The sequence below is a fragment of the Stenotrophomonas forensis genome (genome assembly GCF_028752115.1).
Taxonomy (GTDB): Bacteria; Pseudomonadota; Gammaproteobacteria; order Xanthomonadales; family Xanthomonadaceae; genus Stenotrophomonas; species Stenotrophomonas forensis.
This window is the reverse complement of sequence record NZ_CP082270.1, coordinates 115,344-168,988: the sequence shown is the minus strand read 5'-3', so window position 1 is coordinate 168,988 and position 53,645 is coordinate 115,344. Positions and strand designations below refer to the sequence as shown.

Annotated in this window: 60 protein-coding genes, 1 pseudogene and 1 riboswitch (2 of these 62 cut by a window edge); of the genes and pseudogenes, 21 read left to right on the top strand and 40 right to left on the bottom strand. The window is 67.1% G+C overall.

Annotation, left to right across the window (positions count from 1 at the left end):
* Window positions 1–105, bottom strand: the beginning of a protein-coding gene (locus K5L94_RS00795) for an ATP-binding protein (protein WP_053448478.1). It extends 3,495 nt beyond the left edge of the window; 105 of the gene's 3,600 nt are visible here — the first part of the coding sequence; the start codon lies at window positions 103–105; the stop codon falls past the left edge of the window.
* A 75-nt stretch (window positions 106–180) separates the two neighbouring features.
* Between K5L94_RS00795 and K5L94_RS00790 the strand changes: the two genes are divergently transcribed.
* The 5 genes from K5L94_RS00790 (at window position 181) to pnuC (ending at window position 5,710) form a co-directional block, all read left to right on the top strand.
* Window positions 181–819, top strand: coding sequence for a response regulator (locus tag K5L94_RS00790; RefSeq protein ID WP_053511118.1), 639 nt, complete (start codon window positions 181–183; stop codon window positions 817–819).
* A gap of 251 nt (window positions 820–1,070) precedes the next feature.
* Window positions 1,071–1,478, top strand: a complete 408-nt coding sequence (locus K5L94_RS00785; protein WP_040006712.1) for a glycine zipper 2TM domain-containing protein — start codon at window positions 1,071–1,073, stop codon at window positions 1,476–1,478.
* Window positions 1,479–1,606: 128 nt separating this feature from the next.
* Entirely contained in the window at window positions 1,607–2,731 is a 1,125-nt protein-coding gene (locus K5L94_RS00780) for a phosphotransferase enzyme family protein (protein ID WP_053448476.1), read from the top strand.
* Between the two features lie 43 nt (window positions 2,732–2,774).
* Window positions 2,775–2,870, top strand: a riboswitch (TPP riboswitch).
* A 69-nt stretch (window positions 2,871–2,939) separates the two neighbouring features.
* Window positions 2,940–5,129 (top strand): TonB-dependent receptor, encoded by a 2,190-nt coding sequence (locus K5L94_RS00775; RefSeq protein ID WP_274511643.1) that lies wholly within the window; start codon window positions 2,940–2,942, stop codon window positions 5,127–5,129.
* 8 nt (window positions 5,130–5,137) lie between these two features.
* The gene (pnuC, locus tag K5L94_RS00770) at window positions 5,138–5,710 is read left to right on the top strand and encodes a nicotinamide riboside transporter PnuC (RefSeq protein ID WP_053451221.1); all 573 of its coding nucleotides are present in this window, start codon (window positions 5,138–5,140) and stop codon (window positions 5,708–5,710) included.
* A gap of 96 nt (window positions 5,711–5,806) precedes the next feature.
* Here pnuC and K5L94_RS00765 read toward each other — a convergent pair whose 3' ends face one another.
* Together K5L94_RS00765 and K5L94_RS00760 are read right to left on the bottom strand one after the other, a co-directional pair.
* Window positions 5,807–6,223, bottom strand: a complete 417-nt coding sequence (locus K5L94_RS00765) for a hypothetical protein (protein ID WP_053448474.1) — start codon at window positions 6,221–6,223, stop codon at window positions 5,807–5,809.
* Between the two features lie 151 nt (window positions 6,224–6,374).
* Window positions 6,375–7,349 carry a Dyp-type peroxidase gene (locus tag K5L94_RS00760; RefSeq protein ID WP_053448473.1) on the bottom strand — a complete coding sequence of 325 codons (975 nt, stop codon included), beginning with the start codon at window positions 7,347–7,349 and terminating at the stop codon, window positions 6,375–6,377.
* Window positions 7,350–7,759: 410 nt separating this feature from the next.
* Here K5L94_RS00760 and K5L94_RS00755 point away from each other — a divergent pair, with 410 nt between their 5' ends.
* Window positions 7,760–8,680 carry a DUF6624 domain-containing protein gene (locus tag K5L94_RS00755; RefSeq protein WP_238581839.1) on the top strand — a complete coding sequence of 307 codons (921 nt, stop codon included), beginning with the start codon at window positions 7,760–7,762 and terminating at the stop codon, window positions 8,678–8,680.
* A gap of 2 nt (window positions 8,681–8,682) precedes the next feature.
* Here K5L94_RS00755 and K5L94_RS00750 read toward each other — a convergent pair whose 3' ends face one another.
* The gene (locus K5L94_RS00750; RefSeq protein ID WP_053448471.1) at window positions 8,683–9,294 is read right to left on the bottom strand and encodes a TetR/AcrR family transcriptional regulator; all 612 of its coding nucleotides are present in this window, start codon (window positions 9,292–9,294) and stop codon (window positions 8,683–8,685) included.
* 126 nt (window positions 9,295–9,420) lie between these two features.
* Between K5L94_RS00750 and K5L94_RS00745 the strand changes: the two genes are divergently transcribed.
* Window positions 9,421–10,455 (top strand): SDR family oxidoreductase, encoded by a 1,035-nt coding sequence (locus K5L94_RS00745; RefSeq protein WP_053448470.1) that lies wholly within the window; start codon window positions 9,421–9,423, stop codon window positions 10,453–10,455.
* A 127-nt stretch (window positions 10,456–10,582) separates the two neighbouring features.
* Here the strand turns inward: K5L94_RS00745 and K5L94_RS00740 are convergent, their stop codons facing one another.
* Window positions 10,583–11,158: an OmpO family porin gene (locus K5L94_RS00740; protein WP_004153562.1), complete on the bottom strand. Its 576-nt coding sequence runs from the start codon at window positions 11,156–11,158 to the stop codon at window positions 10,583–10,585.
* 544 nt (window positions 11,159–11,702) lie between these two features.
* Between K5L94_RS00740 and K5L94_RS00735 the strand changes: the two genes are divergently transcribed.
* Window positions 11,703–11,975: a hypothetical protein gene (locus K5L94_RS00735; RefSeq protein WP_053448469.1), complete on the top strand. Its 273-nt coding sequence runs from the start codon at window positions 11,703–11,705 to the stop codon at window positions 11,973–11,975.
* 163 nt (window positions 11,976–12,138) lie between these two features.
* A complete protein-coding gene (locus tag K5L94_RS00730) occupies window positions 12,139–12,825 on the top strand; it encodes a L,D-transpeptidase family protein (RefSeq protein WP_053448468.1) in 687 nt (228 codons plus the stop codon).
* Window positions 12,826–12,831: 6 nt separating this feature from the next.
* On the opposite strand, the gene K5L94_RS00725 is transcribed toward K5L94_RS00730, so the two are convergent.
* A complete protein-coding gene (locus tag K5L94_RS00725; RefSeq protein WP_053448467.1) occupies window positions 12,832–13,206 on the bottom strand; it encodes a bleomycin resistance protein in 375 nt (124 codons plus the stop codon).
* Window positions 13,207–13,433: 227 nt separating this feature from the next.
* Here K5L94_RS00725 and K5L94_RS00720 point away from each other — a divergent pair, with 227 nt between their 5' ends.
* Window positions 13,434–14,078 (top strand): DUF2306 domain-containing protein, encoded by a 645-nt coding sequence (locus K5L94_RS00720; RefSeq protein ID WP_053448466.1) that lies wholly within the window; start codon window positions 13,434–13,436, stop codon window positions 14,076–14,078.
* On the opposite strand, the gene K5L94_RS00715 is transcribed toward K5L94_RS00720, so the two are convergent.
* Together K5L94_RS00715 and K5L94_RS00710 are read right to left on the bottom strand one after the other, a co-directional pair.
* The gene (locus tag K5L94_RS00715) at window positions 14,064–15,191 is read right to left on the bottom strand and encodes a helix-turn-helix domain-containing protein (RefSeq protein WP_053448465.1); all 1,128 of its coding nucleotides are present in this window, start codon (window positions 15,189–15,191) and stop codon (window positions 14,064–14,066) included. The genes K5L94_RS00720 and K5L94_RS00715 overlap by 15 nt on opposite strands.
* Window positions 15,192–15,313: 122 nt before the next feature.
* Complete coding sequence (locus K5L94_RS00710) at window positions 15,314–15,988, bottom strand: Ivy family c-type lysozyme inhibitor (protein ID WP_053448464.1); 675 nt, start codon at window positions 15,986–15,988, stop codon at window positions 15,314–15,316.
* A 113-nt stretch (window positions 15,989–16,101) separates the two neighbouring features.
* Between K5L94_RS00710 and K5L94_RS00705 the strand changes: the two genes are divergently transcribed.
* Entirely contained in the window at window positions 16,102–16,578 is a 477-nt protein-coding gene (locus K5L94_RS00705) for a YybH family protein (RefSeq protein WP_053448463.1), read from the top strand.
* A gap of 142 nt (window positions 16,579–16,720) precedes the next feature.
* Here K5L94_RS00705 and K5L94_RS00700 read toward each other — a convergent pair whose 3' ends face one another.
* From K5L94_RS00700 to K5L94_RS00680, 5 genes are all read right to left on the bottom strand, one after another.
* Entirely contained in the window at window positions 16,721–17,746 is a 1,026-nt protein-coding gene (locus K5L94_RS00700; RefSeq protein WP_053448462.1) for an NAD(P)H-dependent glycerol-3-phosphate dehydrogenase, read from the bottom strand.
* 20 nt (window positions 17,747–17,766) lie between these two features.
* Window positions 17,767–18,285 carry a protein-export chaperone SecB gene (secB, locus tag K5L94_RS00695; RefSeq protein ID WP_004153553.1) on the bottom strand — a complete coding sequence of 173 codons (519 nt, stop codon included), beginning with the start codon at window positions 18,283–18,285 and terminating at the stop codon, window positions 17,767–17,769.
* Window positions 18,286–18,385: 100 nt separating this feature from the next.
* Entirely contained in the window at window positions 18,386–18,823 is a 438-nt protein-coding gene (locus K5L94_RS00690) for a rhodanese-like domain-containing protein (RefSeq protein WP_004153552.1), read from the bottom strand.
* A gap of 57 nt (window positions 18,824–18,880) precedes the next feature.
* Window positions 18,881–19,306, bottom strand: a complete 426-nt coding sequence (locus tag K5L94_RS00685) for a hypothetical protein (RefSeq protein ID WP_004153551.1) — start codon at window positions 19,304–19,306, stop codon at window positions 18,881–18,883.
* A gap of 32 nt (window positions 19,307–19,338) precedes the next feature.
* Entirely contained in the window at window positions 19,339–19,806 is a 468-nt protein-coding gene (locus tag K5L94_RS00680) for a YiiD C-terminal domain-containing protein (protein WP_004153550.1), read from the bottom strand.
* Between the two features lie 35 nt (window positions 19,807–19,841).
* Between K5L94_RS00680 and K5L94_RS00675 the strand changes: the two genes are divergently transcribed.
* The 3 genes from K5L94_RS00675 to K5L94_RS00665 all read left to right on the top strand — a co-directional run bounded on the left by K5L94_RS00675 (window position 19,842) and on the right by K5L94_RS00665 (window position 23,036).
* Entirely contained in the window at window positions 19,842–20,651 is an 810-nt protein-coding gene (locus tag K5L94_RS00675; protein ID WP_053448461.1) for a uroporphyrinogen-III synthase, read from the top strand.
* Window positions 20,652–20,756: 105 nt separating this feature from the next.
* Window positions 20,757–21,734 carry a uroporphyrinogen-III C-methyltransferase gene (locus K5L94_RS00670; protein WP_164086762.1) on the top strand — a complete coding sequence of 326 codons (978 nt, stop codon included), beginning with the start codon at window positions 20,757–20,759 and terminating at the stop codon, window positions 21,732–21,734.
* 6 nt (window positions 21,735–21,740) lie between these two features.
* Complete coding sequence (locus tag K5L94_RS00665) at window positions 21,741–23,036, top strand: heme biosynthesis HemY N-terminal domain-containing protein (RefSeq protein ID WP_053448459.1); 1,296 nt, start codon at window positions 21,741–21,743, stop codon at window positions 23,034–23,036.
* A gap of 228 nt (window positions 23,037–23,264) precedes the next feature.
* On the opposite strand, the gene K5L94_RS00660 is transcribed toward K5L94_RS00665, so the two are convergent.
* Window positions 23,265–24,560 (bottom strand): acetyl-CoA C-acetyltransferase, encoded by a 1,296-nt coding sequence (locus K5L94_RS00660; protein ID WP_005420942.1) that lies wholly within the window; start codon window positions 24,558–24,560, stop codon window positions 23,265–23,267.
* A gap of 93 nt (window positions 24,561–24,653) precedes the next feature.
* Between K5L94_RS00660 and K5L94_RS00655 the strand changes: the two genes are divergently transcribed.
* Window positions 24,654–25,541 (top strand): hypothetical protein, encoded by an 888-nt coding sequence (locus K5L94_RS00655; protein ID WP_053448458.1) that lies wholly within the window; start codon window positions 24,654–24,656, stop codon window positions 25,539–25,541.
* A gap of 121 nt (window positions 25,542–25,662) precedes the next feature.
* Here K5L94_RS00655 and K5L94_RS00650 read toward each other — a convergent pair whose 3' ends face one another.
* The 4 genes from K5L94_RS00650 to K5L94_RS00635 form a co-directional block, all read right to left on the bottom strand.
* On the bottom strand, window positions 25,663–26,289 hold the full coding sequence (locus tag K5L94_RS00650; protein ID WP_053448457.1) for a superoxide dismutase family protein: 627 nt from the start codon (window positions 26,287–26,289) through the stop codon (window positions 25,663–25,665).
* A gap of 31 nt (window positions 26,290–26,320) precedes the next feature.
* Window positions 26,321–26,890 carry a superoxide dismutase family protein gene (locus K5L94_RS00645; RefSeq protein WP_053448456.1) on the bottom strand — a complete coding sequence of 190 codons (570 nt, stop codon included), beginning with the start codon at window positions 26,888–26,890 and terminating at the stop codon, window positions 26,321–26,323.
* 93 nt (window positions 26,891–26,983) lie between these two features.
* Entirely contained in the window at window positions 26,984–28,432 is a 1,449-nt protein-coding gene (ntrC, locus tag K5L94_RS00640; protein ID WP_053448455.1) for a nitrogen regulation protein NR(I), read from the bottom strand.
* Complete coding sequence (locus K5L94_RS00635; protein WP_008268783.1) at window positions 28,425–29,486, bottom strand: two-component system sensor histidine kinase NtrB; 1,062 nt, start codon at window positions 29,484–29,486, stop codon at window positions 28,425–28,427. The genes ntrC and K5L94_RS00635 overlap by 8 nt, the downstream gene beginning before the upstream one ends.
* Window positions 29,487–29,625: 139 nt before the next feature.
* On the opposite strand from K5L94_RS00635, the gene K5L94_RS00630 reads away from it, so the two are divergent.
* On the top strand, window positions 29,626–29,907 hold the full coding sequence (locus K5L94_RS00630; protein WP_014035516.1) for a type II toxin-antitoxin system RelE/ParE family toxin: 282 nt from the start codon (window positions 29,626–29,628) through the stop codon (window positions 29,905–29,907).
* A 13-nt stretch (window positions 29,908–29,920) separates the two neighbouring features.
* A complete protein-coding gene (locus K5L94_RS00625) occupies window positions 29,921–30,217 on the top strand; it encodes a HigA family addiction module antitoxin (RefSeq protein ID WP_053448454.1) in 297 nt (98 codons plus the stop codon).
* A 62-nt stretch (window positions 30,218–30,279) separates the two neighbouring features.
* Here the strand turns inward: K5L94_RS00625 and K5L94_RS00620 are convergent, their stop codons facing one another.
* The 13 genes and pseudogenes from K5L94_RS00620 to glnA all read right to left on the bottom strand — a co-directional run bounded on the left by K5L94_RS00620 (window position 30,280) and on the right by glnA (window position 40,593).
* Entirely contained in the window at window positions 30,280–30,594 is a 315-nt protein-coding gene (locus tag K5L94_RS00620; protein WP_008268793.1) for a hypothetical protein, read from the bottom strand.
* 82 nt (window positions 30,595–30,676) lie between these two features.
* Window positions 30,677–31,843 (bottom strand): murein transglycosylase A, encoded by a 1,167-nt coding sequence (gene mltA, locus K5L94_RS00615; protein ID WP_053451220.1) that lies wholly within the window; start codon window positions 31,841–31,843, stop codon window positions 30,677–30,679.
* A gap of 67 nt (window positions 31,844–31,910) precedes the next feature.
* A complete protein-coding gene (locus tag K5L94_RS00610; RefSeq protein ID WP_148564911.1) occupies window positions 31,911–32,657 on the bottom strand; it encodes an N-acetylmuramoyl-L-alanine amidase in 747 nt (248 codons plus the stop codon).
* Between the two features lie 590 nt (window positions 32,658–33,247).
* Window positions 33,248–33,715, bottom strand: a complete 468-nt coding sequence (locus tag K5L94_RS00605) for a hypothetical protein (protein WP_148564910.1) — start codon at window positions 33,713–33,715, stop codon at window positions 33,248–33,250.
* Window positions 33,716–33,791: 76 nt separating this feature from the next.
* Window positions 33,792–34,595 (bottom strand): VENN motif pre-toxin domain-containing protein, encoded by an 804-nt coding sequence (locus K5L94_RS00600; RefSeq protein ID WP_053448452.1) that lies wholly within the window; start codon window positions 34,593–34,595, stop codon window positions 33,792–33,794.
* Window positions 34,596–34,654: 59 nt separating this feature from the next.
* A pseudogene (locus K5L94_RS00595) lies at window positions 34,655–34,840 on the bottom strand (hypothetical protein); the annotation flags it as partial.
* Window positions 34,841–34,881: 41 nt separating this feature from the next.
* Window positions 34,882–35,190, bottom strand: a complete 309-nt coding sequence (locus K5L94_RS00590) for a hypothetical protein (RefSeq protein ID WP_139319640.1) — start codon at window positions 35,188–35,190, stop codon at window positions 34,882–34,884.
* 163 nt (window positions 35,191–35,353) lie between these two features.
* Entirely contained in the window at window positions 35,354–35,860 is a 507-nt protein-coding gene (locus K5L94_RS00585; protein ID WP_075675710.1) for a hypothetical protein, read from the bottom strand.
* 51 nt (window positions 35,861–35,911) lie between these two features.
* Window positions 35,912–36,328 carry an imm11 family protein gene (locus tag K5L94_RS00580; protein WP_337999997.1) on the bottom strand — a complete coding sequence of 139 codons (417 nt, stop codon included), beginning with the start codon at window positions 36,326–36,328 and terminating at the stop codon, window positions 35,912–35,914.
* A 54-nt stretch (window positions 36,329–36,382) separates the two neighbouring features.
* Window positions 36,383–36,943, bottom strand: coding sequence for a hypothetical protein (locus K5L94_RS00575; protein ID WP_053448449.1), 561 nt, complete (start codon window positions 36,941–36,943; stop codon window positions 36,383–36,385).
* Between the two features lie 125 nt (window positions 36,944–37,068).
* Window positions 37,069–38,499: an ammonium transporter gene (locus K5L94_RS00570; protein ID WP_053448448.1), complete on the bottom strand. Its 1,431-nt coding sequence runs from the start codon at window positions 38,497–38,499 to the stop codon at window positions 37,069–37,071.
* A 22-nt stretch (window positions 38,500–38,521) separates the two neighbouring features.
* Window positions 38,522–38,860 carry a P-II family nitrogen regulator gene (locus tag K5L94_RS00565; protein ID WP_004134334.1) on the bottom strand — a complete coding sequence of 113 codons (339 nt, stop codon included), beginning with the start codon at window positions 38,858–38,860 and terminating at the stop codon, window positions 38,522–38,524.
* A gap of 323 nt (window positions 38,861–39,183) precedes the next feature.
* On the bottom strand, window positions 39,184–40,593 hold the full coding sequence (glnA, locus tag K5L94_RS00560) for a type I glutamate--ammonia ligase (RefSeq protein ID WP_004153533.1): 1,410 nt from the start codon (window positions 40,591–40,593) through the stop codon (window positions 39,184–39,186).
* Between the two features lie 223 nt (window positions 40,594–40,816).
* Here glnA and K5L94_RS00555 point away from each other — a divergent pair, with 223 nt between their 5' ends.
* The 3 genes from K5L94_RS00555 to K5L94_RS00545 all read left to right on the top strand — a co-directional run bounded on the left by K5L94_RS00555 (window position 40,817) and on the right by K5L94_RS00545 (window position 43,116).
* Complete coding sequence (locus tag K5L94_RS00555; protein WP_053448447.1) at window positions 40,817–41,611, top strand: undecaprenyl-diphosphate phosphatase; 795 nt, start codon at window positions 40,817–40,819, stop codon at window positions 41,609–41,611.
* A gap of 73 nt (window positions 41,612–41,684) precedes the next feature.
* Window positions 41,685–42,512 (top strand): META and DUF4377 domain-containing protein, encoded by an 828-nt coding sequence (locus tag K5L94_RS00550; protein WP_053448446.1) that lies wholly within the window; start codon window positions 41,685–41,687, stop codon window positions 42,510–42,512.
* Window positions 42,513–42,654: 142 nt separating this feature from the next.
* Window positions 42,655–43,116, top strand: a complete 462-nt coding sequence (locus K5L94_RS00545) for an META domain-containing protein (protein WP_053448445.1) — start codon at window positions 42,655–42,657, stop codon at window positions 43,114–43,116.
* Between the two features lie 124 nt (window positions 43,117–43,240).
* Here the strand turns inward: K5L94_RS00545 and K5L94_RS00540 are convergent, their stop codons facing one another.
* From K5L94_RS00540 to K5L94_RS00500, 9 genes are all read right to left on the bottom strand, one after another.
* Window positions 43,241–43,852 carry a YbhB/YbcL family Raf kinase inhibitor-like protein gene (locus tag K5L94_RS00540; protein WP_164086749.1) on the bottom strand — a complete coding sequence of 204 codons (612 nt, stop codon included), beginning with the start codon at window positions 43,850–43,852 and terminating at the stop codon, window positions 43,241–43,243.
* A 10-nt stretch (window positions 43,853–43,862) separates the two neighbouring features.
* Window positions 43,863–45,932, bottom strand: a complete 2,070-nt coding sequence (locus tag K5L94_RS00535) for a tetratricopeptide repeat protein (RefSeq protein WP_053448443.1) — start codon at window positions 45,930–45,932, stop codon at window positions 43,863–43,865.
* A 56-nt stretch (window positions 45,933–45,988) separates the two neighbouring features.
* Window positions 45,989–47,023, bottom strand: coding sequence for a YheT family hydrolase (locus K5L94_RS00530; RefSeq protein ID WP_080357202.1), 1,035 nt, complete (start codon window positions 47,021–47,023; stop codon window positions 45,989–45,991).
* 7 nt (window positions 47,024–47,030) lie between these two features.
* Window positions 47,031–47,822 carry a lysophospholipid acyltransferase family protein gene (locus K5L94_RS00525; RefSeq protein WP_053448442.1) on the bottom strand — a complete coding sequence of 264 codons (792 nt, stop codon included), beginning with the start codon at window positions 47,820–47,822 and terminating at the stop codon, window positions 47,031–47,033.
* A gap of 120 nt (window positions 47,823–47,942) precedes the next feature.
* Window positions 47,943–48,377, bottom strand: coding sequence for a hotdog fold thioesterase (locus tag K5L94_RS00520; protein ID WP_004153521.1), 435 nt, complete (start codon window positions 48,375–48,377; stop codon window positions 47,943–47,945).
* A gap of 10 nt (window positions 48,378–48,387) precedes the next feature.
* Window positions 48,388–50,442 (bottom strand): phospholipase D family protein, encoded by a 2,055-nt coding sequence (locus K5L94_RS00515; RefSeq protein WP_053448441.1) that lies wholly within the window; start codon window positions 50,440–50,442, stop codon window positions 48,388–48,390.
* Window positions 50,439–51,056: a YceI family protein gene (locus tag K5L94_RS00510; protein ID WP_008266732.1), complete on the bottom strand. Its 618-nt coding sequence runs from the start codon at window positions 51,054–51,056 to the stop codon at window positions 50,439–50,441. The genes K5L94_RS00515 and K5L94_RS00510 overlap by 4 nt, the downstream gene beginning before the upstream one ends.
* A 4-nt stretch (window positions 51,057–51,060) precedes the next feature.
* A complete protein-coding gene (locus K5L94_RS00505) occupies window positions 51,061–51,537 on the bottom strand; it encodes a SixA phosphatase family protein (protein ID WP_008265580.1) in 477 nt (158 codons plus the stop codon).
* A gap of 49 nt (window positions 51,538–51,586) precedes the next feature.
* Window positions 51,587–52,216, bottom strand: a complete 630-nt coding sequence (locus K5L94_RS00500; protein ID WP_053448440.1) for a ParA family protein — start codon at window positions 52,214–52,216, stop codon at window positions 51,587–51,589.
* A 123-nt stretch (window positions 52,217–52,339) separates the two neighbouring features.
* Between K5L94_RS00500 and K5L94_RS00495 the strand changes: the two genes are divergently transcribed.
* Window positions 52,340–53,645, top strand: the 5' portion of a protein-coding gene (locus tag K5L94_RS00495) for an AAA family ATPase (protein ID WP_040006739.1). It continues 179 nt past the right edge of the window; the window shows 1,306 of its 1,485 coding nt (coding positions 1–1,306); its start codon is at window positions 52,340–52,342; the stop codon falls past the right edge of the window.

The following is a 53,645-nucleotide window of genomic DNA, read 5'->3' as shown; positions in this document are numbered from 1 at the left end:
CAGGGAGCTGAGCGGCAGCAGCCCTGGAACGCCCTGTGCCAAGGCCGCTGGCAGCACCAGTACGGCCAGCAGCAGGACCAGCCCGCGAACAGCCCAGCTACGCATCGGCGTCGATCTCCTAGAATGCTGCCAGGGATCGCGATGGTCGCGGCCCGGCCTGCCCGGTGGTCATACTAGAGCATGAGCTTGCGCATCATCATCGCAGACGACCACCCGGTGGTCCGTATCGGCACCCGCGCCGTCATCGAATCGAGCGGGGTGGGCCGCGTGGTCGGCGAAGCCGACAGTGCACAGGCGCTGATGGCCCTGCTGGGCGACCAACCCTGCGACCTGCTGGTCACCGACTACTCCATGCCCGGCAGCCCCCAGGCCGATGGCTTCGCCATGATCGGCATGATCCGCCGCCGTCATCCCGAGCTGCCGGTGCTGATGCTCAGCGTCTCCAACAACCTGGCGATCCTGCGCATGGTGCTCGACAGCGGCGTGCTGGGCCTGGTCGACAAGAGCTCGTCGATGGACGAACTGCCGCAGGCCATCCAGGCGGTCTACCGCGGCCAGGCCTACATCAGCCGCAGCCTGCGCGAGCGGGTCGAGGCCGCGGGCGGCTGGCGCATGCGCGAGGGCGACGGCAAGCCGCTGTCGCCCCGTGAGGTGGAGGTACTGCGGCTGCTCGGCACCGGCATGACCGTGAAGGAAATCTCGCTGCAACTGCACAAAAGTGTCAGCACCATCAGCCGCCAGAAGGGTGACGCCATGCTCAAGCTGGGCCTGAAGGGCGACGCCGAACTGTTCGATTACCTGCGCGACGGCAAGATCTGAGACGCAGCCCGCACAACACAGGGGCCCCCGGGACGGCCGGGGCGCACCGCCCGTTCCCTATCTGCCAGCTGAGCGGCCAGGCCCGCTTTCAGCCTTGCTTCATGCCGCCTGCCGCTAGATGAATGCGCAAGCCGCACGGTGGGCCAGGCAATGTTCCGGCAATGTTGGAACGCCAGCGTGGACATCACGGCAGCCGGGGCGCCCCGCGCCCTCCCTGCCCAGCGTGGCATGCACCTCACAGGAGAACGAACATGCTCAGTACTTCCACACTCAGCTTCCGTGGTCTGGCGATGGCTCTGGCACTGGTGGCCGGTGTCGCCGTGGTCAGCGATGCCAGCGCGATGTCGAGGAAGGACAAGCGCACCCTGGTTGGCGCCGTGGTCGGTGGCGTGGCCGGCAACCTGCTCTCCAACGGCGACCCCGCCGCGACCGTCGGCGGTGCCGTGGCCGGCGGCGCGATCGGCAACCTGACCACCTCCGACCGCCGCGACCGTCGCTATTACGACAACCGCTACTACGACAACCGCTACGACCGCCGCTACGATCGTGGCTACTACCGCAGCGGCTACTACGACCGCGGTGACGACCGCCGATGGCAGCGCGATCGCTATTACGACAACCGCTACTACAACGACCGCGGCCGTCATCGCGGCTGGTAAGCGGCGGCACGGCTCACCGCGAGCGGGCGCAGGGACGGGCGGGTCGATGACCCGCCCGTTTGCGTTGGCCGCGGGCATGGCGTTGAATGCGCAGCCTTGGATGTGACTTTCCCCTTTCGGGCTGCGGCATGACTTCTTCCTCCCACCGCGTGCAGGGCCTCAACAACGACGAGGTCGCCGCCGACTGGCCACCGATCAGCACGCGGGACATCGGCTGGCTGCGCGAGCACTACCCGCAGCTTGACGGGCAAAGCCAGGCGCGCTGGCACAGCCCGCGGCCACTGTCGGCCGCCGCCATTGTCGACGGCGCGCAGGGTGCGGTGTTCATCAAGCGCCATCACCACAGCGTGCGCAGCGCGGCCTGCCTGGAAGAAGAGCACCGCTTCATCGCGCATCTCGCGGCGGCAGGCCTGCCCGTGGTCCAGGTGCTGGCGGCCGCCGATGGCCATACCGCCGTCGAACAGGGCGAGTGGACCTTTGAACTGCACGCCGTTGGCGTAGGCGACGATCTGTACCGCGATGCAGTGTCGTGGTCGCTGCTGACCGATGTCGCGCAGGCCCGCGAAGCCGGCCGCATGCTGGCGCGACTGCACCAGGCTTCGGACAGCTACCACGCGCCGCAGCGCAGCACCCATGTGCTGGTCGCGCGCGACGATCTGATCCGTGCCGACGATCCGATTGCAGCAATCAAGTCTGACCTGGCCACACGCCCCGGCCTGGCCCGCTACCTCGCACGCATCCCGTGGGAAACGCAGCTCCGCCGCGACGTACTGCCGTGGCACAGCGGCCTGGCCGAGCGCCTGCGCGACGAACCCCGGCTATGGGCGCACAACGACTGGCACGTCTCCAACCTGCTGTGGCGCGACGGCCAGGTCAGCACCGTGCTGGATTTCGGCCTGGCCTCGCCCACCAGCGCACTGTTCGACCTCGCCACCGCGATCGAGCGCAACGCGGTGGCGTGGCTGCAGCTGGAGCGCGGTATCGAGGCGGTACGCATCGACATCGCGCTGGCCCTGCTCGACGGCTATCGCCAGGTGCTGCCGCTGTCGGCCACGCGCGTGCACCTGCTGGCCGACCTGCTGCCGATGGTCCATTTCGACTTCGCACTGTCCGAAGTGGAGTACTTCGAAGGTGTCACCGGCTCGACCGCGAATGCCGACGTAGCCTGGCAGCCCTTCATGCTGGGGCATCCGGCATGGTTCCACAGCCCCCCCGGTCAGGCACTGCTGCAGGCCCTGCACGCCGCGGCATGAACGCCACCGGCTCGCAAATCCGTACCATTTGTAGTGAAATGGTCACCTGAAGCGGGGGTGCCTGGATCTGCCAGGCTGAGAGAGTCCCTTGGAACCTGATCCGGTTTGCACCGGCGTAGGGAGCTTTGAGCCGCAGCCACACCCCCGTCATGGGCCGTGCACCTGCGCGCCGTCGCTTCGTCTCCCTTGTTGTCCGAAGACGAACCGAATGAACCGCTGCCTGCGCCCCACCCTGCTCTCCCTCGCCCTCTGCGCCGCGCTGCCGCTGCATGCCAGCGAGGCCGACGCTGCTCCCGATGTGGCTGCCACCGGCGCCGAACGTTCGCCCACCGAACTGGCGGCGGTGCGCGTGCAGGCCGGCAAGCCGAAGGCGGATACCTCACGCGTGAATGCCTTCGGTGGCGGTTCGTGGAAGGACACGCCGGCTTCGGTGAACGTGCTCGAGCGCGACTATCTCGACCGCCGCCAGGTGCGTTCGCTGTCCGAGCTGGCCAGCAACGATGCCTCGCTGGGTGATGCGTATGCACCCGTGGGCTATTACCAGAACATCGCCATCCGCGGATTCGCGCTCGATGCCGCCACCGGCTATCGCTTCAACGGCCTGTCCATCGCTGGCGAACAGCGCCTGGCGCTGGAGAACGTGCAGGCGGTGGAGATCCTCAAGGGTGAAGCCGGCCTGGCCGCCGGTGTGATGGCGCCGGGCGGCATCATCAATTACATCGGCAAGCGTCCGGCCGAAGTGCGCACCGCCACGCTCGGCACCGATTCGGAAGGCTCGCGCTACGTCGCCGTCGATGTCGGCCACTGGATCACCCCGCGTTTCGGCCTGCGCCTGAATGCCGCATGGGATTCCAGCAATTCCTACGTCGAGCACGCCGATGGCCGCCGCAACTTCTACTCGCTGGCCGCCGACTGGCTGATCGGCGAACGCGGCAAGCTGGAAGTGGATGCCAACTACCAGACCAGCTCGCAGCGCTCGGTGTCCGGCTACCAGCTGCTGGGCGCGCGTGACCTGCCGCGCGGTGTCGATCGCGAGCACCTGCTCGGCTACCAGCCGTGGCAGCGCCCGGTGGATATCGCCAGCACCAACATCACCGCCCTGCACACCTACGACTTCAACGACGCGTGGCAGTCGCGCGTCTCGGTCGGCCACAGCCGCTCGGTGATCGATGACAACGTCGCCTTCGCCTACGGCTGCTATTACGCCGCGCAATGCGCCGATGGCAGCGTGCCGGGCAACTACTTCGCCCCCAATGGCGACTACGACGTCTACGACTACCGCAGCCCCGACGACACCCGGCGCAACCAGCAGGCGCGTGCCGAGCTGCGCGGCCGCTTCGAGACCGGCACGGTCGGCCACCAGCTGACCGTCGGTGCCGACTATTTCCGCCGCACCGTGGACAAGCGCCCCAGCGTCAACGAGTACGTCGGCACCAGCAACATCCACGACGCGCAGGTGCCGGTGTTCGAGCCGTCGCCGAAGATGCCCGGCCCGTCCGCACGGCGCCTGGACAGCCGCCAGACCGCATTCTTCGCGCTGGACCGGATGAGCTTCGGTGACGACTGGCAGTGGCTGGCCGGTGGCCGCTTCGTGCGGCTGGATGAACGCGCGTACGACAAGCGCGGCACCCCACAGCGCCACAGCCGCCTGTCGCGCTTCCTGCCGCAGACCGCGCTGGTGTGGAAGGCGACCGACCAGCTCAATGCCTACGCCAGCTACGTGCGCGGCATTTCGCTTGGCCAGGAAGCGCCGTTCTGGACCAGCAACGCCGATACCTTCCTGCCCTCGGTGCAGTCGCGGCAGCTGGAAGTGGGCGTGAAGTACGTGCCGGTCGAGGCGTTGACCCTGGGCGCAGCGGTGTTCCGCATTTCGCAGCCGTACCAGTACGCCCAGCCCGACAACAGCGACGCTGGCTATACCTTCGTCCAACAGGGCACACAGACCCACACCGGCCTGGAGCTGACCGCCAACGGCCAGCTGACCGATGCACTGCAGATCGTGGCCAGCGCCAGCGTGCTGCAGGCGCGCGCGCGCGACACCGGCACGCCGGCCTATGAAGGCCATCAGCTGGTGAACGTGCCGAAGGTGCGCGCCAGCGTGCACCTGGCCTACGCGTTGCCCTTCGTGCAGGGCCTGGAGGTGACCGGGGGCTGGCGTTATGCCGGTGCCAAAGTCGCCCGTGCCGATGGCGGCGTGCGTGCACCGGACTACTCGGTGTTCGATGCCGGCCTGCGTTTCCAGCACCGCCTGCACGAGCGTGCGGTGACCTGGAACCTGTCGGTGGACAACGTGTTCAACCGCTTCTACTGGCGCGATACCGGCAGCAGCGGTGGTGACTACTACCTGTTCCCCGGCGCACCGCGACAGGCCCGCCTGTCGGTGACGTTCGCGCTGTGAGCGGCGCCGTGCTCGAGTGGACCGCCGCGCTGTGCAGCATCCTCGGCGTCTGGCTGATGGCCCGGCGCCGGCTGTCGGCATGGCCGGTGGGTCTGCTGTCGGTGACGTTGTACGGGCTGGTGTTCGCCGAGGCCAAGCTGTACTCGGACACCCTGCTGCAGGTCGCCTTCGGCGGCTTCCTGGTCTACGGCTGGCTCAACTGGCGCCAGCACGCGGCCGACGAGGGCAGCGTCCGCATCGTGCCGCTGGCGCGCGGCAAGCTGCTGCGCGACCTGGCCATCGGGCTGTGCGGCGGCGTGGCGCTGGGCGCGGCCATGCACACCTTCACCGATGCCGCACTGCCGTGGCTGGACGCGATGCTGACCGCGCTGAGCCTGGTCGGCCAGTGGTGGCAGGCGCGCCGCCACGTGGCGTGCTGGTGGGTGTGGATCGCAGTGGACGTGGTCTATGTGGGCGCCTACCTGTTCAAGTCGCTGCACGTGACCGCGGCGCTGTACGTCTTCTTCCTCGGCCTGGCCGTGTTCGGCCTGCGCGCGTGGAGCGCGGCCGCGCGCGAGCCACAGGGTGCACCCGTACGTTGATGAGGAGGGCCAGGCTGTGCGCTGGCCATCCACAGTAGAGCCACGCCATGCGTGGCTGAGGGGTCACCCGTAGGCGCATCCACGCAGGGCGTGGCGCTACTTCGGTTCCAGCGCCAGGCCCAGCCGCAGCGGCTGGCGCATGTCCGGCGGTGGCGCCTGCAGGGGTGCGGCCAGCAGCGCCGCGCGCAGATCCGCGTCCACCTGCCGGTCGCCCAGGCTGTCGAATTCCAGTTTCGAGATGCGGCCATCGGCGGCGATCCACACGCTGACCGGCAACGGTGTCGGCGTGTCCGGATGCGCCTGCAGCCATTCCAGCACACGCTGGGCCTGCGGGTCCTGCTCCAGCTGCAGGCGCTGCTGCAGCTGGCCGCCCACGGCGGCGGCATAGGCCATCCAGTGCGCAGGAGCGTCCTGCGCGGACACACTGGCACTCCCCAGTGCCAACGCGCCGAACACCGCGGCCAGCGGACGCCACCAGCGCCGCATGCCGCCCTTGTTCCCTGTCCTGGCCATCGCCTGCCTCCTGCGCTCCCATCCAGCGCGCCATGGTCGGCGTCGTAGATGACAGGCGGATGGCGGAGGGTAGAGTCGAGCTTGCTCGACTGCCTTGGCCTGGTTATGGCGCAGTCGAGCAAGCTCGACTCTACGGCCGCGTAACCGGCGATCAGTCGCCCAGATCGGCCAGCATCTTGCGCGCGGGCGCGAAGAAGGTCACGCCGGTGACGGCGGTGGAGAAGTCCAGGATGCGGTCGTGCAGCGGCGCGGGATTGCCGATGAACATGCGTTCCAGCATCGTCTCGATCACCCACAGGCGGCGCGTGTAGCCGATGAAGTAGGTGCCGTACTCGCCACGGCCCGGCGTGGCAAACGGCATGTTGTCGCGCAGGATCTCGTGCTCGCCGTCGGCGTCCTCGATCGTGCACAGCGTCTTGTGCGACTTCTGCGCATCGGCGGGCGCGTCGTCCAGCTCGATGTTGTCGTGCTTGGTGCGGCCGATGATCGCCTCCTGGGCTTCGGTCTTCTGCGCGCGCCACGCACCGAGGTTGTGCAGGTACTTCTGCACCACCACGTAACTGCCACCGGCGTGGTCCGGATCTTCGTCACCGACGATGGTTGCCTCAGGCAACGACAGCCCTTCCGGGTTGGCGGTGCCATCGACGAAGTCGAGCAGGTCACGGCCATCGAAATAGCGGAAACCGGCGACGTCATCAACGGTTTCCACCGCATCGCCGAAGGCCATCAGCAGGTTGCGCTCGAACGCCACGATCAGGTCCATCGTGCGTGCACGGATGTGGTACAGCAGGTCGCCCGGCGTGGAAACCGCAGTGTGGGTCGCCCCCTTGATCTCGCGGAACGGCTTCAGTTCGCGCGGCGGCGTGCTGCCCACCAGCGGCTGCCATACGCGATGGCCGATGGCCACGTTGCAGGTGAAGGTGCGCTCGATCTCGCGGATGGCGGTGTTCTTGATCAGGTCGTCGGTACTGGCCAGCACCTCGCGTGCCTTCGCGATCGAGGCCGCGTCATCCTTCACCTTCAACACCAGGAACGCGGCCGAGTGGGTCAGCGGCGCGGTGATCTGCTGCGGCTCGTTGTCGAGCGTGTGGTTGAGGGCGGTGATCGGTGCGGGCTGGGAGTTCACGACGGTTCCTGCTGGCTTGAGGCGGGCGCATCGCGCGCGGCGATGTGCGGGCGATCATAGCGGAACCCCCCTGCCAGCGACGGAGCGGTTCTCAGTTCGCCACTACGCAGAAGGGGCAGCGGGCGCGGAGGCGTCGCGCGGCTGTCCGCGGGTGATCTCGAATGGGTCCCGCCCTTGCCACGCGATACGCAGGAAGGGTCCGGCCAACAGGCCGCGCTCGCGAAACCATGCGAAGACCTCGGCAGGGCACCATTCGCGGCCGTCCGAAACGGCAATGCCGCACTCACGCAGTGCGGTTCTCCCTGGCTCCGCGCCAGTGTGCCGCCACCCACAGGGCACGAACACTGGCACACTGCAGGTACCGGCGGCATGGCATTGCCCATGCAGCGGCCTTCATGGAGGAAGACACGTTGGCATCCATCCTCACGCCCCAGCTGGCACCGGCATTGCTTGTGCTGCTGCTGGCTGCAACCGGCAGCACCCATGCGGCCGGGGCCGGTTCGTTCTACGAGGCACTGCAGCGCTATCAGGACGACGACGCCAAAGGCTGTGCCGATGCCCTCGGCGCGATGTACCACAACGGTGAGCGCTTCCCGGACGGTGGCGAGCTGTTGCTGGTCGAATGCACCGCCGCCACCGGTGACCACGCCGCGGCGATGGCCTACGTCATCGCGCTGCTGGGCCAGGACCGCCTTCCCCTCGAGGATCTGCTGCACAAGGATCGCCCAGGCCTGAATGCCCTGCGTGCCGGACCGGAGTGGCCACGGATGCTGGCCCGCGCGGAAGCGATGCAGAAACAACGTGCGGGACTGATGGACGAACCCTTGCGCAGGGAACTGCTCGACCGTGAAGCCCGCGACCAGGCCGCGCAGCATGCAGCCATCGCGGACGGCGGCGGCGAGGCCTTCAAGGGCACCGCACCCGTAGCCAAGGCCAATGCGGAGTGGCTGAAGACCGTGATCGCCGAGAAGGGATGGCCGACCCGTTCGAAGGTCGGCCGTGATGGCGCCAAGGCGGCCTGGCTGCTGGTGCAGCACGCCGACCAGGACCCTGATTTCCAGGCCCAGGTGCTGCCGTTGATCGAACACGCCGCCCAGGCAGGCGAGGCTGACCGTGCCGACGTGGCCCTGCTCACCGACCGCGTGCTGGTGGCGCAGGGCAAGCCGCAGCGCTACGGCAGCCAGTTCGTGCAGGGCGACGACGGCGCGATGCAGTTGCGCCCTACCGAAGACATGCCCGGCCTGGACGCGCGGCGCAGCGCCATGGGCCTGCCGTCACTGGCCGAGTACAAGGCGATCCTCGCCGAAAGTTACGGCAAGCCGGTGAACTGATCCTACGGCCCGGCCGCAGGCCGCTGGATCAACCGCTCGAATACCGTACCCAGCAACTCGGCCAGCTCGTCCTCGTCGGCATCGGCAAGGGCCGGCAGCGCGATCATCTGCCGCATTACCTGGAAGCCGGAAATCATCGCCAGGATGAGCGCGGCGCGCTCGGCCCGCTGCGTGCCCTGCAGCGAGGCGGCCACGGTCTCCAAGTGATGCGCGGCGATCTTGTCGCGGCCGATTTCCGCTGCCAGTGGGCTCGATGCGGAATGGAAGGTGATCAGGAATCCGTCCATGGGCGTGGCATCGGCGCGGGTCATCTTCACCAGTGCGCGCGCCAGTGCCTTGCCCGGTTCCGGCTGGTCCATGATGCCGCCGGCAATCAGGCTGCCCTGGGTCATGGTGTCTTCCACCACCTCCGCGAACAGCTGCTCCTTCGAGCCGAAGTAGCGGTTGACCATCATCGCCGTCACCCCGGCCCCGGCCGCGATGTCACGCACTCCAGCACCGTCATAGCCGGACAGGGCGAAGGCCCGGCGTGCGGACGCCAGGATCGCCTCGCGGGTCGCTTCGGCATCACGTTGGCGGGGCTTGCGGGTGGTCGGTGCGACGGGCGTGCTCATTCGTTAAGTATACAGCTGTAGACAATGACCGGCAACGCATGTATACAGCTGTAGACATAGCCACCCATGCCGCTGGATCCGCGTCGGGATGGCCCGCCAATCCCCCCACGTATCTGGAGAGTTCCCATGAAAACGACCGTCCTGGTGACCGGTGGCACCGGCTTCATCGCCCAGCACTGCATCCTGGCCCTGCTCGCGGCCGGCTACGACGTCCGCACCACGGTGCGCTCACTGTCGCGCGAAGCGGAGGTGCGCCAACAGCTGAAGGTCGGTGGCGCCGAGCCGGGCGATCGCCTCAGCGTGGTGGTGGCCGACCTCGGTCGCGACGAGGGCTGGGCCGAAGCCGTTGCCGGCTGCAGCCACGTGATGCACGGAGCATCGCCTACACCCACCGGCGAACAGACCAGCGAAGAACAGTGGGTGCGCCCGGCCGTGGATGGCAACCTGCGCGTCCTGCGCGCGGCGCGCGACGCCGGCGTGCAACGGGTGGTGCTGACCTCGGCCTTCGGCGCGATCTGCGCCGGCCACGGCGACATCGGCCGCCCGTTCAACGAGACCGACTGGAGCGATCTGTCCGCCGATGTCTGGCTCTACCAGAAGTCGAAGACGCTCTCCGAGCGTGCTGCGTGGGACTTCATCGCGCGCGAGGGCGGTGGCCTGGAGCTCTCGGTGGTGAACCCGACCGCAGTGCTCGGCCCGGTGCTGGGCAGCGACTATTCGCACTCCATCCGCCTGGTGCGCAATCTGCTCCAGGGCCAGAAGGGATCGCCGAAGATCAATTGCGGATTCGTGGACGTGCGGGACGTGGCAGACCTGCATTTGCGTGCGATGACCCATCCGGCGGCCAGCGGCGAGCGCTTCATCGCCATCGCCGGGGACAGCCTCTGGCTGGGCGAGGTGGCAAAGATCCTGAAGCAGCGCATGGGCGCCTCTGCGGGCAAGGTCAGTACCCGTGTCATTCCCAACTGGGTGATGCGCCTGGGTGCACTGAAGGACCCGGCGCTGCGTGGCTCGATCCCACTGCTGGGCCGCACCATGAACGCAACCAGCGAGAAAGCGCAGCGCATGCTGGGGTGGTCACCGCGTTCGCGCGAGGACGCCATCGTGGCGACCGCCGAAAGCCTGATCCGGCTCGGGCTGGTGCAGAGCCCCGATCACTGAAGCCCGGGACGCCGGTGAACGCGGTGCCCATAAAAGTGAAGCCCGGCGCGAGGCCGGGCTTCGGTTGGCGTGTGGGAGAGAGAGAGAGTCACACGCCAGCACAACACGCACTAACGACAGGCGTTTGTTACCAGGTGAAGCGCGGGCCCACGAACCACTCGCGGTCGCCGGCCTTGGCCAGCTTCACTTCGCCACTCAGGCCCCAGTTCTGGTTGAACTTGGCGGTGGCGCCGACGCGGCCGTAGAACTCGCCGTCCGGGTTGTAGCCATGCTTCTTGCTGAAATCTTCGTAGCCGGCCATCACGTAGCCTTCCACGTACGGGTTGAATGCGGTGCGCACGCCCACTTCGGTGGAGTAGCCGTTGAAGTCCAGGCCGCGCTTTTCGTCGTACTTCTGGTACGCAACGCGCGCCACCAGGTCGGTGTTCGGTGCGATGCCGTAGTTGTAGCCCACGCCCAGGCGCCACTGGTCGACGTCGTTCTTGAACTTGTCGGTCTCCTGCGCGCTGTAGTCGCCGAAGATGTGGAAGTTCGGGTGCACCGCAACGGAACCCTTCACCTTCCAGCCATCGGCGTCGCCGCCCTTGGCATCGGTGTTCACGTAGCCGCCTTCAACGTAGTTGTACGACAGGCCGTCGGTTGCCGATGCAGCGAACGGCAGAGCAGCCAGAAGACCCAGGGCAAGCAGCGAATTCTTGTTCATCGGGACACACCTTTAATTATTTTGGTTTCGTCGACCGCCTCCCGGGAGGGGGAGAGAGAGGAGGCGATCGACAGGTGTGAATTATCCGTTAGGGGGTCTAATCGACCCTGAATATTGAACTGACTGGTGTATAAATATGGTTCCCGTTCAGGGAACTCGCCATGCGCCATTGGGAGCGGCCGTACTCGCGGGAAATGCGATTCCTTCGGCCATCGCATTTCCCGCAAGTGCGTTGCCCATGCGACGAACAGCCGAGTTGCTGGATGTGCGCTTCGAGGACGCTGCAGCTTCTGCCTGACGCAAGCGAGGCCGCGTGTGTCTGCCAAGCGAGGATTCCCGCTTCATGCTGATGAATTGGCGGATATGAAGAGGCGCAAGGCGCTTCGATGACGTAGATCAGCTCGCCTGATCCCGCTTGTTAATGTTGGGTCAGCAGCAGGCTTCACAGCCCATCCACGTACTCAAATTGCAGCTGAAAGCGCTTGTCAGCGCCGGGAACAAACGCCGCTATATTCCAGCTTCCCCAGACGAAGGAGGGAGTGGAATGAAACTGACCTCGCAACACCTGAAGATGGCCCGTGCACTCAGCGTGGCGCTCATCGCCACCGTGAGCCTTGGCGCTTGCGCCTCATACAAGAACGAGTTTGCAACCATCAACTCGCGTCTCGATCAGCTCGACGTAAAGGTGCAGGGCGCCGCGCAGAGTGCGGAGTCCGCCAACCAGTCTGCACAGCAGGCCAACCAGCGCCTCGACCAGATCGAAGGCCGCGTCCAGCAGCTTGAAAGGGCACCCGCCGGCCGCAAGCCGCGCGGGTAACCGCTCCCTCACCCCTTGAATTGATCGACCTCAGTATCGGGAACCAGTGGCCTTCGCCGGCCACTGGCATCCTTCCACCCAAGATTGCATTGCAAGGAAAAGGAGCCGTCCCATTCGTACCTTCCCCTCCCCTGCACGCCGCGCCCTGCATGCCGCACTGGTCATGGCGCTGGCCGTTGCGTGCAGCGGCGTAGCCAACGCCAGGGACAAGGACGCACCTGCACCACCGGTGGCCGCCGTTGATGAACTTCCGCCTGACCAGAGCGTGTCCGAAACGGTGATCGAGCTGGCCGGCTGGGTCGTCGCCAGCAAGGACAACCAGGGCTATCCATTTGCGGTCATGGACAAGGCGGCGGCGCAGGTGCTGGTCTTCAGCGGCGAGGGCAAGCTGCGTGGCGCGGCACCGGCCCTGTTCGGATCGGCCATCGGCGATCACTCCGCACCCGGCGTCGCCAAGCTCGCGCTGAGTGCGATTCCAGGCCACGACCGCACCACGCCTGCCGGCCGCTTCATTGGCGGCTATGGCCCCTCTGACGATGCCGGGCGCGTGCTGTGGGTGGACTACGATTCCGCGGTCTCGATGCATCCGCTGCCGCCAGGCAGCCCGAAGGAGAAGCGCGCCGAGCGGCTGGCAACACCGACTCCGGACGACAACCGCGTCACCCATGGCTGCATCAACGTCTCGCCCGCGTTCTACGAGCAGATCGTGCAGTCCACCTTCGAGAAGGGTGGCGTGTTCTATATCCTGCCGGACAAGGATTCGATCGCGAAGACGTTCCCGGAATTCGCGCGGAGCCGGGGGGATGCAAAGGACCAGGACGAAAAGGGCGCGCGGCACGCGAGCAAGTAACGCGCGCTAACGAGCGCTGTCCCTGTTGTCCATGACCTGCCCGATGCTGAGTTCATTGCCACTTGGGTCCGCCAGGCGGAAATCGCGCATGCCATAGGGCCTGTCCCCGATAGGGACGACGATCGTGACACCCGATCCTTCAAGGGTCCGGTAATAGTCGTCGATACCGGATACGACCAGATAGGCGTGTGCTGCGCCTGCCGGCTTGCTCCCGGACCGTTGGGTGAGGGTGATCTCCACGCCGTCGCGGCAGACGGCAGCAATGTCGGTGGGATCACCCCACGACCACGCCAGTTCGAATCCGAGCGTGCCGCAGTAGAACGCGATTGACTCGGCAAGATGGTCTACGGACAGGATGGGAGAGATGGACTCGATCTTCATGGGCGCGAGAACCCTTCCATGTTCGGGTGTTGGCCGATCATAGCGTCCGGCCGGCCTCAGGGCCGGGCCGCTGGAACAGCGGACGAGCGCAGCCAGCGTTGGCATTGTCGATGGGTCGCCCTGGCCGCACTCCTCCGCCGGTCCCGGGTACGACTCCGCCGATCCGGACGATTTTCCCGTACGTCGCACCCACGCTCGAACCTCGATCACCAATGCGAGGTTCCAAGATGCCACACCGCTTTCCCAAGGTTGCCCGCTGGACGGCGAGGCTGGTCTTCGCCCTGCTCTGCGCCGCCGTGGCCGCCTATGCCTTCACCGTGCTGTACGGCCAGCCACACGCGGACAACCCGCTGCAGATGAAGTTCGCGGCGTCCGGCCTGGACGTACCCGCCCACCTCTTCGGCGGCGGGCTGGCCTTGTTGCTGGCGCCGTTGCAGATGAGCGGATGGGTGCAGCGACATCTCCCGCGGCTGCACCGGCTGAGCGGTGGCCTGTACGCAGGCGGCGTACTGGTTGCGGGATTGGGGGGCTTGTCACTGGCCCTGCATGCCGAGGGAGGAGCCCCCACCGGCATCGCCTTTGGCTTGTTGGCGCTGGCATGGCTGGCCACCACCGGCCTCGGCATCGGCCACGCGCTGGCCGGCAATCTCGCCAGGCACCGGCAGTGGATGTGGCGCAGCATCGCCCTCACTGCGTCTGCGGTGACGTTCCGGTTGATCCTGGGCATCGGCCTGGGCGTGCTGCATCTGCCTTTTCCCCCGGTCTATCTGGCCGCCGCCTGGGGATGCTGGGTGTTCAACCTGGCACTCTGCGAACTTGTGCTGCGCTGGCCGTGGCGACCGCCGGCGACTGCATTGTCAGCGGCTCGGTGATTCCGGGGTGCCAGCCATCGCATGGCGCTTGCGGAAGGCGCTAGGCGTTTCACCCAGCTGCCGCTTGAACGCCGCGTTGAACGTCGACTTCGACGTGAAGCCGCAGGCATAGGCGATGTCGAGAATGGTCCGGGTGTCAGCGCCATCGGCCAGATGGGAAGCGGCGGCTTCAATCCGCTGGCGGTTGATGTACTCCCAGAAATTCCCGCCGAAGCGGCGGTTGATCACCGCCGACACCAGATATTCGGGGTAGCCGGAGCGTCTGGCCAGCTGGCCGATGGTGAGCGCCGGTTCACGGTAGAGCTGCTGTTCGGCCATCAGCTGCGACAGGCGCGCCTCGACCTCGGCAACGCGTGCATCGTCGCTGGCCGGTACTACTTCGCGGTTGGCGGGTGCCGGTTCCGCAACCGGCTCGACCAGCACGGCCGGCTGGGTGAGGCTGAAGTAGCCCATCAGGAATACCCACGCTGCAACGAGGCCGTAGATCAGCGGATAGTCGATCCAGGGAATCCTGACCAGCCATTGCGTGGTGGCAATGAGCCAGATGAGGATCTGCGAGATCGCCATCGCATCGATCCAGTGCAGCGACATCCGGTCCGCATCCGAACGCCGCCGCAGCAGGCCGCGCCGGTAGCGGCCGACCCGCAGCAGACCGGCAATGACATAGGAGAGGCTGTACGCGTACAGCACGATGTTCAGCCGCATCCATTCCAGTTCCGCGATGCCCGGCAGCGTTCGCGCCAGCATGCCCTCGGCCGGCACCAGCCCACGCAGGAAGAAGCCTGCATGCAGCGCCAGCACGATGATGAATCCCGAAAGATGCACAGCATCGCGCCAGCGTACGGCCCTGGCCTCGGTCAGGACCCTGACGTAGACATAGAACAGGCTGCCGTACAGGAACGGGAACAGGCCGACGAACCGCAGCGCCTTGGTGGGTGCCGGGTAGGACGGATCCCAGTAGAGCGCCTTCACCGCCAGATCGATGCCGATCAGCGCGATCCACATCGCCAGCACCCGGTTCGCCCCGGCATTGGCCGGCCGCCGCCACAGGGCCAGGGCAAGCAGCGCGGCCTGCGCGGCGCCAATGGCGAAGACGACGGTCCAGAAAGCCATGGAAGGAGGCCGGTCGGCAACGGGATGGGGGGGAAGCTTAGCAGCCGGTTTCCGGGCAGAAGAACAGGACGAATGGCCTACGCCCGCCCCGGCATGAGCGGACGTTCCCCGCCCGCATCACCTCATTCGCAGATCGCGCTGTCTTCCTTCAATGCGGCATCATCCAGCGGGCGGAGCTGTTCGATCTGCTCGCGCTGTTCGGCCGTAGGCTCGCCCAGCCACCACACCCGGCAGCGCGCGGTGAGGCGGCCGACCATCTTCGACTGATCGGGCGAATACAGCATCGCCAGCGCGGTGCCGGGGCAGTCGTGGGCCTGGCAGGCGGTGTAGAACCACCAGGGTTCGCCCTGAAGCACCAGCAGCTCGCCAGGCCCGCTGGGGCCGCTCAACAGGCGTTCGCGCAGCGACGGGATGTCCTTGTCGGCGGATTCGGCGGCCTGCGTTCCCTTCATCAATGCATCGAACGCGGCCAGCACCTTCGGGTCCTTGCGGCCACAATCGTCCACCGTGTTGCCGCCCACCAGGGTGAAGAAATGGGTCGCCAACGGGTTGTCCTTGCAGGTGAGCTCACGGCCGCCACCGGAGTCTTCCGGCTCGCCTTCGCTGTCCCACACCGACGGATCCACTCCGTCCTCGATGGACGGTTCACTCTCGACCACGGTGGTCGTCGCTGCCGGTGTTCCAGCGGGTGCGTCGGATGCAACCACAGGCGCCGTTTCGGCGGCTTTCTCCGGTGCCTGCCCGCAGGCCACCAGCAACCCAACCACCAGTGCCATCCCTGCAACTCGAAACCTCATTCCCTGTCCTTGTCTGATCTGCAATGCATGCGCCACGCCGGCGGCAGCGTGATTCTAACCAGCGGCGCGCTAGGATGCGTTCGCCGCTCCCGTCATCGCCAGGACCTGGACGCATGCGCCGTACACGACTCGCCGTGATCTTCTGCAGTGCCCTGCTGCTGGCATCGCCGACCATCGCCCACGATGCTGAAGGCGCGAAGCCCGCACCACCGCTTCCCGATACAGCCCTGCCTGCGCCGCTGGATCGCGTGCTGCGCGACTACGAACAGGCGTGGCGCAAGGGGGATGCAAAGGCGCTCGTCCGGCTGTTTGCCGAGGATGGCTTCATCCTGCAGAGCAACCAGGCGCCGGTGCGCGGACGCAAAGCCATCGAGGCGGCATATTCCGGCCAGAGCGGCAGCCCGTTGCGGTTGCGCGCGTTGGCGTATGCCGTGGAAGGGAACGTCGGCTACATCATCGGTGGCTACACCTTCGGCAACAACGTGGGGGACACCGGCAAGTTCACGCTGACGCTGAAGCGCGTGGGCGATGGGCCGTGGATGATCTTCTCGGACATGGACAACGGCAACGCGCCGCCACGGGCGCGGTGATGGATTCCGCCGGGCATGGTCCGGCGCTACTGGGCGCCAACCAAGGTTGGCGGCTACCAGAAGCGGTTTCCGTCGTAGATCCACGCCATGCGTGGATGGGGTGCATAAAAAAAACCCCGGCGCATGGCCGGGGTTTTTCGATTCACTTGAACAGCGTGTCCGGATATTCCGGCTTCTGTTCCCGCGCCAGCAGCGCGCGCAGGCCTTCTTCCGGCGTCTGCTCGCCATGCAGCACGGCACGCACGCGGTCGGAGATCGGCAGGTCGATGCCATGGCGGCGCGCCTGTCGCATCACTTCGTCGGCGGTCTGCACCGACTCGACCACCTGGCCGATTTCGCGCACGGCATCCTGCAGCGTCTGGCCACGGCCCAGGGCCAGGCCCAGGCGGCGGTTGCGCGACAGGTCGCCGGTGCAGGTCAGCACCAGATCGCCGAGGCCGGCCAGGCCCATCAGGGTCTCAGGCTTTGCGCCGATCGCAGCGGCCAGGCGCAGCATCTCGTTGAGGCCACGGGTAATCAGGCCGGCCCGCGCGTTGAAGCCCAGCTGCATGCCATCGGCCACGCCGGTAGCCACAGCCAGCACGTTCTTCATCGCGCCGCCCAGCTCAGCACCGACCATGTCGTCGCCGGTGTAGGCACGGAATGCGGGGCCGTGCATCGCCTCGGCCACCGTCTGCGCGAACTCGGGCACGTCGCCGTGCACGGTGATCGCGGTCGGCAGGCCCTGGGTCACTTCCTTGGCGAACGACGGCCCGGTGACAACGGCCAGCGGCACGTCCTCACCCAGTACTTCGCGCGCCACCTCATGCAGGAAGCGGCCCGAACCGGGTTCGAAGCCCTTGGTGGCCCAGGCCACGCCGGCACCGGCCGGGCGCAGCGGCGCCAGCGCGCGCACGGTTTCGCCGAACGCATGCGACGGGGTCACCACCAGGATCCAGGCCGCGCCCTCCACCGCCGACGCCAGGTCGGTGGTGGCACGCAGGCTGTCCGGCAGCGGAATGCCCGGCAGGTAGCGCGGGTTCTCATGGCGCTGGTCGATGGCTTCGACCACGGCCGCGTCACGCCCCCACAGCACGGTCGGGTGACCGTGCCGTGCGAGCAGGCTGGCCAGCGCGGTTCCCCAGGAACCGGCGCCGAGCACGGCGATCTTGTCAGCGGTAGTGCTCATCCGTGACGTCGCGGCAGGAATCAGGCGTTGCCGGCCGGCTCGGAGTCAGCCAGCGACGGTGCGTCGCCCTGCTCCTGGCGCTGGCGCAGGGTTTCCGCGTACAGGCCTTCGAAGTTGATCGGCTGCAGGAAGAACGGCGGGAAGCCGCCGGCCTGGATCAGGTCGCTGACCAGCTGGCGCACGTACGGGAACAGGATGTTCGGGCACTGGGTACCGAGCAGCACGTCGATCGACTGCGGGTCCAGGCCGACCAGGCCGAACACGCCGGCCTGCTTCACTTCGGCCACGTACGCGGTGCGCTCGCCGGCCTGGCAGGTCAGGGTCACGGCCAGCACGACTTCGAAGGCGTTCTCGCCCAGGCGCTGCACCTGCTGGTTCAGGTTCAGCTGCAACTCCGGCTGCACCTGGTCATTGAAGATGGTCGGAGCGTTCGGCGACTCGAAGGAGACGTCCTTGACGTAGATCTTCTCGACGGTGAAAGCGGGGCCGGTGGCGGCATCGACCGGCGCAGCGGCGCCGTTGGTGATCTCTTCGGACATTTCCAGTAACTCCAGGTGAATGCAATGAAAACGAGGGTCGAATTACTGCGATGGGGGCGGCATCAGGCCCATACAAGGCCGGATGCGCCACCTGCGGCAATCAGTTGCGGCCCTTGACCAGCGGCAGCTCGGCCTGCTGCCAGGCGGGAATGCCGCCATCGAGCACGTAGACCTTTTCGAAACCGGCCTTCTTCAGCGCCTTGGCGGCGGTTTCCGAGGCGTTGCCGCTGCGGCACACCAGCACCACCGGCGACTGTTTGGCATTGGCCACCAGCTTGTTGTCCGGGCCGAAGGCACTGGCCTGGGCGTTGCGGCTGCCGGCGATGTGGCCCTTCTCGAAGTCACCGCTGGCCGACAGGTCGACCACCACCGTGCCGCCCGCGTTCATCAGCTGGGTCAGTTCGGCGGGTTTGATGCCCTTGAAGCCCCGGAACAGGCGGCGGATCTCGGTGACGATGATGGCCACGGTCAGGCCGACCAGGGCCGCGGACAGCATCGGGTTTCGGCCTGCAAAGGCCAGCAACTCTTCGTAATTCACTCAGGTCACGGGTCGATTAAGCGGGCGCCGATTGTCGCACAAGCCGGACGCGGCCCGTCACTGCCCCTTCCACAGGTCCGGCAGGCCGGCGGACTGCCACCAGCGCTTGGCCTCCGGGTCCCAGCGCCAGCGCTCGACCACGACCACGGTGCGCTCGGCCTGGGTGTTCTGGTTGATCACCCCGATTTCGACGCGGCGCTCGACCTCGCCCCCTTCCAGCGAGGCGCTGCTGCGCTCGCGATAGGACGACACACGCAGCTGCGCGTAGCGGTTGAGCTCGAACTCGGTCGGCGGCTTTTCCTTGCGCAGCTTCGGGTCCAGGTAACCGATGGCATCGTCCATGCTGCCCCAGCGGATGGTCGCCCCGTAGGCGATCTGGGTCTCTTCCAGCAGCTTGCGCTGCTTGCGGCTGAGGTCGTCGGCCGAGGCCACGGCGCTGGCCAGCAGCAGGGAACAGATCAGGAACTGGATGAGGCGGCGCATCGGTGGTTTCCCCAGAACGTCAGCCTGCCATCCTACCCTTTGGCGAAGGCAACGAAGCGACCGCTGAACTCGGCGGCCGGGCGGCCGTCGGCACCGGGCTGGGTGGCGATGATGCTGATGCGGGCCTTGCGGCGCTGGCGGAAGGTATTCAGGAAGGCGTCCCAGCCGCTCGCTTCGGCGGCTTCGGCATGGGCATGCAGGTCTTCGTAGACCGGTGCCAGGTAGCGCAGGTTGCTGTCGGCCACGTAGACCTCAGCATCGTGGCCGGCCAGGCGCAGGCGCAGGCTGACCAGCGCCCAGCCGGACAGGGTCAGTACCGAGGCCAGGCTGCCACCGAAGGCGTTGCCCTTGTCGTTGACGTTGGCGGCCAGCGGCGCGGTGATGCGCAGCACGCCATCGGCATAGCCGTCGAGCTGGATCTGCATGGCGCGGACCGCTGGCATGCAGTCCAGTACGTCCTGCAGGGCGGCCAACGAGGAAGTCAGGGCATCAACGGACATCGGAGCAGCGACCACGACAACGAAGGGCCCGCATAATGCAGGCAATGGCCGACCATACGATACCCACTGGCGCCGCTGGCTCCGACGCGGCCTGGACCCTAATTTCACTGCGCCCACAAGGCCAGCATGTGGCGCTGCGCCGCGCCGTTGCTGGGCTGGGCGGGCATGTGCTGGCCCTTTCACCGTGGCGGTTGCAGCGCCTGCACGGCACGCCCGTGGTGCGCCAGCTGCAACGCGCGCTGAACTGCGATCGCGTGGTATTCACCAGCCCGGCTGCGGTTGCTGCGGCCGCTTCCCTGCTGCGGCTGGCCGAGGCGCAGCGCAGTCCGTGGCTGACGGTGGGCGAAGGCACCGCGCGCGCGCTGCAGGCACACGGCATTTCCGAGGTGCATGCACCACAGCGGATGGACAGCGAAGGCCTGCTGGCGCTGCCGGTACTGGCAAACGTGCAGGGCCTGCGCATCGGCCTGGTGACCGCGCCCGGTGGCCGCGGCCTGATTGCCGCGCAGCTGCAGGCGGCCGGTGCCAGCATCGAACGCGCCGACGTCTACCAGCGGCGCCTGCTGCGCCTGGCGCCGCGCACGCTGGCGCGACTGGCGCATTCAGCCTTTCCGTGGGTGCTGGCGGTCAGCAGCGGCGAAGCGCTGCAGCATTTCTGGCAGCAACTTCCAACCGCATTGCAGCAGCGCCTGCAGGCGCACGCGACCGCGGTGGTGGCCAGTGATCGCCTGGGTGAACAGGCGCGGGCGCTGGGCCTGCAGCACGTGGTGCGCGCGGCCGGCCCCACCACCGCACAGCTGGTGGCGGCTGCACACGCCACGCTCACCGTCCCGGCAGCGACCTGAACAGGGACGTGGGTCACGCTTGCCGCTGTCGTCGGCAACAGTGATGCTGTGCACAACGCGGCCTGCCGGTCCCCCCACCGGCGACGTTGCCGACAAGGAAGCCCGATGAACGACACTCCGCCCGTTTCCCCACCCCGTCGCTCCGCACGCTGGCTGCTGCCGCTGGCCGGTGTGGCCGTGCTCGGCGCGGGCGGCTATGCGGGCTGGTACTTCTGGCAGCAACAGCAGAGCGAACAGGCGGCGCAGGCGCAGACCACCGCGGTGCAGCTGCAGGGCCTGGAGGCCACGCTGGATGCGCTGCGCCGCGACCAGCGCGCAACCAGCCAGCGCCTGCAGGACGCGGCCGCCACCAACCGCGTACTGCGCGACGAGATGCTCGGCCTGTCCCAGCGCAGTGCACTGCTGGAAGAAAACCTGGCCAAGCTGGCCGACAGCGCCAATCAGGGCCGGCAGGCGGTGCAGCGCGACGAGGCCGAGTTGCTGCTGACCCAGGCCGCGCAGCGCCTGAACTACGCCGACGATGTGGATGGCGCACGCCGCCTGTATGCCCAGGCCGCCACTGCGCTGGCCGATCTGCCCGACAGCGATGGCCTGAACCTGCGCCAGGCGCTGGTGCAGGAACGCGATGCACTGGATGCGCTCGGCGCCGGCCCGCGCGTGCAGTCGTTGCAGCGCCTGGATGCATTGGCCAAGGCCTTGCAGGGGCTGCCCTCGCAGGTGACCGGCAACGCTGCGCCGCCTGCCGCCAGAGCCTGGTGGCAGGCCACGCTGGCACCGTTCGTGGACATCACCCCAAGCCGCCAGAACGGCCCGCTGACGGCTGCCGAACGCCGCAATGCCGACGATGCGCTGCAGCTGGAACTGACCCTGGCACGCGCCGCGATCGAGCGCGGCGACCGCGCTGGCCGTGATACCGCGTTGGTACGCGTGGAGCATTGGGCGCAGCGGCGCTGGCCGGATTCACCGGCCCTGCGCGCGCAACGTGCTGAACTGAAGACCTTGCGCGAGCTTCCGCTGCAGGCCAGCAACACCGTTCTTGGCAGCACCCTGCAGCAACTGCGCACCCAGACCGACCGGAGGTAATCCCGCATGAAACCCCTGCAATCCCTGGTCGTGCTGTTGCTGGCCGTGGCCATCGGCGTGGTCGCCGCGCAATGGCTCGGCGCCGATGACCTCAACCGTTTCGGCGAAGTGATCCTGCGTTACGGCGGCTATGACTACCACAGCAACCTGCCGAAGGTCGCGTTGCTGGCGGTGATCGCGGTACTGGTTCTGTGGCTGCTGTGGAGCCTGATCGCCGCACCGTTCCGGGCCTGGGGCCGTTACCGCCGCAAGCAGGGCCGGGTGCGCCTGATCGACGGCCTGCAGGCTTACGAGCACGGCCAGTGGCAGCGTGCGGAGAAGCTGCTGGACGGCGCCGCCAAAGACCCCGAAGTGAGCGCAGTGGCGCTGGCCAACGCCGTGCGCAGTGCGCAGGCACGGGCCGACGGCCCTGCCGGCGAAGCACTGCTGCAGCGCCTGGGCGAAAGCGATGCCACCCTGCAGGCGCTGCTGCGTGCAGAACAGCTGCTGGCGCGTGATCTGCCGGTGGATGCGATCAACGCGCTGGACGTGGCCGCGATCCAGCCGCTGCCGCCGCGTGGCCTGTGGCTGCGTACCGAGGCACTGGCGCAGGCAGGGCGCGCACACGAGGCCTATGGGCAGCTGGGCGCGCTGCGGCAGAGCAAGGTGCTGCCGACCGACGCCGGCAGCGAACTGGAAGCACGCCTGGCAGCGCAGGCGCTGCTGGAAGCGGCCGACGTCAATGCGCTGGCCGCGCAGTGGGAAGCCACGCCGAAGGCACTGCGGCCGACGCCGGACGTGGTGGGCGCCTATGCCAGCCGTGCGGTGGCACTGAACTGGGATGAGCCTGCATTGCTGGCGCTGGAACAGGCGCTGGACCATCGCTGGGACGACGAGCTGGTGACGCTGTATGGTCGCCTTCCCGCCGAGCGCCTGGCCACGCGCCAGGCCAACCTTGCGCGCTGGCGCAACGTGCACGACAGCTCGCCCGCACTGCGCCTGGCGCAGGGCCGCGTAGCACTGGCGCAGCAGCAGTGGGATGCCGCCGACGCGTTCCTGCATGAGGCAATCGCCAGTGGCGCCGGGGCACCGGCATGGGAAGCGCTGGGTGAACTGTTCGCACAGCGTGGCGAGCACGCACTGGCCGCGCAGTGCCTGGCCAATGCGCTGCGCCTGCAGCGCGGCGAAGACAGCGTGGCGCTGGTACGCGGCAACGAAACGCCGCTGCGTGCCACGGTGGAAGAGCAACCGATTGCGGTGCAGCCGCCGGTGTATGACGCCAACGAGGAGCGCGACGAATTCGGCAACCCGCGGTTGCCGTAAGCATGGCTGAGGTGTGCCGACCAACGGTCGGCACCCACCGGAGAAAAAAAAGCCGCCCGATGGGCGGCGTTTTCATGTGTGGAACCCGGTAGTCGCCAACCTCGGTTGGCGCTCTGGCATCTTCCGAACGATGACATCGCATGGCCGACCAAGGTCGGCATCCACCAAAGCAGATCCAGCACGCATTTCCGGTAGTCGCCAACCTCGGTTGGCGTGCTGTTGCAGCGATCAGCGTTCGACGATCGCCACCACGCCCATGCCGCCGGCGGTGCAGATCGAGACCAGCGCGCGGCCGCCGCCGCGTTCGGCCAGCTGCTTGGCGGCGGTGGCGATCACGCGTGCGCCGGTAGCGGCGAACGGGTGGCCGGTGGCCAGCGATGAACCCAGCAGGTTGATCTTGTCCGGGTCGATGCGGCCCAGCGGTGCATCCAGGCCCAGGCGGTTGCGGCAGTAGTCCTCGCTCTCCCACGCACGCAGCGTGCACAGCACCTGCGCGGCGAAGGCTTCGTGGATCTCGTAGATGTCGAAGTCCTGCAGGGTCAGGCCGTTGCGCTTGAGCATCTCCGGCACGGCAATGGTCGGAGCCATCAGCAGGCCTTCGCCATGCACGAAGTCCACCGCCGCCACGTGCGCATCGCGCAGGTAGGCCTGCGGCTCGTGGCCGTGCGCGCGTGCCCACTCTTCGCTGGCCAGCAGCACCGCGGCGGCACCGTCGGTCAGTGGCGTCGAGTTGGCGGCGGTCAGCGTGCCGCGGCCGGACACCTTGTCGAACGCCGGCTTCAGCGTGGCCAGCTTTTCCAGCGAGGTATCCGGGCGCAGGATGTTGTCACGCTCGACACCACGGAACGGGGCGATCAGGTCGTTGAAGAAGCCGCGCTCATAGGCCGCGGCCAGCTTCTTGTGCGAGGACACCGCCCACTCGTCCTGCGAGTCGCGCGAGATGTTCCATTCCTTGGCCATGTCCTCGCAGTGGTCACCCATGCTCTTGCCGGTGCGCGGCTCGGCCACGCCCGGGAATTCGGGCTTCAGTTCGGAGAACTTGAAGCCGGCGGTGAGCGCGCGGATCTTGTCGCCGGTGCTCTTGGCACGGTTGGCGGCCAGCAGGCGCGCGCGCAGCTTCTTGCCATAGACGATCGGCACGTCGGAGGTGGTGTCCGAACCACCGCCGATGCCCGATTCGATCTGGCCCAGCGCGATCTTGTTGGCCACGGTGATGATGCTGTCCAGCGAGGTGCCGCAGGCGCGTTGCAGGGTGATGCCCGGGGTCAGCGGCGACAGGCCGGAGGACAGCGTGGCTTCGCGGCCCAGGTTCCAGTCGCTGGAGTGCTTGATCACCGCACCCATCGCCACTTCACCGAGCTGCTGGCCATGCAGGCCGAAACGTTCGACCAGCGCGCCCAGCGTACGGACCGACATGCCGAGGTTGCCGACATCCGAATACGCGGTGTTCTGGCGGCAGAACGGAATGCGGACGCCACCGAGGATGGCGACGGGACGAGCGTTGGGCATGGAGATACCTGGCATGGATGAGGGTGTCTGCAACATGGCCTGCACGACGGAGCAGGCATAATGGAGCCAAGTGTAGCTGCCGCCCTGTGATGGGCCAACCGTGGAACCATGAGCAAACCCGACCCCGCGATGAATGCCCTTGGCGTGCTGGCCCTGGAACTGGCCGGCGGCGAAATCCCCCGCCAGGCGGTACTCAGCGCCGAACAGGCCGGTGAACTGGCCGAACGCGTCGGCCGCGACCTGTCCAAGCTGGTGCCGCAGGTAGCCGAGCTGGACCTGGTGTTCGCCGCCGCGCATTTCGACCCGGCCGAAGTACTGCGCCCGGGCTGGCCGATCCACCGCCGCCTGGAAGAACTGCAGATGCGTGCGCCAGGCCGTAACCAGGGCCCGCGCCTGCTGGCGTTCGGCACCGATGCCAACGGCGACGTGCCGCTGCCGTTCCAGGCCGATGCCAGCCTGGTGGGCGGTGGCCTGCGCGTGGTGCCGTTCCTGCTGACCGGCAGCGATGTGGCCACCACCAACGCGGTCGCCAATGCGCTGGAAGAAACCCTGCTGGCCAACGGCATGGCGCACGCCGATACCGCACTGATGGCGCAGAACACCTTCGGTGCCCGCATCGAGCACGCGCGCTATTTCACCGTGAACGACCTGGCCGCGATGATGTCGATGCAGTACGACAACCAGGGCCTGGCCGCGCTGTGGCCGCTGATCGAGACCGCGATCATGGCGCCGGGCGAGGACGAATGGCTCAACGCGGCGCCCGAGCCGCTGCTGCGCTACACCCATGGCGAGGCGCGCATGGCGCTGTTCGATCCGGCCGGCTGGTGCGCGCACTACAACCACGGCAACAACGACTGCGACCGCCTGAAGGGCATCTACGAGCAGTTCCTGATGCGCCAGCGGCAGATGGCCGCGGTGCTGGAAGCGCACGGCGTGCCGGTGTTGTTCGTGCACTGCGAGGCCGGGCAGGACGCGCGCGAGCTGTTGGCGCGCTGATGGTAGTGCCGGCCGCTGGCCGGCAACCCTCGGATCTGCGATTGCCGGCCAGCGGCCGGCACTACCGCTCAGGAAAAACGCCGGCTTGCGCCGGCGTTTTCCATTTCCAGCAGGACTGCCCTTACGGCGCCTTCTGGATCACCGCACACGCCAGGCGCGCGCCGGCATTGCCGGTCGGCTGGGTCTTGTAGTCGTCCGCGTCGGCGTGGACGATCAGGCCGCGGCCGATGATGTCGAAGTCATCACCCTTGCCGATGTTGACGTTGCTCGATACTGGGCCATCGATGGTGGCCACGCCCTTGTCGTCGGCCTTGATGTTGGGCATGTCGCCGCCGTGGTGCGGATCGGTGGCGACGTTGCCGTGATCCTGGTGGCCCGGGTTGAAGTGGCCGCCAGCGCTCATGCCGTCCGGCGCGCTGCAGTCGCCCTTCTCGTGGATGTGGAAGCCGTGCTCACTGCCCGGCTTCAGGCCGGTGACCTGGCCGGTCACATGGACCTTGCCGTCGACCACCTTGAAGGTGACGCTGCCCTTGGCCTCGCTGCCCTGGGTCGGCGCCAGTTCGGCGGTGGCCGACGCATCGGCCACGGGTGCAGCTGCCGGTGCGGGGGTTGCGGCCGGTTCGGTGGTGGCGCCCTCGGCCGGAGCAGCCGGCGGGGTTTCAGCCTGCGGCGCGGCAGGCTGCTGGCCGCAGGCCGCCAGGCCCAGCGCGGCGATGGCGACAAACAGCGAATTGTGGATCAGACGCATGCAATCTCTCCCTGGATGAAGCCTGCAGTGATCAGCGGACAACCCGGATCACGCCACAGGCGATGCGGACGCCGGCATTGCCGGCGGGCTGGCTGCGATAGTCGTCGGCGTTGGCATGCACGACCAGTGCACGTCCGGCGATATCGGTGGCGGCGCCTCCGCCAAGGGTAACCCCCTTGAGGTGGATATCGACGTTGGCGCGGCCCTGGGCATCGGCACGCAGGTTATCCATGTCGCCCAGGTGGTGCTTGCCGGTGCCGGCGCGGCCATGCGCGGTGCCACCGGGGTTGAAGTGGTTGCCGGCGCTGCTGGCATCCACCGCGCTGCAGTCGCCGCGCTCGTGGATGTGGAAACCGGCCTGCTGCATCGGCTGCAGGCCACCGATCAGGCCGGTGATGTGGACGCCACCCGGCTCCACCATCAGCGCGATGCGGCCACTGACGATGCTGGCCGAAGCCGGCGACAGATTGGCCTCGGCCTGCTTCGCGGCGCTGACCACGCTCGGCGGCGGCGGGGTGGGCTCGGCCTTCTTCGGTGCACTGCCACAGGCAGACAGCAGCGCGGCGGCGGACAACGGCAGGATGGCAAAGGACAGACGCATCGAAGACTCCTTGCAGGTAACACTACGGACGGCATCGTCCACGAACGATCAACGGTTCGGCAAGCGGGCGCGAGGATCGCGTGCAGGGACCGTTCAATGGCCCCCGCGGCGGCGCCCGGCGCCCAGCTTGCGGGTGAGGGTATTGCGGCCGAGGCCGAGGCGGGCAGCGGCTTCGGCGCGGCGGCCGTGGGTGATCTGCAGCGCGGCCTCCAGCAGGGCATGGTCGACCCGCTCGCGCACCTGCGCGTGCAGCCCCTCCACGCCTTCGGCCAGCTGCCGGCGTGTCCATTCAGCCAGCAGCGCTTCCCACTGCCCCGGGTCGGCTGCGTTGGTACTGGTGCGGCGGCCGCGTGCACGGTTCAGCGCGGTATCGACATCAGCCACGCCGATGGTGTCTGCAGCGGCCAGCGCGGCCATCCGCCAGCACACATTTTCCAGCTCGCGTACGTTGCCTGGCCAATCATGCTCGCGCAGCGCCTGCAGGGCGGCGGCGGTCAGGCGTTTCGGCGGTGTATCCAGCTTGCGCGCGGCGGCGGCCAGGAAGGTGCTGGCCAGCTGCGCGATGTCCTCGCGGCGCTCGCGCAGCGGTGGCAGCTGCAGGCGCACCACGTCCAGGCGGTGCAGCAGATCGGCACGGAACTTTCCTTGTGCGACCAGGCCTTCCAGGTCCTGGTGGGTGGCGGCGACCACGCGTACATCGACGCGGATCAGCTCGCGGCCACCGACACGGAAGAACTCGCCCTGCGCCAACACGCGCAACAGGCGGGTCTGCAGCGGCAGCGGCATGTCGCCGATCTCATCCAGGAACAGCGTGCCGCCGTTGGCCTGCTCGAAGCGGCCGATGTGGCGGCGCTGCGCACCGGTGAAGGCGCCGGCTTCGTGGCCGAACAACTCGCTTTCCAGCAGTTCGGCGGGAATCGCCGCGGTATTGAGCGCGACGAACGGACCCTGCGCACGCGGCGATTCGCGATGCAGCGCATTGGCCACCAGCTCCTTGCCGGTGCCGGTCTCGCCGGTGATCAGCACCGCCAGCGGCGCCTGTGCCAGGCGACCGATGGCACGGAACAGCGCGCGCATCGGCGGGGTATCGCCCACCAGTTGCGGTGGCTGGTCGCTCGGGGTTTCGGCGGCGGGCGTGGGCGTTGCCATGGCCGGTGCCACCGCCGGCAGCACGCGCTGCGCCAGCGCCACCGCATCGTCCAGGTCGAATGGCTTGGACAGGAACTCATGCGCGCCGCCGCGGAACGCGCCGGCGGTGCTGGCCACATCGGTGTAGGCCGACATCACCACCACCGGCAGCTGCGGCAGCGCAGCCTTGAGCTTGTCCAGCAGCACCAGGCCGTCGTCGCCCGGCATGCGCACGTCGGTGAACAGCAGGGCCGGCGGCGGCCCCTCGCCCAGCGCCTGCAACGCCGGGGCGGCGCTGTCGAAATCAACGACCTGGTAGCCCGCTTCGCGCAGCGCGGTGCACAGCACGAAGCGCACGGCGCGGTCATCGTCGACCACCCAGATGCGCTGTGCGGCGGTGGAGAAGTCAGACATCGCGCGGGGCCTCCTCGGCCGGGGCGGCGCCATTGCCGATCGGCAGCAGCAGGGTGAACACGGTATGGCCCGGGCGCGAGCGGTAGGTCAGCGTGCCGCGATGCTCGCGCGCCACCTGCTGGGCCAGCGCCAAGCCCAGGCCAGTACCTTCGGCGCGGCCACTGACCAGCGGCAGGAACAGGTGTTCGGCCAGTTCCTCCGGCACGCCCCGGCCGTCGTCGGCGATCTCCAGGCGCAGCGCCAGCGTGTGCAGCTGTTCGGCGATGCGCACGCCATGCTCCACGCGGGTGCGCAGGGTGATGCTGCCGGCGCCGGCCTGGATCGCGTTGCGCACCAGGTTCCATACCGCCTGGGTGAGGCGGTCGGCGTCGCCGTGGAATTCGGGAATGCTGGGGTCGTAGTCGCGCTGCAGGCGTACCGCCCAGCCGGCCTCGTTCTCGGCCAGGCGCAGCACGCGCTCCAGCGCGGCATGGATGTTCAGTTCGGCATGCGGCGCGGCCGGGGCCGGCGACAGCAGCTGGTCGAGCAGACCGTTGAGGCGCTCGATCTCCGAGCCGATCAGCTCGATCAGCTCGCGTTCACTGGCATCGCGCTGGGCCGCGCGACGGGCCAGCAGCTGCGCCGCGCCCTTCAGACCGGCCAGCGGGTTGCGCAGCTCGTGGGCCAGCCCCTTCAGCGCCGCGCTGAGCGCGCTGGGCAGGGCCTGGGTGGGATCGAGCCCAGGGAATTCATCGACCGGGTGCGCCTCCAGCAACCAGCCGCCATCGTCGCGGCGGCTCATCCAGCCCTCGGCGAAGCGCGGCGCCTCGCCGGGCACGGCCAGCGCCAGCCGGTTCAGGCGCAGGCTGTCGCGCTCATCACGGGCCAGGAAATGGGCCAGTGCCTCGCCCTGCACTTCCAGTGCGGCCAAGGGCCGACCCAGCAGGCGTCGCGCGCTGACGCCCAGCCAGCGGGCGAAGGCCGGATTGCAGCCGGCAATGCAGCCATCGGCGCCGGCCCAGGCCAGCGGCGTGCCCAAGGCATCGAGGGACGGCGGGGGTGCGGGGTCGGACATTGCACCAATGTAGTGCAAAACGCGGGTCCAGCATCAGATCGCATCGAATGCGTCGTCAGCCGTCGCGCCCAGGAATTACGCCGCATGCTTGCCGAGGTGATACTAACGCATTACGATACTATCGCCACACGTTACCAACATGCCGATCCAATCATTTGCCTGCAAACGTACGCAGGCACTGTTTGATGGCCATCGCGTGCAGAGATGGCGCCACATTGAAGCTGCCGCGCTGCGAAAGCTGGCCATGCTCAATGTGGCAGCCGATCTGCGGGATCTGCGTCTGCCGCCAGCGAACAGACTGGAGTCGCTGCATGGGGACCGGCGCGGCCAGTACAGCATCCGCATCAATGACCGGTTCCGGCTGTGCTTTGTCTGGTCCCGGGAAGGTCCTGCCGAGGTCGAAATTGTCGATTACCACTGAAGGAGTCGTGCGAGTGCGAACCGTCCCCTACCCCGCTCCCGGCGAGATCCTGTTGCATGAATTCCTGGAGCCTTTGGGTATCACCCAATACCGGCTGGCCAAGGCAATTGGCGTCTCACAACGCCGGATCGGCGAGATTGTCTCCGGGGATCGCGCAGTCACTGCGGACACCGGGCTGCGCCTGTCCCGTTACTTCGGCGTCTCGGACAAGTTCTGGATCGGCCTGCAGGCCGACTTCGATGCCGCGATGACCAAGGAAAAGCTGGCCGACGTGCTTGCCCGGATAGAACCCTACAACGCGGCTGCCTGAGCCTTGGCCCGGGGTCAGAGCCCTTTCCCTTCGGAAAGGGACCCGAACCCGGGTGGGCAGCGTTACACCGGGTAGCCGGTGGCTTCCCGGGCTTTCTTCCATGCGCTTTCGAATTCGCGCGCGGAGATCTCGTCGTCCTCGTCGAAATCGAGGAACGACACCGGCTGGTCGGCCAGCAGGAAGCGGTCATCGCTGTGGGCATGCTCGTCGGCCCAGACCATCTTGGTGCCGTAGATTTCCACCTGGCGCACGATCTTCTCGCCTCGCGCTTCCATCAGCACGTTGCCCTTGCCCAGGCCCGATTCGGCCCAGTGCTTGTAGTACTTCTTGGCGGCGGATTTCGCGCCGGATCTTGCGTTGTGCTTTGCGTAGGTCATTGCAGGGGTCCTGGCCGCAGGTGCGGCCGGAAAGTTCGGAATGGCGCCATTATCAGGCATCCGGGGGGCAGATCCCTGCCACCTACTGCGGCAGCGCTACGCCCTTCGGCCACAGCATCCAGATGTTGCCCTTCTGCTTCATGTCACCGGCCAGCTTGCCGGCGGCATCGCCACTGCCCCAGTACAGGTCCGCGCGCACTTCGCCGGCAATGGCGCCGCCGGTGTCCTGCGCAGCCACCGGGCGCACCACGGGCGTGCCGTCCGGGCGGGTGGTGGACAGCCACAGCAGGCTGCCCAGCGGCACCACGGTGCGATCCACGGCCACGCTGTAACCGGCGGTGAGTGGCACGTTCAACGAGCCACGCGGGCCTTCCGGGCTGTCCGGGTTGCGCACGAAGAACACGTAGCTGGGGTTGCTGCGCAGCAGTTCCGGCACGCGCGCGGGGTTGGCCCGGGCCCAGGCACGGATCGCGTCCATGGTGACGTCTTCCTTCTTCAGTTGGCCCTGGTCGACCAGCCAGCGCCCGATGGCGCGGTAGGGGTGGCCATTCTGTTCCGCATAGGCCAACCGTACCTGCGTGCCGTCAGCCAGGCGCACCCGGCCGGACCCCTGGATCTGCAGCAGTTGCAGGTCCATCGGATCGGTCAGCCAGGCCAAGACTGGCGCCTTGGCCCCTTTGCTGGCAATCGTGCCGGCGTCGTCATACGGCTTGAGCACCTTGCCGTCGACACGGCCGCGCAGCCGCTTGCCCTTCAACTCGGGGTAGAGGCTGTCCAGCTGCACCACGACCAGGTCATCGGGCGTGCCGTACACCGGCACCGTCGCGGTGGCCGTGCGGGTGAGGCTGCCGGCGTAGATCGGTTCGTAGTAGCCGGTGATCAGGCCATCGGCCTGGTGGCCCCCGGCGCGCAGCGCGTAGACATCGAGGTCGCGCTGCAGGAACTGGCGGATCGCGGCCGCGTCCTTGTCTGAAACCGCCGCTGCGGTGGCGCAGGACCTGGCCCAGACCGCATCGGTCTTCAGGCGGGTGCAGCTGCTGCGCCAGGCAACAAAGCCGGCCTGCAGATCGCTGTCGGAGACCGGCGGCAGTGCGCTCCATGCCGCCTTGGCATAGGTGGCCGCAGGCGGCGTGACCGGCGTCGGCACTTCGGATCCGGTGCGGGGAGCGGTGGTGGAGCAGCCGGCGAGCGCGGCCGCTGCCAGCAGGATGCAGTGCCTGCGCTTGAAGAAGGTGGCGGAATCGATCATGCCGCCATGGTGGCGGGCCGGCCGCTGGGCGGCAACCCAGCGTGGGGTCAAGCGTTCATGCGCGTGGTCACGGCATCTGCAGCAGCAGCGAGTGCAGGATGCGCGCGTCTTCGGCATCCAGCGTCTTCGGCAGGTCGTCGCGGCCACGGAAGCGGCGGTGGAACGCGGCGACGGTGGCTTCGCGGTTGTCCAGCGGATAGCCGAAGCGGGCCAGCGCGTTCCACGCATCGAAGCCTTCCGGTGCGGCACCGTCGGCCGCGCGCGGCCAGACGCCGAATCCGGCCTCGGCCAGCTGCTGCCAGGGGAAGAAGCGGCTCGGATCCTGCTTGCGCGTTGGCGCCAGGTCGGCATGGCCGATCACCTGCCGCGGCGGAATGTTCAGACGGGTGGTGAGATCGCGCAGCAGCACGATCAGCGATTCGATCTGCGCCGCACTGAACGGGCTGCGGCCATCGTTGTCGAGCTCGATGCCGATCGAGGCTGAATTGAGATCGGTGATGGTGCCCCAGCGCCCGGCCCCTGCGTGCCAGGCGCGGCGCTCATCGGCCACCAGCTGGTAGCGATGGCCATCGGCGCCGATCAGGTAATGCGCACTGACCGGCCCGCCGCTATTGGCGGTGCGCAGCGTACGCAGGCTCTGCTGCACCGATTTCTGCTCGGTGTGGTGGATGACGATGATGACCGGCGTGCGCGCGTTCTGATTGGGTGATGGCACCCAGGTGGCGAGCGGGTTGTGCTGCACGGGCGCGGTGGCGGTGCAGGCCGAAAGGGCCAGGGCCAGCAGTGTGGGAGCCAGGAGGCGGGGGCTGATCATGGGCGGATTGTAACCATGGACTGCAGCCATGGTTCTTCGCTTCGTGCTGATCGCTGGAGAACTGGGGAGCTGTCATGCAAAAAACTCAATAACGCCCCCCGCCTCATGCCCAAATCTCAAACTCCAATCCGAATAGCCAAACGCCCAAGTTCCTCATCACCTACATTCAATCCACTGTAGACGTTGACGATATTTTTGAACGAACCGTCATCATGCATAACCCATACCCCCACCGAATCTTTAGCTTCCGCATGATCCCAATATTAGTCAGAGTCGAAAACAATCGATTGCGGAATACCCAAAGAATCTGACAGATCCGAACGAAATTCATCAAAACCAGAAGAACGCTCAATCGAGAACTGGAAGGAGTCCAGGCATCATCTCAATTAATTTTTCCGATCCACGCGGATTACGCAACTCCAACAACCTCACCCTGGAGGACGCATTCTGCACGCCAGTCGCCAACCGTTATCGACTCGCCATCCAGCTAAGTGCACGAAACGGACTCGGCCATGCGGTCAATCCATTCCAACACCGTGGACACGTAAGCTCAAGGGACAGCACCCATAAGAACTCAAACGCCCAGAACCCTATGCCCTCACCTTTCCAACCGACTCCATCCACTCAGCCCAGACAGAGGAATCATTCAGACAACCGGAATCACTTAAAGGCGACATGAGACGAACAATAACTTCGAACAGCGGAAGATCCTCACCAGATCGATCAAAAATCGCCTCAAGGAATACCATCATTACCGAGAACGCATCTGGCAACGTCAAGCACTCGCCCGACGAATTAATTTGTGCGCTACAAAATTCAGAATTGAGAGCACTCCCCGCGGTGGCAACCTCTGCAAATGCATCACGCCAGTCATCCCACATTGCCGGATCATTGGGCACGCCATTCGCCCATAGAAATGACCCTCCCGAAGATAACAGATCAACAAGAGTGTCCTGCCCACCACCCCTCTTCATATATTTTTGAAGAAACACGCACATCAACACATATGCAGCCCGGACGGAAATTCTTCCGACATCTTTCACATCACTAGCACTCATTTCGTGACCTTCTTTTGAACTGGCTTTACGGGCGATGAAAATCCATATTCCTGATGATAAGGCAGCGGATTCTTATTTATCCAGCCATTAACTTCCGCCCCTTTTCTAATCTGAACCCATACCTGAGTTCCGTGAGCTCGTCATACGCACGTGTCACAGAGTCCTTGCAGGCTTGGACATCGCCTCCCTTTCCACCACACGCGGCCCGCTCGGACTCCATGAGTGCGATTTCCTGCCTGCTCAGCCAGTTGTTCTCAACCGAGTTCTTGGCAATCCCCGCAATCAACGCGATCCCGGCCAGATCCTGTCCCGACAGCCCACCCGCCAGCGCACCCACCGCCTGCGACAGCGCCAGCACCATCTCCTTCTGCTCTGGGCTCAGCTTGGAGGGGTCTCCGCCGGTCAACGTATTGGTCAGTACCTTCGCGGCCAACTCGCCGCCGGCCGCGGACACCGCTCCGGTTCCCGCATTGCCACCATTGGCTTCCGCCAGCAGCGCACCCAACACCGCATGCGACAGCAATTGCAGAGTCGCATTGGGATCGCTGCCGTGGTTCGGGTCCAGCTTGCTGCCGATGAAGTAAGCGGCATAAGGCGCCAGCGCATTGGACGCGACCTGGCCCGCGCCCCGCCCCGCCACACCACCCACCAGCACCGTCGTCACTGCGTTCAGTGCACGGTTGTACTCGCCGCCCGTGCCCCACTTCTTCGCATTGTCGCAGTCCGGGCTGTTTGGGGTCAGTACCGCATCGCGTTGTTCCGCGCTGAACGTGTTGAACGCCTTCTTCTGTTCCGTTGACAGGCCGTCGTAGTACGTCTGGGTTGCCTTGTTGCTCTGATAGGCCTGCACATCCGCGGCAACCTGCTTGCTGGTTGGCATCAGGCATGGCCTCCAGCGCACGGTATGCCGCCGTCGCATCGGTGTTGATGCCCAGCTCGACTGACCGGTCCACCGTTGCCCGCAGTACGCAGAGTACGCAGGCGCTGCTGCACCGATTTCTGCTCGGTGTGGTGGATGACGATGATGACCGGCGTGCGCGCGTTCTGGCTGGGTGATGGCACCCAGGTGGCAAGCAGGTTGTGCTGCACGGGCGCGGACGTCACCGGTGGTCGTGCTGTCCACACAGGGACAGCACGACCTGGTCAGGCCAACGCCGGCGTGCCGCTCAACTTCGAAAGAACGACAGGTTGTACAGGAACAGGCCCCAGACCGCGATCGCGAGTGGGATCTCGCAGAACGCGGAGCGGTGCCGCAACGCCATCCGGATGAACATCACCACGGTCAGCATGGGCTGCCCGAAGAAGCAGACCCAGAAGAGCGCTTCTACACCTGGCACAGTGGACAGCTCGTAGATTCCGAGGGAGTTGTCGGTGTTCCGATTGAAAGTGACCGCCCCCCAAAGGGCGAGCAGGAAAAGCCAGGCCAGTGCACTGGCGCTTGATAGAAACAAGGCCCGTCTACCTGCGACACTCATTTTCGTCCCCATTCGGGTTGATCGAACCTGTACCGATCAATGACCGATGCACATGCTGCCTGGAGCAGACTTCCACGATCCGCTACTCATGCCCGCCATGTCGCTCCTTCGTGCAGCGCACATGCGCGGGAACATCAGGGTGCCGGAGCCACGCAGCTGTCATTCAGTACTCCGGTCCAGTATCCATCTCCGGTTCGAAGCAGCCCCCAACCTGGGTGAACAATCGGATCGCCTCTTCATCCTCGGCCTCGTACTCGATCGCGAACGGCATGGGCGGACGATGCTTCTTCCGCGGATTCATACTTCGAAACACTGCATAGCCCTCAAGCACAGCCAGTATCTGGGGTCGCGTCAACAAGACAACGTCCTGAGAGTTCCATCGCGAATGCACCAGGAAGAAATCGGCCGCCCGCAGGACAGCATGTCCCTCTCCATAGTGGACGCATGCGCTGCCCTCGTCACCGTTTGTGGGCGCAGCAAAGGCACTGCGGGTCCGCAGTTCGCTTCCGCGCCCGAGATGACCGAAGTCTCCATCCAGCCACGCTGCGATTTCACCGACACCCCGTCCCTGCCCATGGTGTACCACCGGCGCGTCACCGATCTTCTCTTCGCTGGATGGAACGTGGCAATCGCCGGTCCAGTAGGGAAAGAGAACTGCCTGGATAGTCATTCGAAACCCATTCCCTGCTGCCGCAACGGAAACCCCTGTCCCACTTCCGGTCTACCCGACCTGCTCGAAGATCACGTCAGTCACGCCAGCCCACTCAAGGCGTGACTTCACTTCCCCACTGACGATCAGTGCGGCACCGAATCCGCCAATCCTGAAAATATGCCACGAGCCCACTTTCCCGCCACCCAGAGCCAGCTTCGCAAACGCGCGATACTGCCCTGCGAGATCAGGTCTCACGGGATCATCCCGCTCGAACCTCTCGAACTCGGAGCATGATTCGCCGACACAGTCGACGCAGGTTTCGACAATCAATGCAAAGTAGCTTCCCCGCGTGCGCTGGCCTTCAATCACGACAGGTTCCATTACGGCATTCGCATGGAGCCCGTCGACTTCTGGCGGACCTTCCAGTGCGCTACGGGACCGGGCACTCACGATGGCAACGGGACAGGACACCTTGATCCAGAGCATAGCTTGAAGGAAAAAGGCGTCTTCTGCGAGCAATCGTTCACACGTGGAAGTGCTTCAGCCGATGGGAAATGCCGGCCCACGGCTCCAGGGTACTCCGGCGTCGGAGAACATCCGTTCGATCTCATCGTAGAATCCTGGATGAAAGGTCGTCTCATCGCTCGACTGCGAACGCAGGTAACGCGAGACCAGATCCAGGCACAGCTCCGTCGCTTCCATGTAGGTATCCAGCCAAAGAACCTGCCCCTCGTCGGAAAGCTGATCCGGACGGACAACCGAGAGCTTTTGGCAGAAGGCATCGATGCTGGGAAACCCCAGATCTGCCAGCAGGTCGTGGTAGGTCAGCCGCCACAGACCGGAGGAAAGGCAGCGATAGGTGAGCTCCACGGCAAAGCTCCAGCGTTCTCGATCTGCTGCGCCAGCCACGCCGTCCACAAACGCATGCGGACTGTAGTCGCCCAGGGTCAGCAGGTAGACATACCATTCGATGTCTTCCATCACTGCTGCGGAAGTCGCCTGGATCACACCTGCTCCGTTCTGTAGTCCATCGAAGTCGTTGGTGGCGAACACGCACACCTGCAGACAGCCATTGAAGCAGGAACGGTAGAGCCACGCCATGCGTGGCTGAGTCGCCGACAGTGCCAAGCAAGCTTGGCACCTACCAGAGCAGTAGAAGTGCCGACCAACGGTCGGCACCCACAGTGGCGGCGGCAGGCGGCCCCGCAGGGCCGCTCGCCGATACCTCAGGCCTCGTAGGCGGACTCGCCGTGCGAGGTCACATCCAGGCCGGTGCGCTCTGCTTCCTCGGTGACACGCAGGCCGACCACGCTGCGCACCACCAGCAGGATCAGCGTGGTCACCACCGCCGACCACAGCACGGTGAGGCCGACGCTGACCACCTGCACCCACACCTGATGGGCGATATCCAGATCGGCCTTGGTGCCGCCCAGCGACTGTGCGCTGAACACACCAGTGAGGATGGCACCGACGATGCCGCCGACACCGTGCACGCCGAACACGTCGGCGGTGTCATCCACCTTCAGCAGGCGCTTGAGACCGGTCACACCCCACACGCAGACCACGCCGGCGACGAAACCGATCACGATCGCGCCAAGCGGACCGACCGTTCCGCAGGCCGGGGTGATGCCAACCAGGCCGGCCACCGCACCCGAGGCGGCGCCCAGTGCCGACGGCTTGCCCTTGCCGATCGCTTCCACCAGCGTCCAGCCAAGCACGGCAGCGGCGGTGGCCAGCACGGTGTTGAGGAAGGCCAGCGAAGCCACGGTATCGGCCGCAGCAGCGGAGCCGGCATTGAAGCCGAACCAGCCCACCCACAGCAGCATCGCGCCGATATAAGTGAACGGCACGTTGTGCGGCTTCAATGCGGTCTGGCCGTAGCCCAAGCGTTTGCCAACGAACCATGCGGCGACCAGGCCGGCCACGCCCGCATTGATGTGGACCACGGTGCCGCCGGCGAAATCGATCGCACCCAGTTCACCCAGGTAGCCACCACCCCAGACGATGTGCGCCATCGGGATGTAGCTGAGGGTGAACCACAGCGCCGAGAACAGCAGTACCGCGCGGAACTTGATGCGTTCGGCGAAGGCGCCGACGATCAGCGCGGTGGTGATGCCGGCGAAGGTCGACTGGAAGGCCACGAACAGGTAGTCCGGCAGGCCCTTGATCGGCGTGTTGCCGACCGAGTCGGGGGTGAAGCCCTTGAGGAAGGCGAATTCGGTGAACGAGCCGAAGAACGGATTGCCGGCGCTGAACACCGCGCTGTAGCCATACGCCACCCACAGCAGCAGCACCAGCGAGAACACCACCAGGATCTGGCTGAGCACCGACAGCACGTTCTTCGAACGCACCAGGCCGCCATAGAACAGCGCCAGCCCGGGCACCACCATCAACAGCACCAGCAAGGTGGAAGTGAGCATCCACGCGACGTCGCCGCGGTCATAGGCGGCAGCCGCTTCGGCCACCGCAGGTGCGGCGGCCGCCGCAGCCGGGTCCTGCAACGACTCAACCGCAACGGTTTCGCTGGGCAGCGGTGACACCTGGGCCTGGGCGTGGGCACTGCCCGGCCATGCCCCGGCGGCCAGCGCGCTGAGCAGCATCAACAGGCACACGATATGGAACCGGGCTTGCCACCCGGTGAGAAGGCGCATCTTCATGGGGGAATCTCCGGAAGGGGGATTACAGCGCGTCGGCACCGATCTCGCCGGTGCGGATGCGGATGACCTGTTCGACGGCGGTGACGAAGATCTTGCCGTCACCGATCTTGCCGGTGCCGGCCGACGACTGGATCGCCTCGATCACCGCATCGGCACGCTCGTCGGTGACCACGGTTTCGATCTTGATCTTGGGCAGGAAGTCGACGACGTACTCGGCGCCGCGATACAGCTCGGTGTGGCCCTTCTGGCGGCCGAAGCCTTTCACTTCGGTCACGGTGATGCCCGACACGCCTGCGTCGGAGAGGGCCTCGCGGACCTCGTCGAGCTTGAACGGCCGGATGATGGCGGAGATCAGTTTCATGCGCATGTCCCGAGGGTGGATGGGGCCAGCGCGCCAGCGCGCGTTGGCATCAGGCAACCACCGGCCATCAGGATGATGGCCGCGGCTGTTGCACCGGACACGTACAGGGCCGGGACGGCCGTGCCTCTCTCCTTGCACGACCGACGCGGGAGGGAGGGCGGCCCTGGTCGCGTATCCGGTCTCTCTCTTGCCCCTGGATCAGGGGTCAGAGCCCGTTCGTGAACGAAAGGGATCCGACCCCGATCTGACCGCGGCTCCCCAGCCGCGAAGTCGGAAGCGATGGCGGCGGGTGGGAGGGGGAAGCCCACCGCCATCGCCACCGGTCAGCTGGCGTAGTACAGCTGGTATTCCAGCGGGTGGGTGGCCGCGCGGAACTTGGTCACTTCCTGCATCTTCAGCGCGATGTAGCCGTCGATGAAGTCATCGCTCATCACGCCGCCGGCCTTCAGGAACTCACGGTCCTTGTCCAGCGCTTCCAGCGCCTGGTCCAGAGAGGAGCAGACCTGCGGGATCAGCTTCTCTTCTTCCGGCGGCAGGTCGTACAGGTCCTTGTCGCTCGGTGCGCCCGGGTCGATCTGGTTCTTGATGCCGTCCAGGCCGGCCATCATCAGCGCGGTGAAGGTGAGGTAGCCCGACTGGATCGGATCCGGGAAGCGCATTTCGATGCGGCGCGCCTTCGGGTTGGACACCCACGGAATGCGGCACGAGGCCGAACGGTTGCGCGCCGAGTAGGCAAGCATCACCGGGGCTTCGTAGCCCGGCACCAGGCGCTTGTAGCTGTTGGTACCCGAGTTGGCGAAGGCATTGATGGCCTTGGCGTGCTTGAAGATGCCGCCGATGTACCACAGCGCCAGCTGGCTCAGGCCGCCGTAGCCGTCACCGGAGAACAGGTTGGTGCCGCCCTTGGACAGCGACTGGTGCACGTGCATGCCGCTGCCGTTGTCGCCGACGATCGGCTTGGGCATGAAGGTGACGGTCTTGCCGTTGCGGTGCGCGACGTTCTTGATCACGTACTTCATGCGCAGCAGTTCGTCGGCCTTCTGCACCAGGGTGCTGAACTTGGTGCCGATCTCGCACTGGCCGGCGGTGGCCACTTCGTGGTGCTGCACTTCCACTTCGATGCCGACCTGCTCCAGCGTCTTGCACATTTCAGCGCGCAGGTCGTGCAGGGTGTCGGTCGGCGGAACCGGGAAGTAACCGCCCTTCACGCCGGGACGGTAGCCGCTGTTGGCGCCGTCGTACTTGGCGCCGCTGTTCCACGCCGCTTCTTCCGAGTCGACCTGGAAGAAGGTGTGGCCCATTTCATTGGCGAAGCGGACCGAGTCGAAGATGAAGAATTCCGGTTCCGGGCCGAAGAACGCGGTTTCGGCGATGCCGGAGGACTTCAGGTAGGCCTCGGCGCGCTTGGCGATGCCGCGCGGGCAGCGGCCGTACGGCTGCATGGTGGCCGGGTCGAGGATGTCGCAGCTGATCACGATGGTCGGATCGGCGTAGAACGGGTCGACGTAGGCGCTGGCGGTATCCGGCAGCAGCACCATGTCCGATTCGGCGATGCCCTTCCAGCCGGCGATCGAGCTGCCATCGAACATCTTGCCTTCTTCGAACAGCGACGGCTCGACGATGCTGACCGGGAAGGTCACGTGCTGCTCGACGCCACGCATGTCGACAAAGCGCAGGTCGACGAACTCGATCTGGTTGTCCTTGATCAGCTTTTCTACGTTTTCCACGGACATCGGTACGACCTCGGATGGGGATGAATGCCTGCTGAGGTACAGCAACGACCGTGCCAACTTTTCACTGGCTGCAAGTCATTGATTTCAAACAGGGCGCCCCGTCGCGGTGCAGAACGGTCCGCACCAAACGGGTGCGCCCGCCACCAGACGCACCCGTTTGGTGCAGCAGGGATCGTCTATCCTCTCGACCTTCTTCCTTCCGCCGCGCGTGCACGCACCGTCCATGTCCGACCTGCTCTCCGCCCTGCTGCTGGGCATCCTCGAAGGCCTCACCGAATTCCTGCCGATCTCCAGCACCGGCCATCTGCTCATCGCCCAGCACTGGCTGGGAGCCCGCTCGGACTTCTTCAACATCGTCATCCAGGCCGGCGCGATCGTGGCCGTGGTGCTGGTGTTCCGCCAGCGCCTGCTGCAGCTGGCGACCGGCTTCAACCAGCGCGAGAACCGCGACTATGTGTTCAAGCTGGGCGCCGCCTTCCTGGTCACCGCCGTGGTCGGCCTGGTGGTGCGCAAGGCCGGCTGGTCGCTGCCGGAAACGGTCAGCCCGGTGGCCTGGGCCCTGATCATCGGTGGCGTCTGGATGCTGCTGGTGGAGGCCTACACCGCGCGCCTGCCCGACCGCGACCAGGTGACCTGGACGGTGGCGATCGGCGTGGGCTTGGCGCAGGTGGTGGCCGGCGTGTTCCCCGGCACTTCGCGCTCGGCCTCGGCGATCTTCCTGGCCATGCTGCTGGGCCTGAGCCGCCGTGCGGCCGCCGCCGAGTTCGTGTTCCTGGTCGGTATTCCCACCATGTTCGCCGCCAGCGCCTACACCTTCCTGGAAATGGCCAAGGACGGAAAGCTGGGCAGCGAGAACTGGACCGACGTGGGCGTGGCGTTCCTTGCCGCTGCCGTCACCGGCTTCGTCGTAGTGAAGTGGCTGATGGGCTACATCAAGTCGCACAGGTTCACCGCCTTCGCCATTTACCGCATCGCGCTGGGCGCGGCGCTGCTGCTGTGGTTGCCGTCCGGCAGCTGAACAGCGCCGGGGCCCGGCAACCCCGTTGCCGGCCCTACCCCGTTTCCCCCACGGTTCCCCAAGGAGAATCACCATGAACCGCAAGCTCACCCTGCTCCTCCCGCTGGCCCTGATGGCCGCCTGCAGCCAGACCCCGGCCCCGGCCGGCACTGGCGGCGACGACGTGGCCCCGGCCGCGGCCAAGGCAGCAGACCAGCAGACGCTGGCGCACCTGGATGCGCAGCGCCTGCAGAGCCAGCACTGGCTGCTGCAGCAGGCCACCGCCGCCGACGGCAAGCGCATCGATGCGCTGTTCGCCCGCGAAGACAAGCCGGTCACCCTGGACTTCGCTGATGGCCGCCTTTCGGTCAGCAACGCCTGCAACCACATGGGCGGCAGCTACACCCTGGCCGACGGCAAGCTGACCGTGGGCGCGATGGCATCGACGATGATGGCCTGCACCGACAAGGCGCTGATGGCGCTGGACGAGGCTGTGTCGAGCCGCCTGCAGGGCGAGCTGAAGGCCGAGCAGGATGCCGGCGGCAAGCTGACCCTGACCACCGCCAAGGGCGACGTATTGGTGTTCAACCCGGAGCCGACCGCTGAAACCCGCTACGGCGGCGCCGGCGAAACCGTGTTCCTGGAAGTGGCGGCCAAGACCGAGAAGTGCTCGCACCCGCTGATCCCGGACTACCAGTGCCTGCAGGTGCGCGAGGTGAAGTTCGACGACAAGGGCCTGAAGCAGGGCGAGCCGGGCAAGTTCGAGAACTTCTACGGCAACATCGAGGGCTACACCCACGAAGACGGCGTGCGCAACGTGGTGCGCGTGAAGCGCTACGAAGTGAAGAACCCGCCGGCCGATGCGCCGTCGCAGGCATACGTGCTGGACATGGTGGTCGAGTCGGCCGTCGAGAAGAAGTAAGACGACAGAAGGGCGGCCGAGAGGCCGCCCTTCTTCATGGTCGGTAGGGCCGGCCGCTGGCCGGCTGCCCTGCGCGGCACCGCCAACACACGGATGTTGCCGGCCAGCGGCCGGCATTACCCACGTGCATCGGGAGATCGGCATGAAGCACGTCCCCGTCCTCATCATTGCGGCACTGCTGGCCATGTCTGCGGACGTGGCCGCTGCCAGCACGCCCGGCATCGATCAGCTTGAAGCACACCTGTGGCAACTGGTGCGCGCCACCGACGCGCAGGGCCGGCGCATTGACGCGTTGTTCGTCCCGGGCCACGCGCCCTACACGCTGCGCTTCCGCTCCGGTTTCATGAGCGAGTTGAACCTGTGCAACCACGCCAGCAGCCAGTACCAGCTGCAGGGCAATCACTTGAACCTGCGCAACGGCGTGCAGACCACGGCCGAGTGCATCGATCCGAAAATGACCACGCAGCAGAAGCGCGCGCGAATGCTGATGCACGGCGGAGGGTCGGCGCCGATGCTCGAGCTGGGCGAGCGGGGCACGCTGACGGTGCGCAACGCGCAGGGCGATACCGCGGTGTTCGAACCGGCATCGCTGCCGGAGGAATGAAAAGGGCGGCCGGGTGGCCGCCCTTCCCGTCGGTGGTAGAGCCGGCCGCTGGCCGGCTGCCATGGGCGACTGCGGCAACACACGGACGTTGCCGGCCAGCGGCCGGCACTACCCGACAACAGCCTCAGCCCAGCGCCGGGTTCAGCGTGTAGGTTCCGTGCAGTGCCGCTTCGGCCAGCACGTGACCGTGCATGGCTCGATACGCGTCGGCGGCGGTGAAGCGTGCCGGCAGCTCCAGCGAGGCCACGTCCAGCGCGAACACACGGAAGAAGTAGCGGTGCACGCGCTCGTCGTTGAAGGGCGGATAGGGACCGTCGTAGCCCAGGTAGTCACCGGCCATGTCCGGATTGCCGGCAAACCAGCCGGTGAAGTCATTCAGGCCCTGGCGGCTGCCGTCCGGGCCGGCCGGCGCGGGCTTGCCCTTGACCACGAAGCCGTCGCTGCAGCTGCCGGCGGCAATCTCCTGCACCGTGGCCGGGATATCGGCCATCACCCAGTGCACGAAATCACAGCGCGGCTGGTCACGCGGCACGCTCATGTCGCTGCGGCCGACCGTCTCCGGCACGGTCGGCACGTCCGGGTCGACGCACACCAGCAGGAACGAACGGGTGCCGGCCGGCGCCCCGCTCCAGGCCAGGTGCGGGTTGCGGTCCGGGGCGAAGCCGTTGGCGTCGCCGGCGGCGAACGCGCGGTCGATCGGCGCGCCGTGGGTCAGGCTGTTGCTGCTCAGCTGCATTGCACTCTCCTCACTCTTCCGGGTAACCCAGGCGCACCGCAACCGGGGTGAGCTGGGCAAAGGCGGCGCTCATCACGTCGCGGTAGTTGCGCCAGTGGCCCGGCGGCAGGCGCGGAGCGCCCAGCTGCGCAGCCGGCGGCATCGGCCGCTCGAACAGGCGGCCCAGCAGTTCGGCCATCGCATGCGGGTCGTTGCCGATCTGGTCGATGCGCAGCAGCACGTGCGGATACAGGTCTTCCTCGTGCAGCGTGGCGACCTGGGTCAGTGCGCGCGTCAGCCACTCGCTGGCTTCGGCCAGCGAGGTCATCGCCAGCGGTGCGGCGGCACCGTAGGCCACCCAGTCCAGCAGCATGTCGCGCGGATCACGCAGCACCAGCAGCAGGCGCCCCTGCGGCAACTGCGGGCGCAGCGCCCACAGCAGAGCGTTGTCCCACCACAGCAGCCAGTCGATCACGGTGTCGCTCTGCAGGCCACGCGCCGGCAGCTGTTCGCGCCAGCGCTGCACCAGCCGCTCCGGCGTCAGCACACCCGACGCCAGATCCTGCAGCGTGTTGAAGTTCTGGAAGGCGTCATCCGGTGGCGTGTTGGTGTAACGATCGCTGCGCAGCACCGGGCTGGCGGCAGCCAGGCCAGTCGCCACGCGCTCCACGCCCGAGCCGGGCGCGCCCCACAGGAAGATCGGTGCGGAACTGGCATCGCCATCGATGCTGCCCTTGTCCGGCCAGCTCGGTGGTGCCTTGGCCTGCGGCGGCAGCGGCAAGCGCTGCGGCGCCTGCTCGGCCTGCAGCGACATCCAGGTGCGCAGCGCTTCCTGCGGCTGCCCGGCGCGATCCTGGATCTCGCCCAGCCAGGTTCGCAGGTCGGCGCGGTGGGCCTCCGGTGCCTGCTCGATCAGCGCCTGCACGCGCGCGACCGCGGCGGCCGGGTCGCGCTGCAGCAGCCCTTCGACCAACCGGGTTTCGCCGCTGACGCGGCCCGGTTCCAGGCTGACGATGCGCTCGGCGATCGCCTCGGCCTGCGCGCGCTCGCCCACCATGTCGTGCAGGCGCAGGCGCGCTTCCAGCGCCGGCAGATGCGCCGGCATCGCCGCCATCCAGCGCTCGACGGCGGCCACTGCGCTTGCGCTGCCCACCTGCTCGATGGCCAGCCGCGCCAGCCACACGTCGTGCAGCTGGTCATGGGCTTCCAGCACCGCATCCAGGCGTGCGCGCGCTTCATCCTCGCGGCCCAGGCGCTGCCACGACATCAGCAGCAGCTGCAGCACCTGGCGGTCTTCCGGCTGGATGTCCAGCAACGGCAGCAGATGGTCCAGCGCCTGCAGCGGCTGGCTGTTGCGCAGCGCCAGTTCGCCGGCCAGGCGACGCATCGCCGGCACGTCCAGCTCCGGCTGCTGCAGGGCGACCTGCGCGGCTTCGGCCGCAGCCGGCACGTTGCCCTGGCGCAGCGCCAGCTGCACCACCAGGCCGTGCAACGAGGACAGTGACGGGTTCAGTTCCAGCACGCGGCGGAACGACTGCTCGGCGAATGCCAGCATGTCCTTGCCCAGATAGGCGAAGCCCAGTGCGTACAGCACGCGGGTATCGTCCGGCAGCGCCTTGCTGGCGGCCGACAGCAGTGCCAGCGCGCGGTCGGCATCGCCACGGCGCAGCGCGACCATGCCGTCGATGGTCAGTAGTTCCGGATGCTCCGGTTCCACGCGCCCGGCCAGGGTCGACAGGCGCTGGGCTTCGTCGAAGTCGTTGCGGCCGATCGCCAGGTGCGCCTGCATCAGGTAGGCGGAGAAGGCGTTCGGATCGAGGCCAGTGGTACGCAGCAGCGCCTCGTCGGCGCCTTCGAACTGGCGCAGTGCCAGCAGCAGGCCGGCGTGCTGCAGGTGCAGCTGGGCGTCGTCCGGGGCCAGCCGCAGCGCCTGCTGCAATGCCTCCATCGCGGCTTCGGCGTTGCCCTGCTGCTGCAGCGCAAGCGCCAGCCAGCGGTGGGCATCGGCCAGGCCGGGTTCGTCACGGGTCCACGCCTGGGCCAGCTGCACGGCCTGGTCGGCCTGGTTCTGGCGCAACGCTTGGATGATCTGGTCTTGCATGGCAGTCCGCTTCAAGTGCAAACCGGCATTGTAGCGGGCTGCGTGCCGCTGCCGGTTCAGGCCTGCAGGACCCGCTGCAGGCGTTGCGCGACCCAGCGCTCGGAGAAGCCATCGCCCCGCCAGTTCTCGATGAAGCCGCAGTGGCCGCCCCAGCAGGCGGTTTCCAGGTGCGCCTGGCGCGGCAGCTGCCAGTCATTGAAGGTCGTATACGGAATGACCGGATCATCCTGCGCCATCAGGATATCGGCCGGCACCTGCAGCGTGGACAGGCGGTCGCCGGCAATCGAGTAGCCGTCGAAGTACGCCTGCAGCGAGCCGAAGCTGGTGTGGCGCTCGACCAGCCAGGCGGTCAGTGCGCGGATGTCCAGCTTCAGCACGCGGTCGTCGCAGTCGCTCAGCTCGGGGAACAGGTCGCGCTTGCGGCGCAGCGAACCGGCCCACTTGCGGCGGAAGTACCAGTCGTACATCGCCGGGCCGTTCTCGATGCTTTCCATGGTCAGTGCCGGGTCCAGCACCGGGCAGACCGAGGCCACGCGCTGCAGCGGCACGCCGGCGGCCGGCGCGCGCAGGGCCAGGCGCAGCACGAAGTTGCCACCCAGCGAGTAGCCGGCGGCCACCAGCGGCAGCTGCGGCCAGCGCTGGGCGATATCGCCCGCAGCATGCACCACTTCATCGATCAGGTTGGAGTGGAAGATGCCGCGGTTGAGATGATGGGTGTTGCCATGGTCGCGGAAGTTCAGCCGCACCACGTCGAAGCCCTGTTCCAGCATGCGCGCGGCGGCCATGCGCATGTAGCTGGATTCGGCACTGCCTTCCCAGCCGTGCAGCAGCAACGCCATGCCTTTGGGTTCGCGGCCTTCGACATGGCTGTGCCAGCCCTGCAGGCGCACTCCGTCGCCACCGTCGAGAATCAGTTCCTCGCTGACCGCACCCGTGGCCGCCAGCAACAGCAGGCCGCGCTGCAGGCGCATGCGGCTGGAGCTGAGCATCGACTGCAGGTGCGGATTGCGCAGCCAGCGCGGCGGCTGGTAGTCAGCCGCGTGCAGCGTCGGCGTGCCGGCGTCCAGTACTGGTGGCGGGATCAGGGCCACCGTGCGCTCACCCGGTGCTCATGGCCGCCACGATGCGCGCGCGCGAAGTCTCCGCGATGCGCCGACGGCCTTCCAGGTCCTGCGCACCGATCGGTGCCAGGAAGTGCACTTCCGCACGTCGCGCCGGCTCACCGAGCAGGCGCAGGAAATTGGCGAAGAAGCTCTCGCCGGGGCCGAACGCGACGATGGTCTGTGCGTCGCCCTTCACTCCGTAGACCAGTGCCACCGGCTGCACCGGCACGCCGGTCTCGACCGCGGCCTGGAAGATGCGGGCATGGAACGGCCCCACTTCGTGGCCGCCGCGGGTGCGTCCTTCCGGGAACACGCCCACCGCCTTGCCTTCGCGCAGGCGGTCGGCCATCACCTGCATCACCCCACCGAGCGATTCGGTGTTGCCGCGCTGGTGGAAGATGGTCTGGCCACGCGCGGCCAGCCAACCGACCAGCGGCCAGCTGGCGATCTCGCGCTTGGCGACGAAGCCCATCATGCGCTGGCTGTGCAGGATGCAGATGTCGACCCAGCTGACGTGGTTGGCGACGAACAGCACCGCGCCGGGCAGCGGCTGGCCGATCTGCGCCAGGCGGAAGCCGAAGATCCACATCAGCCCGCCCTGCCACCAGTTGACCACCTTGGCGCCGAAGGTGGCGTCGCCCACGCGCAGTTCGCCCCACGGGGGCAGCATGCCGATCAGGATGAGCGGCAGGAACACGATGATGTGGACCAACAGCAGCGGTACGCGGTACAGGTAACGGCACACACGCGCCACGCCGCCACGGGGGGCCGGAGTGGGGGAAGTCATCCGCGCACGATACCGGAGGGCCGTCATCGCTGCCAGCCGATTTAGGCCATAACACCGATCGACCGGGGCAATCGGCGGGGAACGCTGGGTTCCGCCGCCGTCAACGCGCCTGCCAGGGGCTCAGCCGTGGCCGGCGGCCACCACCGCCAGGGTCAGCCGCGAGATGCATACCAGGCGGCCCTGCTCGTCCTCGATGCGGATCTCCCACAGCTGGGTGCTGCGGCCCACGTGCAGCGCGCGGGCAGTGCCGGTGACCGTGCCCGAGCGGACCGCACGCACGTGGTTGGCGTTGATCTCCAGGCCCACGCAGATCTGCTTGCCGGTCTCCACGCACAGGTTGCCGGCGCTGCTGCCCAGGGTCTCGGCCAGCACCACCGAGGCGCCGCCGTGCAGGATGCCGTAGGGCTGGCGGGTGCGTTCATCCACCGGCATGGTGGCCTGCAGCCAGTCCTCGCCGGCCGCACTGAAGACGATGCCCAGGGATTCAATCGCCGTGCTGCGGCTGAGCGCGTTGAGCTGCTCGATGGAAACGGCTTCGCGGAATACCTGGGCCATGCGGGTACCTTCAGAGGATGGGAACGAGGCCGGCGCCGAATGCGGTCAGCATGCGCACCAGCAGCCACTTGGGGCCGACGTTGACTTCGGGGAAGTCGCCGACGGCGACGTAGCAGGTGTGGAAGGCCGGGTCCTGCCGCGGCAGCGGCTGCGGGCACTCCGGGCCGGGCTTGAATTCGTAGTCGGTGGCATAGCGCCAGGGCCAGAAATCGAGGATCGGCAGCGCTTCGGACGCCTTGCCGACGCTGTAGTTCAGGCCCGACAGCACCGGCGGCTTGGCCCGTGGCGCCACCGTCCAGGAGTTCTGCGGATGGGTATCGCGCAGGATGCTCTGGGCCAGCTGCTCGGCAAACACCGGGTCATCGATGATCACCGCGCCTTCGGTGTTGTAGTTCTCGCTGCGCGGATCGAAGTTGTGGGTGCCGACCACCCCGATACGGCGGTCGACCACCAGCGACTTCGCATGCAGGCCCATGCGCGCGCCCTTGCGGGTGACCGGCAGCGGCTTGTTGACCGCCTTGCTGCCGAGGAACGACGGTCGCGTCTCGGTACGCAGCAGCCGCGTTTCCACTTCGCTGCCGGCGGCGCGGCGGCGTTCCCTCGCATTCTGGTAGGCGCTGCCGGTGCGCGGGTGGTTCACCACGGCCTGTTGCTTGCTGGCCGGTAGCGTGCGCCCGGTGCTGCCCCCTCCGGCATTGCTGCCGGCGGCACTGCCGCCGAGCAACGGATTGCGCCCGCCATCGTCCTCGCCGTCGGGTGCGGTGATCGGGTCGGGCAGCAGGTTGCGGTAGTCGACCGGCGCATCCAGCGGGAACGGCTTGTATTCGAAGATGTTGAAGCCCAGTTCGCGCATGTTGCGCCGCTTGTACTTGTACGACAGCGCATACACGATCGGGTTGTCGGTGGCCGCCAGGCTGTTGCTGGACACCACCACGCGCGGGGGCTGCGGGCGCTTGCGCAGCTCGCGGAACAGTTTCTGCGCCGGCTTTGACAGCACCAGGTAGGGCGTCTGCAGGATCACTTCCTTCTGCGCGCTGGCAATCAGTGCATCCAGCTGCGGTTCGGTCACGTGCTGGCCGGCCAGCGGCGCGTCGGGCTGCTCGCGGCGGTGCTTGCGCGGCAGGTCGGCCACGTAGCGCACCGAAGCCACCGGCAGCGCGGTATCGACGAAGGAACGGGTGACGAACTCGTTGTCGTTGGCCTCGGCGCTGACCCGCTGCACCCGTTCCGGGCGGCGGAAGGTGGCCGGCGGCAGGGTCGGCACGCCCTCGCGCAGCAGGGTGCGGCCGACGTCGTTCAGGCGTTCGGCCGGCACGCTGCGGTGGGCGCGCCAGAACGCATCGAAGTTGGCCGCCATCGCACGTGCTTCCGGGCCGGCGATCAGCACGTCGCGGTCGCGGAAGTTGTACTCGCGGTCCCAGTCGTAATAGTCGTCCTGGTAGTTGCGGCCGCCGACCACGCCGATCGCATCGTCGATCACCAGCAGCTTGTTGTGCATGCGCTGGTTGAAACGGCGGAAGCAGCACAGCACGCTGCCGGCGTAGTCGAAGTAGTTCAGCCGGGCTTTGCCGAAGGTCGGGTTGTAGACCCGCAGCTGGAAGTTCTGGTGCGCACCGGACAACGCACCGAGGATCTGCAGGTCGGAGATCGCCGAGAGCTGGTCGATCAGCACCCGCACCTTCACCCCGCGGCGCGATGCGGCCAGCAGCTCGTCGATGACCAGCCGGGCGCTGTCGTCCTTGTCGAAGATGTAGGTCTGAAGGTCGATGCTGCGGGTGGCGCTGCGCAGCAGGTTCAGGCGCGCCACCAGGGCACCTTCGCCTTCATCCAGCAGGGTCGCGTAATGCCGCGGCCGCTCCGGGGTGGATTCGGTGAACGCGCGGCCGGCCAGCGCCCGCAGCGGCGAGTCCTGTGCGCAGCGGTCGGCACGCTGGCAATCGACCACGGCCGAGCGCGCCTGCACGGCGATCGCTTCGGCACGGTCGCGCTCGGCATGCGAGAGCGATGCACAACCACTGCCCAGCAACACGGTTGCCAGCGCCAGTACACGCAGCAGGAGGTTCACGGTTTCGGCGCCTCGCTCAGGCGCGCACGCAATACGAAGGTCACTCGGTCACTCAAGGCAAGCTGCCAGCTATCCATGCCATACCGGCCTCGCTGCACGGTACCGCGGCTGACGACGTCGCAATCATAGCCGGGTCGGGCGCACTCCGCCTTCTCGACCTTCAGTTTCTCCGGGTGGCTGATCCCGCGCAGGGTCAGGCGGCCATCAATGTCGCCCCCGTTTTCCACGGTCTCCGGCCAGTACGGCAGCGAGTCGAACTCGACCACCGGATGACGGCCGGCATCGAAGAATTCCTCGCCCCGCATCCAGCCGGTATAGCGCGCCTTGCCCGGGATCTCGACCGAGCGCGTGAACATCTTCAGGTGCACCTGGTGCCGGCCATCGGAAAGGATCTCGATGCGGCCCTCGAAGTGCGGGAACACGCCTTCGATGCGTTGCCCGAACCGGGTGCGCACCTCGAAGCCGATCTGCGAACGCACGGTATCCAGGCGCAGCATGCGCGGGGCTTCGGCCGCCACCGGCGGCAACGGGGTCGGCGGCGGCACCACGGCCCAGGCCGGGCCCAGTGCCAGCAGCGCGGGCAGCAGCAAGCGGCCGCGCCGCGCCAGGCTCATCGGATCACGGCCACCAGAACGCGTTCAGGCTGGCCACGCCCGGTTCAATCGCAGACTCACGCGGGAAGCCGAGCACGGCGATGCCGGCCGGCGGCATGCCGCGGTAGTCGCTGCTGCTGCCCTCGGTCATCAATGCCACCAGGCGCTCCAGGCCCGGGTTGTGGCCGACGATCAGCACCCGGTCGAGGTCACGGCGATCATCCACCAGAGCCGCCAGGGTGCCGGGGGTCGCTTCGTAGATGCGGTCTTCCAGGCGCTTCTCGACGTAGCCGATGGTGCCAAGCACGGCTTCCAGGGTCTCGCGGGTACGCCGCGCCGGCGAGCACAGCACGCAGTCCGGCAGCAGGTTGTTTTCCTTCAGCCACTTGCCGGCGGCTTCGGCTTCGGCCAGCCCCACCGGCGACAGCGGCCGGTCGAGGTCGGCCTGGCCGGGGGTGGCCGGTTCGGCATGGGCATGGCGCAGCAGGATCAGTTCACGCATCGCGGGTTTCCATGAAGAAGAGGATGCATCAGGAAAAGTGACGCCGATATCAAAGTTTCAGCCACGACAGCAGGGGCTCCCAATCGGCCTGGTGTTCGCGCACCTGGGCCGAGCGGTAGTCGAACAGGCTGCGGCCGAGGCCGGTCATGACCACGTAGCTCTGGCTGTCACGCAGCTGCGCGACCACCGGGTAGGGCCATTCGGCCAGCATCTGCAGGGCCTGCTGCGAAGTCTGGGTCCAGGGCTTGGTACGGTTCAGGACCAGGCCGACCGGCAGCTTGCGGCTGTGCACCCGCGGGTTCTGGGCCAGGCTGTTGAGGAAACCGACGATGGCCTCGATGTCCAGCGCCGAAGGCAGCACCGGCACCACCACCGCGTCGGCAGCGTCAAGGAAATGGGGGATATCGTCGGCCAATGCCCCCGCAGGCGCATCGATGATGACGGTTTCGGTGCCGTCGGGCAGCTTCTGCGCCCAGTGCTTCTTGCGATGCACGTCGATGGGAAGCACCGCGCTTTCCAGCCCGGCACGCCGTTGCGCCCAGCGGGTGCTGGAGCCCTGCGGGTCGGCATCGGCGATCACCGTGGCCTTGCCCTGCAATGCCGCGTACGCGGCCAGGTGGGTGGCGACGGTGGTCTTGCCCACCCCGCCCTTGGAACCGGCCACCAGGATCGTCTTCATGCCAGCCTCGCTTCCGGGTACGTGCCCCGAGCGTACACCGGCGGTGGTGACGGGAGGTAGCGCCGCGCTGAACCTGTACCGCTTGGCTTTGCTATCGTGGCGCCCCCGAAGGATCGAACCGGCATGAGCGAGCTGCAGGACCTGAGCGCACTGATCCGCGCCAATACCCCCCTGATCGTGATCGAAACCCAGGACGAGGGCCGCATCGTCGAGCTGTTCCGGCAGACGCTGATGCACGTGTGGCGGGCGCTGCACCGCTGGTCGATCACCGAGGGCCTGCGCCGCATCGACCTGGACAGCGAAGACCCGCCGGTCGGTCCCCCCGATGCCAGCGCAGCCCTGCAGATGATCCGCCAGGCGGATCAGCGCGGGGTCTACCTGCTGCTCGATTTCCACCCCTACCTGGGCTATGCCAGCCACCAGCGCGCGCTGCGCGACCTGATCCAGCGCCGCCACAGCGAGCCGCACGTCCTGGTGCTGATCGGTGCGAAGGTGGAACTGCCGGCCGAGCTGGAAGCGCTGGCGGTGCGCTTCAACCCGCGCCTGCCCGATGCCAATGCGCTGTTGAAGATGCTGCGCGAGGAGGCCGACGCCTATGCACGCGAGCACGGCGGACGCCGCGTGGAAGTCGACAGCGAAGCGGTGAAGAAGATCCTGAAGAACCTGCAGGGCCTGAGCCTGGTGGATGCCCGGCGCATCGCGCGCCAGCTGATCTACGCCGACGGCGCGCTGCGCGACGACGACCTGCCGCAGCTGGCACGGCTGAAGTTCGAGCTGCTCAACCGCAGCGGGCACCTGTTCTTCGAGCATGACAGCGCGCGCTTCGGCGACGTGGCCGGGGCCAACCGGCTCAAGCGCTGGATCAACCAGCGGCGGGTGGCGTTCATCGCCGGCTCGGCACCGGCCGGGCTGGACCCGCCGCGCGGCATGCTGCTGCTGGGCGTGCAGGGCTGCGGGAAGTCGATGCTGGCCAAGGCCACCGCCGCCGGTTTCGGCGTGCCGCTGCTGCGCCTGGACGTGGGCGCGCTGTACAACAAGTACCACGGCGAGACCGAGGCCAACCTGCGCCAGGCGCTGGCCTCGGCCGAACAGCTGGCACCGTGCGTGCTGTGGATGGACGAGATCGAGAAGGGGCTGGCAACCGGTGGCGAGGACGGCGGCGTGTCGCGCCGCGTGCTTGGCTACCTGCTGACCTGGATGGCCGAGCGCAAGGCGCCGGTGTTCATCGTCGCCACCGCCAACCAGGTGCACGAGCTGCCGGCCGAACTGCTGCGCAAGGGCCGTTTCGACGAAATCTTCTTCGTCGACCTGCCCACCCCGGATGTCCGTGTGGAACTGCTGCGACTGCACCTGGGCCGGCGCCAGCTCAACGCCGATGACTTCGCACTGCCGGCGCTGGCCGCGGCGGCGAACGGTTTTTCCGGTGCCG

What these genes read in the sequence shown, in the direction of transcription:
- K5L94_RS00720 (WP_053448466.1), top strand. Translation starts at nt 13,434, where the DNA reads ATGCCACACCGCTTTCCCAAGGTTGCCCGCTGGACGGCGAGGCTGGTC.
- ntrC (WP_053448455.1), bottom strand. Translation starts at nt 28,432, where the DNA reads ATGTCTGACTTCTCCACCGCCGCACAGCGCATCTGGGTGGTCGACGAT.
- K5L94_RS00505 (WP_008265580.1), bottom strand. Translation starts at nt 51,537, where the DNA reads ATGCGTGAACTGATCCTGCTGCGCCATGCCCATGCCGAACCGGCCACC.
- K5L94_RS00775 (WP_274511643.1), top strand. Translation starts at nt 2,940, where the DNA reads ATGAACCGCTGCCTGCGCCCCACCCTGCTCTCCCTCGCCCTCTGCGCC.
- K5L94_RS00570 (WP_053448448.1), bottom strand. Translation starts at nt 38,499, where the DNA reads ATGAAGATGCGCCTTCTCACCGGGTGGCAAGCCCGGTTCCATATCGTG.
- K5L94_RS00700 (WP_053448462.1), bottom strand. Translation starts at nt 17,746, where the DNA reads ATGAGCACTACCGCTGACAAGATCGCCGTGCTCGGCGCCGGTTCCTGG.
- K5L94_RS00630 (WP_014035516.1), top strand. Translation starts at nt 29,626, where the DNA reads ATGCCGATCCAATCATTTGCCTGCAAACGTACGCAGGCACTGTTTGAT.
- K5L94_RS00765 (WP_053448474.1), bottom strand. Translation starts at nt 6,223, where the DNA reads ATGGCCAGGACAGGGAACAAGGGCGGCATGCGGCGCTGGTGGCGTCCG.
- K5L94_RS00635 (WP_008268783.1), bottom strand. Translation starts at nt 29,486, where the DNA reads ATGTCCGACCCCGCACCCCCGCCGTCCCTCGATGCCTTGGGCACGCCG.
- K5L94_RS00585 (WP_075675710.1), bottom strand. Translation starts at nt 35,860, where the DNA reads ATGACTATCCAGGCAGTTCTCTTTCCCTACTGGACCGGCGATTGCCAC.
- K5L94_RS00740 (WP_004153562.1), bottom strand. Translation starts at nt 11,158, where the DNA reads ATGAACAAGAATTCGCTGCTTGCCCTGGGTCTTCTGGCTGCTCTGCCG.
- K5L94_RS00520 (WP_004153521.1), bottom strand. Translation starts at nt 48,377, where the DNA reads ATGGCCCAGGTATTCCGCGAAGCCGTTTCCATCGAGCAGCTCAACGCG.
- K5L94_RS00555 (WP_053448447.1), top strand. Translation starts at nt 40,817, where the DNA reads ATGTCCGACCTGCTCTCCGCCCTGCTGCTGGGCATCCTCGAAGGCCTC.
- K5L94_RS00785 (WP_040006712.1), top strand. Translation starts at nt 1,071, where the DNA reads ATGCTCAGTACTTCCACACTCAGCTTCCGTGGTCTGGCGATGGCTCTG.
- K5L94_RS00655 (WP_053448458.1), top strand. Translation starts at nt 24,654, where the DNA reads ATGAGCAAACCCGACCCCGCGATGAATGCCCTTGGCGTGCTGGCCCTG.
- K5L94_RS00780 (WP_053448476.1), top strand. Translation starts at nt 1,607, where the DNA reads ATGACTTCTTCCTCCCACCGCGTGCAGGGCCTCAACAACGACGAGGTC.
- K5L94_RS00710 (WP_053448464.1), bottom strand. Translation starts at nt 15,988, where the DNA reads ATGAGGTTTCGAGTTGCAGGGATGGCACTGGTGGTTGGGTTGCTGGTG.
- K5L94_RS00675 (WP_053448461.1), top strand. Translation starts at nt 19,842, where the DNA reads ATGCAGGCAATGGCCGACCATACGATACCCACTGGCGCCGCTGGCTCC.
- K5L94_RS00590 (WP_139319640.1), bottom strand. Translation starts at nt 35,190, where the DNA reads ATGAGTGTCGCAGGTAGACGGGCCTTGTTTCTATCAAGCGCCAGTGCA.
- K5L94_RS00680 (WP_004153550.1), bottom strand. Translation starts at nt 19,806, where the DNA reads ATGTCCGTTGATGCCCTGACTTCCTCGTTGGCCGCCCTGCAGGACGTA.
- K5L94_RS00730 (WP_053448468.1), top strand. Translation starts at nt 12,139, where the DNA reads ATGGCGCTGGCCGTTGCGTGCAGCGGCGTAGCCAACGCCAGGGACAAG.
- K5L94_RS00745 (WP_053448470.1), top strand. Translation starts at nt 9,421, where the DNA reads ATGAAAACGACCGTCCTGGTGACCGGTGGCACCGGCTTCATCGCCCAG.
- K5L94_RS00725 (WP_053448467.1), bottom strand. Translation starts at nt 13,206, where the DNA reads ATGAAGATCGAGTCCATCTCTCCCATCCTGTCCGTAGACCATCTTGCC.
- K5L94_RS00610 (WP_148564911.1), bottom strand. Translation starts at nt 32,657, where the DNA reads ATGATCAGCCCCCGCCTCCTGGCTCCCACACTGCTGGCCCTGGCCCTT.
- K5L94_RS00545 (WP_053448445.1), top strand. Translation starts at nt 42,655, where the DNA reads ATGAAGCACGTCCCCGTCCTCATCATTGCGGCACTGCTGGCCATGTCT.
- secB (WP_004153553.1), bottom strand. Translation starts at nt 18,285, where the DNA reads ATGTCCGAAGAGATCACCAACGGCGCCGCTGCGCCGGTCGATGCCGCC.
- K5L94_RS00665 (WP_053448459.1), top strand. Translation starts at nt 21,741, where the DNA reads ATGAAACCCCTGCAATCCCTGGTCGTGCTGTTGCTGGCCGTGGCCATC.
- K5L94_RS00535 (WP_053448443.1), bottom strand. Translation starts at nt 45,932, where the DNA reads ATGCAAGACCAGATCATCCAAGCGTTGCGCCAGAACCAGGCCGACCAG.
- K5L94_RS00650 (WP_053448457.1), bottom strand. Translation starts at nt 26,289, where the DNA reads ATGCGTCTGATCCACAATTCGCTGTTTGTCGCCATCGCCGCGCTGGGC.
- K5L94_RS00715 (WP_053448465.1), bottom strand. Translation starts at nt 15,191, where the DNA reads ATGGCTTTCTGGACCGTCGTCTTCGCCATTGGCGCCGCGCAGGCCGCG.
- K5L94_RS00500 (WP_053448440.1), bottom strand. Translation starts at nt 52,216, where the DNA reads ATGAAGACGATCCTGGTGGCCGGTTCCAAGGGCGGGGTGGGCAAGACC.
- K5L94_RS00705 (WP_053448463.1), top strand. Translation starts at nt 16,102, where the DNA reads ATGCGCCGTACACGACTCGCCGTGATCTTCTGCAGTGCCCTGCTGCTG.
- K5L94_RS00600 (WP_053448452.1), bottom strand. Translation starts at nt 34,595, where the DNA reads ATGCCAACCAGCAAGCAGGTTGCCGCGGATGTGCAGGCCTATCAGAGC.
- K5L94_RS00580 (WP_337999997.1), bottom strand. Translation starts at nt 36,328, where the DNA reads ATGCTCTGGATCAAGGTGTCCTGTCCCGTTGCCATCGTGAGTGCCCGG.
- K5L94_RS00670 (WP_164086762.1), top strand. Translation starts at nt 20,757, where the DNA reads ATGAACGACACTCCGCCCGTTTCCCCACCCCGTCGCTCCGCACGCTGG.
- K5L94_RS00565 (WP_004134334.1), bottom strand. Translation starts at nt 38,860, where the DNA reads ATGAAACTGATCTCCGCCATCATCCGGCCGTTCAAGCTCGACGAGGTC.
- K5L94_RS00645 (WP_053448456.1), bottom strand. Translation starts at nt 26,890, where the DNA reads ATGCGTCTGTCCTTTGCCATCCTGCCGTTGTCCGCCGCCGCGCTGCTG.
- K5L94_RS00605 (WP_148564910.1), bottom strand. Translation starts at nt 33,715, where the DNA reads ATGAGTGCTAGTGATGTGAAAGATGTCGGAAGAATTTCCGTCCGGGCT.
- K5L94_RS00525 (WP_053448442.1), bottom strand. Translation starts at nt 47,822, where the DNA reads ATGACTTCCCCCACTCCGGCCCCCCGTGGCGGCGTGGCGCGTGTGTGC.
- glnA (WP_004153533.1), bottom strand. Translation starts at nt 40,593, where the DNA reads ATGTCCGTGGAAAACGTAGAAAAGCTGATCAAGGACAACCAGATCGAG.
- K5L94_RS00620 (WP_008268793.1), bottom strand. Translation starts at nt 30,594, where the DNA reads ATGACCTACGCAAAGCACAACGCAAGATCCGGCGCGAAATCCGCCGCC.
- K5L94_RS00660 (WP_005420942.1), bottom strand. Translation starts at nt 24,560, where the DNA reads ATGCCAGGTATCTCCATGCCCAACGCTCGTCCCGTCGCCATCCTCGGT.
- K5L94_RS00510 (WP_008266732.1), bottom strand. Translation starts at nt 51,056, where the DNA reads ATGAGCCTGGCGCGGCGCGGCCGCTTGCTGCTGCCCGCGCTGCTGGCA.
- K5L94_RS00750 (WP_053448471.1), bottom strand. Translation starts at nt 9,294, where the DNA reads ATGAGCACGCCCGTCGCACCGACCACCCGCAAGCCCCGCCAACGTGAT.
- mltA (WP_053451220.1), bottom strand. Translation starts at nt 31,843, where the DNA reads ATGATCGATTCCGCCACCTTCTTCAAGCGCAGGCACTGCATCCTGCTG.
- K5L94_RS00550 (WP_053448446.1), top strand. Translation starts at nt 41,685, where the DNA reads ATGAACCGCAAGCTCACCCTGCTCCTCCCGCTGGCCCTGATGGCCGCC.
- K5L94_RS00540 (WP_164086749.1), bottom strand. Translation starts at nt 43,852, where the DNA reads ATGCAGCTGAGCAGCAACAGCCTGACCCACGGCGCGCCGATCGACCGC.
- K5L94_RS00685 (WP_004153551.1), bottom strand. Translation starts at nt 19,306, where the DNA reads ATGCGCCGCCTCATCCAGTTCCTGATCTGTTCCCTGCTGCTGGCCAGC.
- K5L94_RS00790 (WP_053511118.1), top strand. Translation starts at nt 181, where the DNA reads ATGAGCTTGCGCATCATCATCGCAGACGACCACCCGGTGGTCCGTATC.
- K5L94_RS00575 (WP_053448449.1), bottom strand. Translation starts at nt 36,943, where the DNA reads ATGGCGTGGCTCTACCGTTCCTGCTTCAATGGCTGTCTGCAGGTGTGC.
- K5L94_RS00735 (WP_053448469.1), top strand. Translation starts at nt 11,703, where the DNA reads ATGAAACTGACCTCGCAACACCTGAAGATGGCCCGTGCACTCAGCGTG.